Origin of the sequence: Rothia sp. HMSC071B01, from assembly GCF_001808945.1 — a bacterium.
In the GTDB taxonomy this organism is placed as follows: Bacteria; Actinomycetota; Actinomycetes; order Actinomycetales; family Micrococcaceae; genus Rothia.
The window spans coordinates 160524-217787 of sequence record NZ_KV795073.1; the positions used below are offsets into that span (position 1 = coordinate 160524).

Here is a 57264-nt window from a genome sequence, read left to right on the forward strand (position 1 = left end):
GAATGAATCAAAAACCCCACAAGGAGCAGCCACACCACAGCGTTAAAAGCCAGGATACTCTCCCCTACCCAATCAGGTGCCATTCCCTTCGACGCACCGGTACGCCAGGCAGCGCCCAAAGCACCGGTGCCCAGCGCTACCGCAAAATAATTGACCGGCACGCTGAGACCGCGACGGGCGCTCTGCTCGCTCTGAAGGGAAGAAGGCATTAGGTTTTACCTCTCATGGTTGTAGGGCAGGTTGGGGACACGCAGCCCCAATATTGTCTCGAGAGCTCCGGGCAGAGATAACGTCAAAGCCAGCTAGAGTCAGAACTCGGGGCCAGAACTCAGAGCCAGAACCCGGGGGCTAAAAATCGCTCTATCGTTTCAATCCTATAAAAAATCGCCCCCGACGCCTAAACGTCGGGGGCGATTACTAGCTCATGCTAGAAGCTACAGGTGCATACCTTATGCAGCAACGGCAGCCGGATCAACGGGGATGCCGGGGCCGAAGGTGGTAGCAACGGTTGCCTTGGAGATGTAACGACCCTTAGCCGAAGAGGGCTTCAGGCGGTTAACCTCTTCCAGAGCTGCCTGGAAGTTCTCCTCGAGCTGCTCAGCGGTGAAGGAAGCCTTACCGATGATGAAGTGCAGGTTGGAGTTACGGTCAACGCGGAAGTCGATCTTACCGCCCTTGATGTCTGCAACAGCCTTTGCAACATCCATGGTCACGGTACCGGTCTTGGGGTTCGGCATCAGGTTACGGGGACCCAGGATCTTACCCAGGCGGCCGACCTTGCCCATCATGTCGGGGGTTGCAACCGCTGCGTCGAAGTCGGTCCAGCCGCCAGCGATCTTTGCGATCAGCTCGTCGGAACCAACGTAGTCAGCGCCAGCTGCCTCAGCCTCAGCAGCCTTGGGGCCTGCTGCGATAACGACCACGCGAGCGGTCTTACCGGTGCCGTGGGGCAGGTTCACGGTACCGCGAACCATCTGGTCTGCCTTACGGGGGTCAACGGACAGACGCATTGCAACCTCAACGGTTGCGTCGGTCTTGGTGGAAGAGGTTTCCTTCGCCAGGGCAACTGCCTCAGCGGGGGTGTAGAGCTTACCCTCTTCAATCTTGGCTACAGCTGCCTTGTACGCCTTGCTGCGCTTTGCCATCTGCTTTTCTCCTTATGCAGTTGTGGTCTCGTGAGCCGCGCTCGGCTCTGCCACATCCCGTCCATACGACGGGCATTTACAAGTTCTGTGTAGAAAAATCTACGGTGCCGATTACTCGGCTATTCGGCGAACCGAAATTACTCGACGGTGATACCCATGGAACGAGCGGTACCTGCGATGATCTTGGAAGCAGCATCCAGGTCGTTTGCGTTCAGGTCGGGCATCTTGGTCTCAGCGATCTCGCGCACCTGAGCCTCGGTCAGCGAACCAACCTTGGTGGTGTGAGGAACAGCGGAGCCCTTAGCAACGCCAGCAGCCTTCTTGATCAGCTGGGAAGCCGGAGGAGTCTTGGTGATGAAGGTGAAGGAGCGATCCTCGTAGACGGTAATCTCAACGGGGATGATGTTACCGCGCTGCGACTCGGTTGCAGCGTTGTATGCCTTGCAGAACTCCATGATGTTCACACCGTGCGAGCCCAGTGCGGGGCCGACGGGGGGAGCCGGGTTAGCGGCGCCTGCCTGGATCTGCAGCTTAATGAGGCCAGTGACCTTCTTCTTGGGAGCCAATGTAGGGTCCTTTTCTTAGCTGGGAACCGACGCACAGGAGCGTACGCCGGCAAGACGGTGACCGTGGCGCGGTCACCCGTGCATCCGCATGAAAGCGTGACATGCGCATACACAAATCAACATTCTAGCGTTAATCAGCGACTTAATCCAGCGCCAGCTAGCAGAAAGAGTAAACCTCACCCACACAGCCACCGCCGGCTACACAGTCACTACAAAATATGAGCCCCGCACCGAAGTGCGAGGCTCATATTCACACGCTAAAAACGTTAAATCTTTTCGATCTCGGTGAAGCTCAAGGTCACCGGGGTATCGCGGCCGAAGACGGAAATCATCACGACAATCTGCTGGGACTCGCCCTTGATCTCCGAAACGGTAGCGTCCATGCCCTCGAAAGCACCGGACTTCACGCGGACGTTCTCACCCACAGTGTAGTCGGACTCGATAACGGGCTTGGAAACGGGCAGGCCCTGGCTCTGCTGCTGCTCTTCGAAGACCGGCAGGAGCATGTCGAAGACCTCGTCCATGCGCAGCGGGACCGGGTTGTACGCATCCTGACCCACGAAGCCAGTCACACCGGGGGTGTGGCGGACAACGCCCCACGAGTGGTCGGTCAGTTCCATACGAACCAGAACGTAACCGGGAACACGCACGCGGCGGATGGTCTTCTTCACGGTGTTCTTGAACTCAACCACGGTCTCCATGGGAACCTGAACCTCGAAGATCTCATCTTCAGCTTCCAGGTTCTGGATACGGGTCTCGATACCGGTCTTCACCTTGTTCTCGTAACCAGAGTAGGTGTGAACCACATACCAGTCGCCCATCTGACGGCGCAGCTTGGACTTGAATTCTTCCAGAGCGTCGACTTCCTCAGCAGCCTCAGCAGCTGCTTCAGCCACCTCAACAGCCTCGGTAGCTTCCTCAGCCTGCTGCTCAATAGCCGCAGACTCCTCAGTAGCCTCAGCAGCGGCTACCTCGACCTCTTCAATCTCGGATACCAGTTCCTGCTCGGACACGTCGCTCCTACTTTCTATCGTTAATCATCTAGAGGGGACTCCCACTCGCCAATGCGCTAAGGGAAATCACTGATGGGGCACCCCAGATAAGGATGCAGCCTGTACTAGTTACGCTGAATGGTTCCGTTACCGAAAATCCAGAATGCTCCCTGGCCGAAAAGATAATCCAGACCAGAAATAAGAAGGAGCATCACCACGACGAAGAACAGAACTCCGAAGAAGTAACCAACCAGTTCACGTCCGGTGGGAGTAGTAACCTTCTTCAACTCCGCAAAAACTTCACGGAGGAATGCAAAAATACGGCCGAAGAAACCGAGCTTCTTATCGCTCTTCGACGATGCGCCGGGCTTAACAACCTTCTCGGCGGTAGCAGACGATGCCATTTCTTCTGCCCCTTTCTGAGTCTAAAAAAGTACGCCCGGGGTGCGGGCGTACAAATTATTTATTGAGGCAATAAAAGCAGGGCGGACAGGACTCGAACCTGCAACCTGCGGTTTTGGAGACCGCTGCTCTACCAATTGAGCCACCACCCTTTGAAGCGTTAACTTCAGGTGTGAGAGTTGCTTCTCACTTGTCTACTCCTCCACTGCCTCCTAAGCCGTGGCTTTAGAGGGGCAAACAATTACACCCTTGCGGGTGCAGAACTAACTGTAAACCATCTTTCGGGGCCGATGCAACTTCAAAATGTAATATTTTTCGAAAAACCTCTTGAGATACCTTGACGAAGGGTTCCGCATCGCTACTAGTGGACCGTATCCTATTACAAGGAACGCCGCACACACCCGCGCCCATCACGCGCGGATTGGTCCCACACGTGCATTCCCATCACCTATTTCCTTGTCGACTTCACGCCGGCAGCGCACAAGAAGAAAGAGAAGAGAGCCCCATGGCGCGTATTTCAAGCCGCATCGGTGCCATCGCACCCTCCGCAACCCTTGCCGTCGACGCAAAGGCAAAAGCACTCAAGGCTCAGGGACGCCCCGTCATCGGTTTCGGCGCAGGCGAACCGGACTTCCCCACCCCCGCGCACATTGTGGACGCCGCACGCGAAGCGCTCAACGACCCCAAGAACTTCCGATACTCCCCCGCCTCCGGTCTTCCCGAACTGAAGAAGGCAATCGCGGAAAAGACCCTGCGCGACTCCGGCGTAGAGATTGACCCCTCCCAGGTTGTCATCACCAACGGCGGCAAGCAGGCGGTCTACCAGGCATTCGCAACCGTCATCGACGAAGGCGACGACGTCCTGTTGCCCGCACCCTACTGGACCACCTACCCCGAGTGCATCCGCCTGGCAGGCGGCAACCCCATCGAGGTGTTCGCCGGTAGCGACCAGCACTACAAGGTCACCGTCGAGCAGCTCGAAGCCGCATACACCCCCGCCACCAAGGCACTTATCTTCGTCTCCCCCTCCAACCCGACCGGTGCCGTCTACACCGAAGAGGAAACCCGCGCCATCGGCGAATGGGCACTGTCCAAGGGTATTTTCGTGCTGACCGACGAGATCTACGAGCACCTCACCTATGACGGTGTTAAGGCAGTCTCCATCCTGAAGGCAGTACCCGAGCTCGCTGACCTGTGCGTCATCCTCAACGGCGTGGCAAAGACCTACGCCATGACCGGTTGGCGTGTGGGCTGGATGATTGGCCCGCGCGACGTCATCGCCGCAGCCTCCAACCTGCAGTCCCACATGACCTCCAACGTCAACAACATCGCCCAGCGCGCAGCCCTTGCCGCTCTGACCGGTCCGCAGGACGACGTGGAAATCATGCACGCAGCCTTCGACCGCCGCCGCCGCACCATCGTAGATGGCCTGAACGCTATTGAAGGCGTGCACTGCCCCGTACCCACCGGTGCGTTCTACGCATACCCGGATGTACGCGAACTGCTCGGCAAGGAAATTGAGGGCGTACGCCCGCAGACCACCGCAGAGCTGGCTGAGCTCATCCTCGAAAAGGCTGAGGTCGCCGTAGTTCCCGGCGAGGCATTCGGCCCCAGCGGCTACCTGCGCCTCTCCTACGCCCTGAGCGACGAGGATTTGGCAGAGGGCCTGGCACGCCTGCAGAAGTTCCTCGGTCAGGCACGCGACTAGTTCGCGGCTCTCCGAACCGCGTCTCTTGCCCCGGCGGGAGGTGCGGTTTAGGTGTTGGGTGAACCGGCACAAAACGATCAAACACAGGGCTATTGACCGTTTTATGTCCTAAAAACCGGGAATCCCACAAAGATTTAAAAATATTTTTAAAACGTTCGAGGCCTCCCGCATCTTTTCGGATGCGCGGAGGCCTCGTTTGCCTCTTCGGTGCCATAGGTGGGAAGCGGCGGCTATTTGTATATCAAACCCAAACATACAGGTTTCAAAAACCTGAACTTTTATGCCGCGATTTGGGCATTCCCACGCCTTTCCACCACTACCAACACAACCCAAACACCGCTAAAATAGAGACCAAGAGAACGACCTCCCGACCGGCACACATTCCCGTGCCAAAATCGCGGAGGTCATAGTTATATACGCGCGCACAACACCCCAATGCGCAGACATCAACAAGGAGCCAATATGAAGATCGGTCTGCTTACTTCCGGCGGCGACTGCCCCGGCCTGAACGCTGTCATCCGCGGCGCCGTGCTCAACGGTGTCAAGAAGTACGGCTACGAATTCGTCGGCTTCCGCGATGGCTGGCGAGGCGTCGTTGAAGGCGACTACATGGACCTGCCCCGCCAGAAGGTCCGCGGCCTGGCATCCCAGGGCGGCACCATCATCGGTACCTCCCGCACCAACCCCTTCGACGGCCCCAACGGTGGCCCCGAAAACATCGAAATCATGATGGAACGCCACGGCATCGACGCAATCGTCGCTATCGGTGGTGAAGGCACCCTCGCAGGCGCAAAGCGTCTGGCAGACGCAGGCCTGCCCGTCATCGGTGTTCCCAAGACCATCGACAACGACCTGCGCGCAACCGACTACACCTTCGGTTTCGACACCGCAGTGTCCATCGCAACCGAGGCAATGGACCGCATCCGCACCACCGGTGAATCGCACCACCGCTGCATGGTCGCCGAGGTCATGGGCCGCCACGTCGGTTGGATCGCACTGCACTCCGGTATGGCTGCAGGCGCACACGCAATCCTGATCCCCGAGGTCAAGGTCTCCATGGAGCAGGTTGCTGAATGGGTCAAGGAAGTACACGACCGCGGCCGCTCTCCCCTTGTTGTTGTGGCTGAAGGCTTCATCCCCGAAGGCTTCGACGACGTCATGGCAAACAAGGGTACCGAGAAGGACGGTCGTCCCCGCCTCGGTGGTATCGGTGAGTACATCACCCACGAAATCGAGAAGATGACCGGCGTCGAGACCCGTAACACCATCCTGGGCCACATCCAGCGCGGTGGCGCACCCACCGGCTACGACCGCGTGCTCGCAACCCGCCTGGGCATGGGCGCAGTCGACATGGTCGCTCAGAAGCAGTGGGGCAAGATGGTCTCCGTTCAGGGCACCGAAATCAAGTACGTACCCCTCGAAGAGGCACTGGACGGTCTGAAGTCTGTACCTCAGGAACGCTGGGAAGAAGCAGCCGTCCTCTTCGGCCGCTAAACCCCACAGCCTCAGCGCATTAGCTGAGCACTCATACTAAAACCGCGGAGGCGGGCACTCGTAACGGGTGCTAGCCTCCGCGGTTTTTATTTCTAGTTCAGGCGGTTTTGGGCTGGGAAGCGCCTAACGCTTCAGGAAGTCCTGACCCGCCAAAGAACGACGCGCCACCTCACCGGACTCCGGCGAAACCACCGTCGTCTGTGCCACCGCATACTCGGTAGCCGGTGCCGGCGAGCCATCGGGCAGGAAATCGCCACCGTCAACCGCACGCAAAGGCGCCTGCGGATCAACGCCACGCTTAATGACCGCAAGGGCGATAGGCCCGGCCTCGTGGTGCAGCGCCACCGAGGTAATGCGACCGACCGGGCGGGACTTGCCTTCCACGAATAGCTCACTACCTGCCGCGGGCAGGGTGTGCTCCGAACCGTCAATATCCAAGAACACCAGGCGGCGCGGCGGACGACCCAGGTTATGAACGCGAGCCACCGTCTCCTGCCCCTTGTAGCAGCCCTTATCGAAATGCACCGCGGTACGGGTGTAATCCAGCTCCTGAGGAATGGTCTTATCGTCAGCCTCGGTACCGTAGCGCGGGCGCCACGCCTCAATACGCAGAGCCTCCGCAGCCCACAGGCCCGCAAAACGCGCATCCGCAGATTCAGCCAGGGCGGGCAGGACAGAGCGCGGCACAATGCTCAAGAACCGCACGTAGTCCGCGCCAGGGTGAGCGTCACCCGCCTCATCGTAACGGTAGCTGCCAGGTGCCGGAGTGTGCCAAGAGTCCTCCCACACCAGCGGCTTAGTCTCGGCGAGCGCCGGATGCACCGAACCGTCCTGCAGAATCGGGTTGCGGGCGCTCTCCAGCACGGCGTACTCGTCGCTGAGGTTCTGTACCTCAACACGCATCATGAACTTCATGCGGTTCAGGTAATCGGTCAGCGGCTGAGCCTGGTCGCCCTCCACGATGAGCCAGAGCGCCTCGCCGTCTTCAATTGCGGCGGGTGCGTACTCCACGCGGCCTTGAGGGGAAAGCAGCAGGAACTCGCGACTCTCCCCGGCGGTCATACCGGTCAGAATCTGCGAGGCGATGGAGGTCAGCCAGGTCTGGCGGTCCGGCCCCTCAACACGCACCACGCCCAGGGAGGAGCGGTCCACCAACACTAGCGGCTCGTCCGCGCTGGCGGAGCGGTCGAAGCTGAGGGCGCGCTGCTCCAGCATGGGGTTGCCGTAATGTGCGGCGACGCCGGCATCCAGCCCGGAGGCGGCAAAAGCGCCGTGCAGGCTCAGCAGGGGGCTCACCGGGCGGGCGGCATCGGGCTGGGGTGCCTCAGCCTGAGGCGCTTCAAGCGAAGATTCAGTCACGGAAGGTGCACCTTTCACGCAAAGAGTCTGCCCCGCCGGCCAGCGGGGCAGACTCACGTTAGTTATTAGGCGGTGGGCTCGGAGCCGGGCTCGCCGGTGGGCTCTTCGCCATCCAGGGAACCGAACATCGAGGTGCCCAGGGAGTCACCGGTCATCGACGAGGTCTTACGTAGCTCAGCGGAGGCGTGCTTGTGCAGCTTACCCTCGGCGTCTGCGATCTCCCAGTCCCACATGAGGTTGCCGTTGACCAGGCCCCACAGGCGCACGGAGCCTGCGTATTCGTGGGAGATGTCGTCGCGCAGCAGGTTACCGGTCTGCATGCGGATGACCGGACCCTTAACCATGCCCACGTAGTTTTCGCTAATGCCGCCGGGGTGCGCGATGGTTGCGAGCAGCGAGAAGCCGTCGTCGGCATTGCGGAGAGTCTCTACGCTTGCCGCGTCAGCGAAGGCGGGAACAACGTCCTTGGGGACAATGCCGAAGCCGCCGTCAGCGTCGGTCAGGGGGCGGTCAATCTGCCAGAAACCGGTTTCAACGGTGATGGGGCGCAGCTTCTGACCCTCGTCATCGAGCAGGAAAGACTCAGCGCGGTATTCAATGAAGGGCAGACCATCCTGCTCAAAAGTAATAATCTGGCCGAAGGGGGTGTTTTCCTGGCCTTCGTACCACATGGTTCCGGTGCCTTCCCAGGTACCAAGCAGCCATGCGAAGGGAACAAGTTCAGGGGTTAGGTTGGTAGGGATTTCAATAGCCATACCTCCCATTTTAGTACCCGAGCGTAAAAACGGCACCCTGTTCGTTCGCTCACGGCACGGGGTAGCACCGCCTCCTGCAGAGTAAACGGTACGGCGGGCAGCATAAAGAAAACCCCCAACCGGAGGGGACCGGGTGGGGGTTCACGCCGCCATTGGCGAGGCGGTACGAACCGTACGACCGCCTAAAGCCCTGTGTGGGCGATGCTTCTGCTCTGTGCGGGAAGACTACTTCTGTCCGCTGAAGAGGCCACGCAACACTGCGAATGCACCGATACCGATGCACACGGAGATAATAGCCATCAGCGACATGAAGAGAGCTTCAAGAGCCATAAGATTGTTTTCCATGCCTTAAACCTACCACAGACCCACCCCGAAAGGGCGCAGAATCAACGGCTGAAACATAGTGAACAGCACGATTCTCAACAGGCATACGCCCCACCCGGCGCCAGCAAAATATTAGCCCCGCAGAATCCGGGTAGGTGCCCCATCATAGCCAGCTGAGAAGCCTGTACGAACAGTCCGGAATACGATATTCGGCCCGGTCTACACCGGCGCCCACAGCCGCGTCACAGCCTGGCGAGTACACTAGAAAGAGCCTAATATTTTACCGGGAAAGGAGAGGGTGTGTACCGTATTGCGCTTCTGAGCGATACCGCCGCGCAGGATATGATCCCCTCGCTGAGTCTACTCAGCCACAAGGTACACGTTTTCCCCCTCGACACCGCCCATACCACCCTTGAAACCGAGACATTCGACCTGCTCATGGTCGATGCCCGCACCGCCCTCGTCAAAGCACGCCACTGCGCCCAGCTACTGCGCGCCGCAGGTGTGCAACTGCCGCTCATCGCACTCCTGAACGAAGGTGGCATGGCGGCTGTTGCCGCCTCCTGGCAGGTGGACGATATTGTCTCTGACCAGGCCTCCCCTTCCGAAATGGATGCGCGTCTGCGTCTTGCCATCAAAAGGGAAGCAACCGCTGAAGAAGAAAACCAGCAGGAACGAGTGGTACGCGCAGGCAACCTCGTGATTGACACCCAGGCGTACTCCGCGCATCTTTCCGGTACCGCACTGAACCTGACCTTCAAAGAGTTTGAACTGCTCAAATTCATGGCGCAGCACCCCGGACGGGTCTTCTCCCGCGCCCAGTTGCTCTCCGAAGTGTGGGGTTACGACTCCTACTACGGCGGCACCCGTACCGTGGATGTGCACGTGCGTCGTCTGCGTTCCAAGCTCGGCACCGAGTACGAGCAGATGATTTCGACCGTGCGTAATGTGGGGTATTCCTTCAATAGCACCCGCTAAATTTCGCGGCGCCAACCACTCAATTGGTGTACCCACTCTGCCAGTTGCCCCGGTACTGCACCGAGTACCAGAATGCGTAAATGTTCCGGTTCTTGTCATATTCGCCCAGGACGGAGAACAAACTCTCCAAAGAGCAACTATCCCCGGTAGAGTTGAATCAGAAGGCTACGAAAGAAGGCGATGATGGTACACAACCAGACACCCGATTCCTCCACCCTGTCCACTGCAAGCACCCCGGTCTACGCAGAACCGCAGCTCACCGAAGAGCTGCTGGAACGCTTCGATTCCTTCGCGCAGAAGGTTGCCCGCCATGACGGCGTCTCGGCGTTCTCTGAGCAGACCCGCATTGAGCTGAGTAAGGCACTCCGCGAAAGCACCCTGACCCCTCCGCGTTTCTTTGTCGCCGAGGATAACGGCACCCTCGCTGCCGTCTTTGTGGCGCTCACCCCCGCCAACGACGAAGACACCGGCGTGATTGAGGCAGCCGTCGCCCCCGAATACCGCGGACAAGGCGTAGGTAGCGCATTCTTCGACCACGCCGTCCGCCAGCTGGGCGATGACGCGACCCGCTACCGCCTCTGGGTTCACGGTAGCGCCACCGACACCGGTATTGAAAGCCCCGCCCACGCGTTTGCAACCCTGCACGGTTTCGAGCCGGTGCGTGTGCTGTACAAGATGGTTCTGCCCCTGGACGCGCAGACCCGCGAAGAGCTTGTGGAACGCTCCGATGCGCGCACTCTGCCGGAGAACCTGCGCATGCGCACCTTCACCGGCGCAGACGAATTCCCCTGGCTTCGCGTGAACGCCGCCGCTTTTGCGCACCACCCGGAGCAGGGCAAGCTCACCCTTGCCGATTTGCGCGAGCGCACCGGCTCCCCCTGGTTCCGTCCCGAGGGTTTCTTCATCGCCTCCGAGGTTGAGGATGACTCCGCCATTGCGGCGTTCACCTGGACGAAGATCCCGACCGGTCAGGAGCAGAGCGAGCTGTCACCCTCCGGCGAGATTTACGTGGTGGGTGTGAACCCACAGGCTCAGGGAGGCGGCCTGGGCCGCACCCTCACTCTGCGTGCGCTGGCATACCTGGCATGCGCTGAGGATGAGAACGGCGAGCCGCTGCGAGCCATTGACCTGTACGTGGACGCCGACAACACCGCTGCGTACTCCCTCTACACTTCCCTGGGCTTTGGTGTGGCGACGGTTGATCGCATGTACGCTCCCGCCCAGCAGGATGAGCCTGCCGCATAGTTTCTGTACGCCGTCTTTGACGTGCTTCTTCACGACTTATCCCCGATCAGAAAGGCAAGTACAGTATGGTACCCGCCCCCAATGGCCTGAATAAGGCGCCTAAGCCCAAGCCGTCTGAGCCTGCGCCCATGACCGGTGTCATTCACATTGGCCACGATATTTCGAAGATTGAGCGCGCCGAATCTCGCGGTGACCGCATTGAGAAGGGTGAGAAGCGCTCCTACTTCAGCTTGGAAGAGGAGTTCGGTCCAGATCGTTTCTTTGACCGTGAGAGCAGCTGGCTGGATTTCAACACCCGCGTGCTGGAGCTCGCGGAGGACCCGAACCTGTTCCTGCTGGAGCGTCTGAACTTCCTGGCGATTGTGGCATCTAACCTGGACGAGTTCTTCATGGTGCGTGTGGCGGGTCTGAAGCGTCGCATTGCGACCGGTCTGGCGGTTCCTTCGGCTGCCGGTCTGAGCCCCGAGGAGCAGATGGAAGAGATCGCTGAACGCGCCCACCAGCTGCAGGCTCGTCACGCTGATGTGTTCCACAACCAGGTTCTTCCGGCTCTGGAGGAGCAGAACATCCGCATTGTGGGTTGGAACGACCTGGATGCGGATGCTAAGCAGCGCCTGCGTCAGGAGTTCATGCAGGACATCTTCCCGATTCTGACCCCGCTGGCGGTTGACCCGGCGCACCCCTTCCCCTACATTTCGGGTCTGTCGCTGAACCTTGCGGTGCTGGTGCGTAACCCGCAGACCGGCAAGGAGCTGTTCGCCCGCGTGAAGGTGCCCGATCAGCTGGACCGCATGATCTCTGTGGATGGTTCCCGCGCCGCTAATACTGCCAGCCGCGAGAGCCGCTACATTGCTCTGGAAGACATCATTGCTGAGCACCTGGATACCCTCTTCCCGGGCATGGAGGTTGTGGAACACCACGTCTTCCGCGTGACCCGTAACGAGGACCTTGAGGTGGAAGAAGACGATGCAGAGAACCTGCTGAAGGCCCTGGAGAAGGAGCTTCTGCGCCGTCGTTTCGGTCCGCCGGTCCGCCTGGAGGTTGAGGACACCATCAACCCGACCATCCTGGATTTGCTGATTTCTGAGCTGAACATTGACGAGTCTGAGGTGTACCGTCTGCCGGCTCCGCTGGATTTGCGCGGCATGAGTGCGATTGTTCGTGCGAACCGCCCGGCTCTGCACTACCCCAAGCACATTGCGCACACCTCCCGCTGGCTCAACGCCACCGAGACCGCGAAGGCTGCGGACGTTTTCGCGGCCGCCCGCGATCACGATGTGCTGCTGCACCACCCGTACGATTCCTTCGCGACCAGTGTGCAGGCGTTCCTGGCTCAGGCTGCCGCCGACCCGCGTGTTCAGGCGATTAAGCAGACCCTGTACCGTACCAGTGGCGACTCCCCCATCGTGGATGCGCTGATTGAGGCGGCTGAGGCTGGCAAGCAGGTTGTGGCGCTGGTGGAGATTAAGGCTCGTTTTGATGAGGAAGCCAACATCTCGTGGGCTCGTAAGCTGGAGCGCGCCGGCGTGCACGTGGTGTACGGCATCGTGGGTCTGAAGACTCACTGCAAGCTGTCGCTGGTGGTGCGCCGCGAGGGTAACCACCTGCGTCGTTACGCGCACATTGGTACCGGTAACTACCACCCGTCGACCGCTCGTTTCTACGAGGATTTGGGTCTGATTACCTGTGACGAGCAGATTTGTGAGGATGTCTCCCGCCTGTTCAACCAGCTGTCTGGTTACGCACCGAAGACTAACTACCAGTCGCTGCTGGTGGCGCCGCGTACTCTGCGTAGCGGCCTGATTGAGTGCATTGATCAGGAGATTGAGAACCATAAGGCGGGCCGTCCGGCGAAGATTCAGTTCAAGTGCAATTCCATGGTGGATGAGGCCATCATCGATTCGCTGTACCGTGCTTCGCAGGCTGGTGTGCCGGTGGATGTGGTGGTTCGCGGTATTTGCGCTCTGCGCCCGGGCGTTAAGGGGCTGAGCGAGAATATTCGCGTCCGTTCTGTGCTGGGTCGTTTCTTGGAGCACTCGCGCGTGTTTGCGTTTGAGAACGGTGGCGACCCGATTGTCTACATTGGTTCTGCCGATATGATGCACCGCAACCTGGACCGCCGCATTGAGGCTCTGGTGCCGGTGAAGGATCCGCGCCACGTGAAGTATCTGCGTGACATGTTCACTATCTACATGAGTGATTCTTCGCGTACTTGGCACCTGGATTCTGAGGGTAACTGGACCCGCCACGATACCGATGACCAGGGCAACCCGCTGCAGGATGTGCAGTCGTACTATCTGAGCTCGCGTTCCCGTAAGAACGTGGTGGATAAGGTCTAAGGACTTGCCGCTGACCTACCGGTGATTTCTGGTTGTGAACCCCGTCTGTTCTCACGCTTTTTGGTGTGAGGGTAGGCGGGGTTTGCCGCGTGTCGTGCAAAAACGTGCGGTGGACTAGTGCACTTAGCGCAAAAGTGAACAACAGGTTACGTTGAGATTACAACTTGACGCTTCTCTCCCCTACAATTAGACGCGGAGCATGGTGCCCGTTGGCATTGTGCGCAGCCTAGCGAAGAGGATCAGAGAGAGATATGGCACCGCTGGATTCCCCCTCCATCTACTACTCGGCACGACGTTTTGACGCGGTCAACAGCATTGACCGTTCCCCCGCGAACACTGCGGATATTGTTGCTTCTGGCGCACTGATTTGGCGTATGCGCGATGGTGCGCTTGAGGTCCTGATCATTCACCGCCCTCGTTATGACGACTGGTCCTGGCCTAAGGGCAAGCAGGATCCGGGCGAGTCCCTTGCTGAGACCGCTATTCGTGAGATTCGCGAAGAGGTCGGTCTGCAGGTTGTTCTGGGTGTGCCCCTGGCGGTGACTTCCTACCCGGTGGGTGGCCGTCCGAAGGATGTTTTCTACTGGGCTGCTGAACTGCCCGACGGTGCCCGCGCCCTGGCGGATGAGGGTGAAGTGGATGAGCTGCGCTGGGTGACCACCGATGTGGCTCGCGCGCTGCTGACTAACCAGGATGACCTGGCACCCCTGGAATCCCTGGAGGCTCTGGCTGAGGCGGATGCGCTGCGCACCCGCCCGATTCTCATTGCCCGCCATGCGAAGGCTAAGCCTCGTTCGAACTGGGCTGCTGCTGAGGATGACCGTCCGCTCGCGGCGACCGGCAAGCGTCAGGCGTTGGCCTCTAGCCGTCTCTTTGCGGCGTGGGCTCCGAGCCGTATTATTTCTTCCCCGTGGCTGCGTTGCGTTCAGACCGTGACCCCGTACTCGGTGGATTATGGTGTGTCGGTGAAGGAGAAGAAGTCCCTATCGGAGGCGGGCGCTCAGCGTCACCCGGCACGTACTGCCCGCACCGTGGCGTCACTGTTCGATAAGGATTCTTCGTCCCTGCTGTGCACTCACCGCCCGGTGCTGCCCCAGGTGATGGATGTTCTGCGCGAGTACCTGTTGGAGGGCTCCGCGGAGGTTCTTCCGGCTGAGGACCCGTACCTGGAGCCTGGCGATGCCCTGGTTCTGCAGGTGACCGAGGGCGATAACCCGCGTATTGTCTCGGTGGAGCGAGTACGCGCGGCTCTGGACTAACATCCATATACTTTGATCTTCTAACGGTGAGCGCGCTGGGCTTTATGCTCAGCGCGTTTGCTCTACCTGCGCCCGTTCGAGGGTTTTACAATAGAGGGGCGGTTGATTTGTGGCCGTCTCTCACGTCTACTAACAGGATTCAAGGTTTTTCTTATGACTCACGCAATCCCCACCCCTTACGAAGATCTTCTGCGCGAAATCCTCGAGGAGAACAAGGACGCCATTACGGCGGATGCGCAGCGTTCCGACCGTACCGGCACCGGCACCTTCGGTGTTTTCGGCCGTCAGATGCGTTTTGATCTGCGTGAGTCGTTCCCGCTGATTACCACCAAGCGTGTGCACTTCAAGTCGGTTGCTATTGAGCTGCTGTGGTTCTTGCGCGGTTCGTCGAATGTGCGCTGGTTGCAGGAGCGCGGCGTGACCATTTGGGATGAGTGGGCTGATGAGAACGGCGATTTGGGCCCGGTGTACGGCGTGCAGTGGCGTTCGTGGCCGACCCCCGATGGCGGCACGATTGACCAGATTGCGAAGGTTATTGAGTCTCTGAAGAACAACCCGAGCTCTCGCCGTCATATTGTTTCGGCGTGGAACCCCGCCGAGGTGGATAGCATGGCGCTTCCGCCCTGCCACGCGCTGTTCCAGTTCTACGTGTACGAGCGTCCGGACGGTGTGAAGGAGCTGTCCTGCCAGCTGTACCAGCGTAGTGCCGACATGTTCCTGGGCGTGCCCTTCAACATCGCCTCGTATGCATTGCTGACCTACCTGATTGCTGAAGAGGTCGGCGTGGTGCCGGGCGAGTTCATCTGGACCGGCGGCGACTGCCACATCTACTCGAACCACCTGGAGCAGGTGAAGAAGCAGCTGGGCTACGGCACCGACCCGGAGGGTAACCCCTACCCGCCGCGCGAACCCTACCCGTACCCGAAGCTGGTTATTAAGACCAAGAAGCCTTCTATCTTCGATTACGAGTATGAAGACTTTGAGCTGGTGGATTATAAGCACCATCCCGGTATTGCCGCACCGATTGCGGTCTAACTGTAGGTAGTTCTAGGAGGCATGATGTATCGTCTGGGTGCTATTTGGGCTCAAACCGATGCCGGCATCATTGGTCGTGACGGGGATATGCCCTGGCGCGCCCCGGAGGATTTGGTGCATTTCAAGAAGGTGACGCTGGGTGCTCCGGTGATTATGGGTCGCCGCACGTGGGAGTCCTTCCCGCCGCGTTTTCGCCCTCTGCCGGGCCGTACGAATATTGTGATTAGCCGTTCTGTGGCCGAGGCGCAAGAGCGTGATGGCGCCCTGTGGGTTCCTTCGCTGGATGCGGCGCTGTACGCGGCTCGTGACGCCGTGGGCGCGCCGGTTGAGGATACCCCCGCGGATACCGTTACCGCGGATACCCCCGCAGTCGACGCCTGGATTCTTGGCGGCGGCTCCGTGTACGCGGAGGCGCTCTCCCGCACCAACCTGCCCGCTTTCGGTCGGGTGAAGACGGTGGAACGGACCCTCTTCTACTGCCAGGAGGGCAACGAGATTACCGGCGATACGCGAGCGCCCGAGCTGCAGCTTGCAAATTCTGCGGGCAGTTGCGAGGGCAGCTCACCAAACGGGTGCTGGCGGGTCACCTCCGAGAGTGCCTGGGAGAATAGTGAGAAGGGCTACCTGCTCGATGAGTCGGGCACGAAGAACCCCATGTACTTCTCGTTCCAGCGGCTCGAACGTATCTAGTTCAAGCTTCCCTCGTTCACTCGCTGATATAGACATGCATTTCAGGCCTGCGGCTGCTCCACCCGGAGCGCCGCGGGCTTGAGTGTTTAATGCGCCTCCCGGTGCCCCGGTAATAAGCCCCGCCTCTTCACACGGTATTCCGTTCCGAATATCAAATTTTTTGTACGGTGTTAGTCCGCACCCGCCAGCCTGAGAGTACACTGGGAACCATGAACTTTAATCCCGGTGACTCTGTAGGTTTTGTTGGCTGGCGCGGCATGGTGGGCTCCGTCCTCATGAAGCGCATGGTTGAGGAAGGCGACTTCGAGGGCATTACCCCCATCTTCTTCACTACCTCTAATGTTGGTGGCGCTGCGCCCACCTTCGACGGCGTAATTGAGCCGTCCGAGCTGAAGGACGCATACGACATTGATGAGCTGCGTAAGCACTCGATTATTGTGACCGCTCAGGGCGGTAGCTACACCGAGGCTGTGCACCCGAAGCTGCGTGCAGCCGGCTGGGACGGCCTGTGGATTGACGCCGCTTCCACCCTGCGCATGAACGATGACTCCATCATCGTGCTGGACCCCATCAACCGCGACGTCATCGACCGCGGCCTGGCATCCGGCGTGAAGGACTTTGTCGGCGGTAACTGCACCGTCTCCTGCCTGCTGATGGGCCTGGGCGGCCTCTTCAAGAACGACCTGGTCGAGTGGGCTACCTCCATGACCTACCAGGCAGCGTCCGGCGGCGGTGCCCGCCACATGCGCGAGGTGCTCGCACAGTTCCGCGACCTGGGCAACGAGGTCTCCGAGGAGCTGAACGACCCCGCATCCGCAATTCTGGACATCGACCGCAAGATCCTTGCTAAGCAGCGCTCCGGTGAGCTGGATTCTTCCCAGTTCGGTGTGCCGCTCGCCGGCTCCCTAATTCCCTGGATCGACTCTGACCTGGGCAACGGTCAGTCCCGCGAAGAGTGGAAGGCTGAGGTCGAGACCAACAAGATCCTGGGCCGCTCCGAAGACGATAAGATCACCATGGACGGTCTGTGTGTCCGCATCGCTGCGATGCGCTCGCACTCTCAGGCGCTGACCATCAAGCTTAAGAAGGACCTGCCGCTCGAGGAGATTGAGCGCATCATCGCTGAGGACAACCCCTGGGTTCGCTTCGTGCCGAACGAGCGTGAGGCTTCCATGGAGCAGCTGACCCCCGTGGCTGCTTCCGGTTCTCTGGAAATTCCGGTTGGTCGCGTGCGTAAGCTTGCGATGGGCCCCGAGTACATTAGCGCGTTCACCGTGGGTGACCAGCTGCTCTGGGGTGCTGCTGAGCCGATTCGCCGCATGCTGCAGATTGCTGTTGGCAAGCTCTAAAGCTCACTGACAAGCTATAAGAAAGCCCTCGCTCCCATTCTTTTCGGATGGGAGCGAGGGCTTTTTGTGCCTGCGTATAGCGCGTGTGGGCTTAGCGCGAGCTGGTTTAGCGCTGGCCGGGTTAGCGCTGGTTTGCGGCGGCGGCTTTGCGTTCTGCCTTGCGTGCGGCTTTGCGTTCCTTACGTTGCTGTCGCCAGGCGCGGTAGCGGTACCAGGCGGTGAGCACCACGTGCTTCATGAAAATATTGGCGCGGCGTGCCCAGGTGAATTCGGTACCCCAAATGCCCAGGCCGATGAAGATGAACAGCCAGCCGGGGCCGGGGGTGACGAGCATAATCAGTCCGGCGATAAAGCAGAAGGCGCCCACGCCGATGACGAGGGGCTTGTAGAGATGACGCATGACCGGATGCGCGTGCATGCGCTCCTTGCGGGCTTCGAGCCAGCGGTGAAAGCGGCTGGTCTCGCTTTCCTTGACTTCATCTTCAATGGTTTTCAGGGGTGGTCCTTCCAAACGTGCCGTAGGTGAGTTTCACCGGGCGGCGGTGGTTAGAGAATAGCACCTACCGCTGGGCGGCGGCTGTGAAAGATTTCTTCATGTTGAGATTTTTCCGTCATCTTCACAATTTTTTCGTTTCAATAGTGTTCAAGTCGAAAGTACCTTTATACACTGTAAGGGAACAATTCGCCCGGCACTACGCCTAAACACTAAGGAAGCGACCCACTACCGTGTCCTCCCCTCGTCCCGTATCAACGGACTCACCCCGCACCAACGCTGCTGCACCCGCTGGTACCTCTGCACCCGCTACTGAACGCAACGCCGCCCCGACTCTCAACGAACGCCTCGAAAACCTGCCCTTCACCCGCGCCCACGGCAAGCTCCTGGGTATCTCGGGTCTCGGCTGGGCACTGGACGCCATGGACGTTGGCCTCATCTCCTTCGTCATGGCGGCACTCATCAAGGAATGGCAGCTCAGCCCCACCGAAGCCTCCTGGCTCGGATCCATCGGATTCGCCGGCATGGCGCTCGGCGCAACCTTCGGCGGCCTACTCGCCGATAAGCTCGGCCGCCGCTACATCTTCGCCCTCACCCTGCTGGTATACGGTCTGGCGACCGGCGCCTCCGCCCTGGCGACCTCCCTGGGTGTGTTGCTCGTCTTCCGTTTCCTGGTCGGTCTGGGTCTGGGCGCGGAACTTCCCGTGGCATCCACTCTGATTTCTGAGTTCTCACCTCGCGCTATCCGCGGCCGCGTCGTGGTCGCGCTGGAGGCTTTCTGGGCTCTGGGCTGGATCCTCGCCGCTCTCATCGGCACCTTCGTCGTTCCGCAGGCGAACGGCTGGCGTTGGGCGCTTGCCATTGGTCTGATTCCCGCCATCTACTCGCTCGTAATCCGTATGGGAACCCCCGAGTCGGTGCGCTTCCTGGAGTCGGTCGGCAAGCACGATCAGGCACGCCAGGTGGTCGAACGTTTCGAGGCCTCTCCCGCGCTCTTCTCCCGAGCCGGTAAGAAGCAGACCGAAGACGCTTCCGCACACGGTGCCGCAGAAAGTGCTGACAACGCAGAATCCGCGAAAATCCACTCCATCTGGGCTGCCGGTCAGCGCCGCAAGACCATCGCCCTGTGCGTCATCTGGTTCTGCATCAACCTCTCCTACTACGGCGCGTTCATCTGGATTCCGGCACTATTGAACGCCCAGGGATTCAGCCTCGTGAAGTCCTTCGCGTTCACGCTCATCATGACCCTTGCCCAGCTGCCCGGCTACGCGGTCGCCGCCTACCTCATCGAAAAGTGGGGCCGACGCACAACCCTGGCGACCTTCCTGCTTGGCTCCGCGCTGGCGGCGGCTGGCTACGGCATGGCGCACGCCGAGGTATTCATCATCCTCGCCGGATGCATGCTCTCCTTCTTCAACCTGGGTGCGTGGGGTGCCCTCTACGCCCTGAGCCCGGAAATCTTCCCGACCCACCTGCGCGGAACCGGCACCGGTGCCGCCGCCGGTATCGGTCGTATCGCCTCCATCGCGGCACCGCTCATTGTGCCGCCGCTGGTCGCATTCGGTGGAACCCCGCTACTCTTTGCGCTCTTCTCCACCGCGTTCCTGGTAGCGGCAACCACCGTGTTCTTCCTCCCTGAACGCCGCGGCGAATCCCTCTAAACGAGCGGCACGCCATACAATATGAGCTGTCCCTCCTGAACGCTCTTTCCGAGCAATCAGAAGGGACAGCCCATTTGTCATTTAAGCCCTCTAACCGTGCGCCACAACCTCAAACTATGAGAGGATACGTTCTATGCTCGATTCCTTCCTCTCCAACCCCTACCGCACAGAGTTCAGCCCCTGGCCCGTGAGCGAACACTACGCCACAGAACGCGCCGGCGGCGTGCCCGAAGCCATGCTGCTACCGGGCGAACTCACCGTGCACCGTGGCGACGGGGCAAAAATGAGCTACTACTTGGACTGGCCCGAGGAATTCAACGAATATACCCGCGCAATCACCCTGCGCCCGCGCACTAAGAACGGCTACCCGCAGGACTTTATGTTCACCGTCGCCGTACGCGACGGCCAAGCTGTCTTCACCGCAACCGCCCTCAGCTTCTGGGAGCAGCGCGACGGCCGCCCCTACGACCGTGAGCCCATCGCCCGCGGCTACGTGGACGTCGCCTCCTACGAATCCTGCGAGGAATACGCCGGCATTTCCGCCGCGCCCACCCTCATCGGCTGGGATATCGCAGACCCCTACCCGGCACGCATGGCGCTCATCCGCGCCCTCTGCGAAGGAGTCGCCAGCAGCATCACGATGGGCACCCAAATCCTCGCGGACGGGCAGGTACAGGTCGACCACAAGGACGGGGATCTGCTCGCCCTACACGTAAACGCGATTAGCACCGTAGGCGGCATGGTCCGCGCCCTCATCATCGAACAGGACCGCGTACCCAGCGGCGTATCCACCGGCACCACTACCGGCGCCTCCGAGCGTGCCGACCTGCAGACGCGCGCCTACTACGCCAACGTGCTTTCCCCTGTTCCCGGCGAGTTCGGCAACCTTGTCTGGTCCCGCAGCGAGGACGCGGAATACTACCCGTACCGACCCACGCGCCATAAGCCGATTTTCCACGCCCCCAGCCCGCCGCAGAAGCTTCCCCTGGCGGTTCAGGTGCTGATGGAGCACCTGCCCGCCGCTCCCCTGGCGGCAACGCGCACAGCGCCCAAACGCAGGCCCTACCTGCCGGGGCAGGTGCGTATCTCCTCACCTCGCCATTAGCTCAGCAAGTCAATACAACGCTTCGGGCGGCCTCTTTATCAGAGACCGCCCGAAGCGTTTATTCTATACGTCCTCGCGCTACGAGAGGCGAGAAGTTAAGCGTTTAGATTTCGCCGTTGACCACGACAGGCTCAGGAACCAGGGTCACACCAAAACGTTCACGCACACCATCGCGCACAGCGCGGGCAATAGCGAAAATATCCTCAGCGGATGCGCCGCCGCGGTTCGTAATCGCCAGGGTGTGCTTGGTCGACAGGCTTGCACGACCCTGAGCGATCTCGCGAGACTCACCCTCCAGGCCGAAGCCCTTCTCGAAACCGGCGTGCTGAATCAGCCAAGCAGCCGAGAGCTTCACGCGATCGGGGTCCTCGACACCCGCGGTAAACGGGGAAGTCTTCACGACCACCGGGAAGTTCGGGGCGCCCTCCGGCAGGGACTCCAGAGTAGAACGCGGAACGATCGGGTTGGTAAAGAAAGAACCGGTGGAGAAGGTGTCACGATCCTCGGGGTTGAGCACCATACCCTTGGAGCCGCGCAACTGAAGCACCTTTTCGCGTACCAGGGCGGATTCGGCGCGCTGACCGGGCTCAACGCCCAGGCTCCTCGCCAGCTCGGCGTAACGAATCGGGGAGGACAGGCTACCGAGGGTGAACTGGAAATCAACGGTCAGCACCACGTAGCGGGGCGAGCCGTTGACGGTTGCGCGCTTGAGCACCGAGTCGCGGTAGCCGAAGCGCAGGTCTGCGCTCGCGAAGGTCTTCCGAGTGTTCTTTTCGCGGTCCCAGGTGCGTACGGAGGCGATGAACTCGCCCACCTCAACGCCGTATGCGCCGACGTTCTGCACGGGGGTTGCACCCACGGTGCCGGGAATGCCGGAGAGAGCCGCGGGGCCAACCCATTCATTCTCGATGCTGAGCTTCACGAAGTCGTCCCAGATGGTGCCTGCCTGCACGCGCACGTTCGCGCCGCCGCATGCGGGGATGGGCAGAACCTCTACGCCTTCGGAGGCGATGTGCACGACGGTTCCGTTGAAGCCTTCGTCGGAAACCAGCAGGTTGGAGCCGCCGCCCACGATGAGGACGGGTTCGCCTGCGGCGTCTGCAGCGGAGACTGCTTCGATAATTTCTGCTTCGGAGGTGGCGCGGACGTAGGTCTTAGCGGGGCCGCCTACCTGGGCGGTGGTCAGTTCGCTCAACAGCTTTTCAGTCATAGGTTAAGAATACCGGTCGTTGTGCGGGGTCGACACCCACCATGCGTTAAAGTCACGAAAACCTTATGGTGATTTTGCCTTCATTTTCCGGCGAGCCTCCCACGAAAAAGAAGCGCCACCACCCGCCGGCGAGCGCGCAGTCGAGCGCACAGCCGAGCATGCAAAAGCCCCGGCACCACCGCATCGCGGTAGCACCAGGGCTTTCACATAGCTACTTTCACGCGGTTATCTACCCGCACAGAAAAATCTATGCCGAGAGACGAACCACAGCCTGGCTCTTCATCAGAACCTTCTGTTCCTTGCCTTCCTCATCACGAGCGGTGACGGTCAGGTCAATGCGGGCGGTGCGCTCTTCCTCATTCAGGGCGCCCACCTTACCGCTGATGGTCAGGGCGTTCGTGGGGGTGTCGGGGTTTTCGCCGCCGGGTGCATCCGCCACGGGAACGGGCTTGGTGAATCGAGTCTGGTAGTCCACAATCGCACCGGGGTCGCCTACCCAGTCGCTCACAAGCTGCACTGCGGTACCCATGGTCAGCATGCCGTGAGCGATTACGCCGGACAGGCCCACCGACTGAGCGAAGCGCTCGTTCCAGTGAATCGGGTTGAAGTCACCGGATGCGCCAGCGTAACGCACCAGCGAAGCGCGGGAGAGCTCCACGGTACGCGAACCGATGTCCTGGCCCTTTTCAAGATCTTCAAAACGCACCATTAGTTTTCCTCCTCAGCACGAACCAGCAGGGAAGAGATGCAGGTGGTGACCGGCTCGCCCTGCGCGTCAACGATTTCTTCGCGGGTGGTCAGCATTGCGCCGGCACCCATGACGCGTACGGAGTCCACGTGAACTTCGGTGCGCAGCTCATCACCGGCAACGATGGGGCGGTGGTGGGTGAAGCGCTGGTCGGCGTGCACCACGCGGGAGAAATCAATACCGGCGGAATCGTCGTTGATGAGTGCCGCGTCAGCTGCCTGCGCCAGGATAATGGCGAAGGTCGGCGGGGCAATCACATCTGCGTACCCTGCCGCGCGGGCTGCCTCAACGTCGTGGTGGAGGGGGTTTTCTGCGTGAACTGCTCGGGCAAATTCGCGGATCTTTTCACGGCCGACAACGTAGGTGTTCTCGGACGGGTAGACCCTGCCCACAATCTCAGGGTTAATGCTCATGGTTTCAGTCTACCGTTCTTATGCACAGTGTTCAGCTCGAACGCGCAGAGTGGACGCATCAGCAAACAGCCAGCATGGATGCACGCAGTATTTCTTAGCATTGTTTACCTTCTAGCGAAGGCGCCCGGCGCGCCCCTACCCCTACAGCCTGAGCAGGCGTAGACTGAATGGGTACCCGCAATCAATCAAGAAGGAAAAGTTGTGTCTTCCAACGTAAAAATTTCGGTGCTTGACCTGATGCCGCACCGCCCCGATCAGCGTCAGCACCAGACCATGCTCAACACCATCGATGCCGCCCGCGCGGCTGAGTCCTACGGCTACGAGCGTTTCTGGGTCGCTGAGCACCACAATGCCGGTTCCCTGCTGTCCTCGGCGACCGTCGTGGTCATGGCGGAGATTGCCGCCGCAACCGAGCGTATTCGCGTGGGTTCGGGAGGCATTATGCTCCCCAACCACGCACCTTACGTGGTAGCGGAGCAGTTCGGTACCCTCAACGCGTTCCATCCCGGTCGTATTGACCTGGGTGTGGGCCGTGCGCCCGGCACTGACCCGATGACCGCCGCCGCTCTACGCCGCGACGATTCTGCCGCCATGAGCTTCCCCGCCGAGGTGCAGCAGCTGCAGCGCTTCCTGGGTGATCCCTCCCCCATGCACCGCGTGCACGCCACTCCCGGTCAGGGTTCGAAGGTGCCTATGTACATTCTGGGTTCTTCCCTGTTCGGTGCGCAGCTTGCCGCACAGCTGGGTCTTCCCTACGCGTTCGCTTCGCATTTTGCACCCGCAATGCTGCAGGAGGCGGTGGACACCTACCGCGCGAACTTCAAGCCCTCGGAGCATCTGGAGCAGCCCTACGTCATGGTGGGTGCGACCGCAATGCTCGCCGATACCGACGAGCGAGCACGTTACCTGTACACGACCCAGCAGCAGCATTTCCTGGGCGTGGTGCGCGGCAATCTGTCGTTCGCACCTCCCGTGGAAGATATGGACGCCGTCTGGACCGACGCGGAGAAGATGCACATTGACCGCATGACCGCCGAGGCAATCGTAGGTTCCCCCGCCACCGCGCAGGCTCGTATTGAGGACCTGGTGGCGCGCACGGGCGCTGACGAGCTCATCGTCATGACCGAGGCGTGGGAGCACGAGGACCGCCTGCGCTCCTACGAGCTGCTGTCCCAGCTGCCGGTGGTGCGCCGCGCCTCCTAACGCTTAGATCAGAGCATAAAGACGAAGCCCCCGAGTTTTTCTCGGGGGCTTTGCTATACCCGGCATGCTCTACCCGGCATCGAGCCGTGCGCTGAGCGCCTGCAGACCGGGCTTTAGGCAAACAAAATAGGTAAAACAAAAAAGCCTGCCTCCAAAGAGACAGGCTTATCTGAGCCCCGACCGGGAATCGATCCCGGGACCTCCATCTTACCAAGATGGCGCTCTACCACTGAGCTATCGGGGCGTAGCGGTGGACGGGCTCGATCCGTCGACCTCACGATTATGAGTCGTGCGCTCTAACCAGCTGAGCTACACCGCCACATCATTAATACGTGCTCTCGCATGAATTAATGAGAGAGCCCCGACCGGGAATCGATCCCGGGACCTCCATCTTACCAAGATGGCGCTCTACCACTGAGCTATCGGGGCAACAGGTAAAACTATACAGGTCTTCACGAATGCTTGCAAGCGGAGAAGCTATGGCATGCGCCACATTTTATGATTGATTGTTCTCCACTCTGCCGTCTGAGAGCCCAGCAAGGACCAGGAGCCCCAGCATCGACCAGGCGCCACCGCAACAGCTGATGCAAACACATCAACACACAAATACATAAAGACCGGCAGGAGAGCTCATCACTCCCCTGCCGGTCTTTGAATCATATGCGGATGACAAGGCTGCTAGCCGATAGCCTCAGCAAGCCCCTCGTACCGCAAATCCAGGCTTAGCCGAAATTTTAGTAGCGCTTGCCGCGGCCGCCAAAGTCACGGCCGCCCTCACGGTTACCGCGGTAGCCTCCATCGCGACGGTTATCACGGCCGCCGAAGTCGCGGCCGCCGAAGTCGCGGCCGCCATCACGGTTGCCACGGTAGCCACCATCGCGGCGGTTATCACGGCCGCCGAAGTCGCGGCCACCGAAGTCGCGGTCATTGCGCTTGCCACCGAAGTCACGACGCTTGAAGTCGCGGTCGCCACCGAAGTCGCGGCCACCGTCACGGTTACCGCGGTAGCCGCCCTCGCGACGGTTATCGCGACCGCCAAAATCGCGGCCACCCTCACGGTTGCCACGGTAGCCGCCCTCACGACGGCCACCACCGAAGCTGCGGCCACCGCCGCCACCCTTGGGACCGTTGTCCTTGCGGATGTTGATGAACTCGCCAGCAATCTTGGTGTCACGCAGACGGTCGAAGAAGTCGCGGGGCAGGTCCTCGGGCAGGCCAACAATGGTGAAGTGCTGGCGAATGTCGATGGAGCCAATCTGGGAGCCCTTAATACCACCCTCGTTAGCCAATGCACCCACAATAGCGCCTGCGGTCACGCGGGAGGAACGGCCAACGTTCAGCTTGTAGTTGACCATACCCTCATCGTTGTGCGCGCGCTTTGCCTTGCGGCCGCCGCGATCCGAATCTTCGTCAGAGAAGGGGCGGGACTTGTGGGCGATATCTTCGCTCTCATCGAGGAAGAAGGGGCGACCCTGCTGGGCGATAACAGCCAGTGCGGCCGCAATGTCCTCAGCGGTGGTGTCGTGCTCGTTCTCGTAGTCCTCGATAATCTGGCGGAAGAAGCTCAGGTCCTCAGACTCGATGGTCTCGGTAATCTGCTGTGCGAAGCGCTGCTTACGGGTCTCGTTCACTGCCTCTGCGGTGGGCATGTGCATCGGCTCGACCTTCTGGCGGGTTGCCTTCTCGATCTGACGCAGCATGTACTTCTCACGCGGGGTGACGAAGAGGATTGCGGCACCTTCGCGACCTGCACGACCGGTACGACCGATGCGGTGCACGTAGGACTCGGTGTCGTGGGGGATGTCGTAGTTGACGACCAGGGAGATGCGCTCAACGTCCAGGCCGCGTGCCGCCACGTCGGTTGCCACGAGGATGTCGATGCGGCCGTCACGCAGGGCGTCAACGGTGCGCTCACGCAGCTGCTGGGGGATGTCACCGTTAATCGCTGCCGCCGCGAAACCGCGTGCCTTCAACTTGTCGGCAACTTCCTCGGTTTCCTTCTTGGTGCGCACGAAGACAATGATGCCGTCGTAGTTTTCAACCTCGAGCACGCGGGTCATTGCGTCCAGCTTGTGGGAGTGCATGACCTGCATGTAGCGCTGGGAGATGTTTGAGCTGGTGGTGGTCTTAGCCTTGACGCGAACCTCGCGGGGGTCGTTCAGGTACTGCTGAGCAATCTTGCGGATCGAGTTGGGCATGGTTGCGGAGAAGAGGGCAACCTGCTTGCTGTCGGGGGTGCCTTCGAGGATCTTTTCCACGTCTTCGGCGAAGCCCATGCGCAGCATTTCGTCTGCTTCATCGAGTACCAGGTACTGCAGGTTGGACAGGTCCAGGGACCCCTTTTCCAGGTGGTCAATCACGCGGCCGGGGGTACCGACGACGACCTGCGCACCGCGGCGCAGACCAGCCAGCTGCGGGCCGTAGGGGGAGCCACCGTAGATGGGCAGGACGGTGAAGTCCTCCATGTGGGTTGCGTAGGAGGAGAAGGCTTCTGCAACCTGCAGAGCCAGCTCGCGGGTGGGTGCCAGGACCAGAACCTGGGTGTCGCGGGAGACGCCGTTGATGTCGGCGAGTTCAGCCATGCGGGACAGTGCCGGCAGCGCGAATGCTGCGGTCTTACCGGTACCGGTCTGTGCCAGACCAACCACGTCGTGGCCCTCAAGCAACAGGGGGATGGTCTGTTCCTGAATGGGGGACGGCTTCTCGTAGCCTACCTCTTCCAGGGCTGCCAGGACGCGTGCGTCCAGGCCCAGGTCGGTGAAGCGTACGCCTTCTTCTTCAGCCTTGTCGGCGGTTTCTTCGGCGGGTGCTTCTGCAGTAGCTTCTGCGATGGTTTCTTCTGCTTCTACAGCAGGGCTCTCAACGGTGTTCTCGGTGATGTTCTCAGTGGTCACAACGGTCTCTGCCTCGGCGTTCAGTTCGGCCGGGGTAGCAGTATTCTCAGTCAATTTTTCCTCTATACGGTAGGGGTGGATAGCGCACGCTTTTCGGCGCTTACCGGGTGTCCCCTTCACGGCCCAGCCACACATCATCCCCTGGGGAGTAGAGCGTCCAGGGGTCCTCCGTTACCGGCACATTCTGCAGAGGTGTTCTGCGGATGCTACGGGTAGCGGCTCTTTGCTGGGGGTGGTCTTGAATTTCTCGGCACATTATCCGCACGCTTGTTCGTACTCTACGCTCAACGCACAGTAGTTCCTGTGAATCAGGGTGTACAGGGTGGGTAATGCTCACATGCAATGTCACGTATTCCTGGTGGTTCGCCTTCCCGCTCTACGGCGGTGGTGTGTCTGTTACAGCAGACGCAGCAAAGACGCTGGACCAGAGATCGTTAAGAGAAGCCCGCGTGTACGGTGTAAACCGCAAATTTATGGGGCGTATCAATCGGTGATGGTGAGTACGGCGCACCTACAATTCCAGCACCACCTTGGGTGCCGGGTGCGCACAAGACCTTCATCGGGGGTTCCCGTATTCTACCTAGTCTACCTTAGCGGCGTCCATTTAACCCCAAAAGGTGCTTAAAACCTCATCTCTTAACGGCGAGCGCCCACCCCGCTGCGTGCGGGGTGGACGCTCTTTCAGTTGCTGAGCCGAGGGGCTAGTCGACGCGTCGCACAATATCAATCGTGCCGACAGTCGCATACTTAGCGTAGGAGCTGCCGTAGCGGTCAGCCGCATACTGTGCGGCGTTGGTCGGCGGGTTGCCGCCCCAGGAGTTGCTCATGCGGTCGATGACCACGTAGTCGGGCGCTGGCTTACCGGTGTGTCCAATCCAGTAGACGGTACGACCGGGAATCAGCTGGGTCAGAATCGACAGGTCAGATGCGACCGATACCCCTTCAGGTACCTTCTGGACGGCGTCCCGCTTCATCTGGTCAGTCGTAGTCAGCGCGGAGGCGGTGAACTGCGCATTACCCAGGGACGCGAGGGGCTGCTGGGATCCGGGCACGAAAATCGGGGACGCGGCTAGGAAGAGCGCCACGGCAGGCAGAACCCACACGGGCATGCGGCGCGCCGTGGCGGTCAGGCGGCCGGGCTCGGTATTGGTCTGAGGTTCCTGCGCGGAGGCGCTATCGGCTGCGCGCGCGCCCAAACGCGCCGGAATCGCAGCGGGAACCACTCCGTAGCGTATCCGCATGACAGCGTCGAGCAGGGCGAAGAAGACGACGGGCATGAGCACGAGCGAGTAGTGCCAGGTGCTTGCCCAGTAGGATTCCATGGTGGAGAGTAGACGCCAGGCAAGGGTCGGCAGGGCAATTGCCGCGAGCGGAGAAATCACCCAGAGGACTGCTCCGGTAATGAGCAGCAGGCCGAGGGTTGCCAGCTTGGTGTTGTTGCTGAGCATCTGCAGTGCCGAGCCGAAGGGGTCGCCCAGAGCCGCAGATATGTTCACCTTGTCGGCATAGTCGAAGTTTCCGCCGCTATTGAAGTAGGGCAGAATCACGTAGATGGCGACGGCGGACCAGAATACGCCCCAAATCATGACCATGGTGGATTCGGCGACGGCGGGGGTGCGCGCCCAGGAGGAGTAGAGCTGATGCACGCGGATTCGCATGGGGGCGGGGGTGCCCGCGGAGAGGCGCGGCATCAGAATGTCTACGGCGGTGCTCAGCCAGCCGGTGCGAATAAAGATAATGAGGCCGATGGCTGCGACGGTGATACCCATATCTTCTTTGACGAAGGCAATGGGCAGGGACCACCAGCAAGCGTAGGCGAGGTAGCGGGCACGTTCGGTGCCACTCACTCGCGAGGCGAGCACCAGGTAACCGAGGCTCATGGCAAGCAGCGGCACGGCGAAGGCTACTTCGTGGAATTGGGCGGCGATAGCCTGCTGAACTCCGAAGCTGAGGGCGAATCCGGCGCCGAGCAGCAGACCGGTGATGGTCGGGATGACACTCTGAAGTTTTGCGGACTGAGCAGTCTGCGCAGGTTCGTTCTTCTGCGCGTCCTCAGTTTTCTGTGCGTCCTCAGTCTTCTGGGCGAGCGCGAAGGCACGCTGAGTGAAGCGCACAATGGCAAAGCTTGCGAAGGCGACCAGGGCGTTCTGCACGACCAGTAGCGTGGTCGGCGAGGGGAACAGCGCGTAGACGGGTCCCAGGAGCACCAGAATCGGGTGGAAGTGGTCACCCCAGAGGTTAAAGTCGGGCCCCTTAATGGGCACGATGGGCACGGAGAAGTGCGAGTACGCCTGCGCCATCTGGGTGAAAATCGCCAGGTCCCAGGAGGGGGTAATCCAGTGCTTCATCTGTTGCAGCGAGTAGTAGGTGTACAACGCCATGACGGCGGCGGCAAGCAGCAGGCCGGGTAGTAGTTCGAGGGGGCGGATGCTTTTGACGCGCTCGGTGAGGGACTGACGCGGCTGTTTTTTGGCGCGCTGAGTACGGTCCGTGCTGGTGGCGGTGCTGTTCTTCTGTTCAGGTGCGTCAGTATTCGAGGATGCTTCGTGTGCTTCCGCTGCCATAGGCGTCCTTCTCTCGGGGTGTGTGTCCGGGCTACAGGCGCCCACAGAACGGGTGGAACGCGTCGCCTTTGTCGTTGCCGGTGGCGGAGTTTGCGTTCGTTCTCACTCTACCCTTTAGGGTATCGCATTAGCGCTGTGCCTGCCCTTCCTGCGCTTTTTGTATCTTGTCCCTCAAATATCTGCCCCGGATGCTAGGGCCCGGTTTGGGCGCATAGACTGGTGTGGTGAGTACGTTTCCTTCCTCAACCCCCGGCGGTGTCACCCCTGGTAGCCACCCGGTAGCGGGTGCTCGGCGCATCCGGCATCCTTTGGCGGCAGCTGGTGTGCCCTATGCGCCAGCGCTTGCGGATGTTCTTCACGAACCGCGCGTTCAGATTCGTACTCTCTCCTCCGCCGCTTCGCCCCTTCCGGGTGTCCTGGCTCCTGAGGTGTGCGAGGTTGTGATTGAGCCGCATGTTCCGGTGCAGTTGGCGCAGACGTTGGGGTCGCTACGTCGCGGCGCTCAGGATTTTTCGTATCGTGCGCTGAGCCGCGCAGATGGTGCTGAGAGAATCTGGTTGACGGCTCGCACGCCGTTTCACGAGTTCCCAGCGGTGCTGTACGTTGAACGAGTTGCGGAGACAGCCACGCTTCCCGAGACTCTCCCCTCCCTGCATCGCCTGCTGATGCGCCCGGTGCGTATTCGTATCTGGGTTTCTTATAGTGCCGCTGATCAGCAGATGCAGGCGCGAGCCGACCTTCAGGCGCTAGCGCAGGAAATGACGTACTGGCTGGGGTTGCACGACCCCGCCGAACAGTTCGGTGCTCTGTCTTCTTTTGAGTCTCTTCCGCCGCGTGTTCAGCAGGCGTGGCGGCAGAATCCGGGGCTCCGCCTCAGCGCTTCGGGGCAGCTGGACCGGCAGATGCTCAACGCCATTGTGGAGCAGCGCATCACCCAGACCGAAGCGTTCAGGACCTTAGGCTGGGTTCTGCGAAAGTACGGCTCCCCCGCCCTTTCGACCGGGTTGGGGAATCAGCCGGAGGGGATGCGCGTCTATCCAAGCGCCCGGACCCTGGCGACGATTCCTACCTGGGATTGGCATCGGGCTGGCGTTGATAAAAGCCGCTACGATGCCGTGTACGCTTACGCTCGTTCCGCAGAGTCTCTAAAAAACATTGCGGCAGAAGGCGACGTCGCACTTCTGGCGCGGAGCCTGCACGCTGTGCGCGGCGTGGGCCCGTGGAGTATTTCCGAGGCCCTGCAGCGTGTGTGCGGGCACCCGGATGCCATCAGCGTGGGCGACTACCATCTGGCGCACGCGGTCGGTGAGCTGTTCATAGGTCAGCGCACCGATGATGCGGGAATGCTCTCCCTGCTGGCGCCCTTTAGCCCGCATCGGCAGCGTCTGGTGCGGCTCATGCATGCTTCGGGCTTTTCGAAGCAGCGCTACGGGGCGCGCATGACCATTGAGGATCACCGCGACCGCTAACGCTCCTGCACCCTCACGAGGTTAAAAGGGGGCGGGGCGCCCCTGCCGGTTGTGCCGGCGGGTGCGCCCCGTTCAAGCTCTTTTGTGGTGGTGAGCTTACTTCTTCTCTGCAGAGCCCTCTGCTGCTGCGATCTCTGCACGGACCTTGTCCATGTCGAGCTCGCGGATCGAACCGATTACGGTCTCCAGCTGGTCTTCGCGCAGTGCGCCAGCCTGCTGGTATACCAGGATACCGTCACGGAAGCCCATGATGGTGGGGATGGAGGTGATGCCTGCTGCCTGAGCGAGCTGGCCCTGGTCCTCGGTGTCGACCTTGCCGAAAACAATGTCGCTGTGCTTCTCCGAAGCCGCCTCGTAGACGGGGGAGAACTGCTTGCAGGGACCGCACCAATCTGCCCAGAAGTCCAGGAAGACAATATCGTTGCTCTCGACGGTAGCAGTCAGGTTCTGCTGAGTAATTTCATTAGTAGCCATGAGATAAAGCTACACCCTCAAGACCCCAATCGCTAATTGTTCGCTCTGGGATTCAAACATGTGAAAGATATGACAAATTGCGGTCATAGTAAATACTTTTTGCGGCTGTTTCAGCCGGTTCACGGGCGTGTCGCGAATACTCTGGCGAATGCCCCTGTAGCCGAATGATGGAGGCGCCCGACCCGGCGGGCGAAGCCCCGTGGTCGTCCCCTACAGCATCCTGAGGAAAGCACCCAATGCGGGCACCCAGAAAATACGGGCGCAACCATGAAAGACCGTTGCTGTGGAAGACCACTGTGGTGGAAGATTACCGCGGTGGAAAGCCGCTGGGTTGGAAAGCGGCTGCGGAATCCGCTATAAAACTGGTTTTAGATACACAAAAGCCCGGTTACTTTCGTAACCGGGCTATTTGTGGCAGGTGAGGGATTCGAACCCCCGTAGGCAGTGCCAGCTGATTTACAGTCAGCCCCCTTTGGCCGCTCGGGTAACCTGCCGCCTAGCTAGGTGCTAGTTGCTCGCTCAAGCGAACAGAGACTACTCTACAGCAGTTTTAGGGACTTGTACACTTCACATAGGGTTTTGTGACGAAGGTTATATGTCTGGTTGTATTTATCGTCTTTTCGTCACACAAGAGCGTCAGCGCACGCTCACCGCGCGCCCATATCTATCGCAGCGCCCACGCTCTCACCTTATGAATAAAGCCGCGAATAAAGCCACCGCCTACAGCAGTTTTAGAAGGAGCGGGAAGGAGTATCGCCATCCTGCTCAAGCAGAAGCACAATCTCCAGGTGCTCCAGATAGCGGCGCGCCTGCTCCACGGTGCACATGTCACCGGCAATCTCACGCTCCAGGTCACGGCGAACGCCACGGAAACGTGCCACCAGCGAAGGTTCCGTCAGGGTGATACCGATACCGTCAAAGAGAGAAGGCTCAGCATCTTCCTCGTGCAGGTCAAGGTGAATATCGTGGTGGTCAGACTCGCTGAGGCGCTCAGCCTCAGGAATATCTTCGGGCTCAGCGCCCAGAGAGGTATGCAAGTCAATGAAGAGCAGGGTTTGCAGGTCGTGAGCTTCCTCGCTCGTGTGTGCGTCCGTTGCAGACAGGTTATGAATGGTCATATCTCTATTGTCCTCTTTTTAGGTTGGTAACGCCTGTAAAACAGGCCCGTATTTCTGTTAGTTAGCTGTGAACAAGAGCCCCAACCCGGTAGGCTAGTACTAACCGGTGCCAGTAGCACCTCATTCACGAAAGGAAAACCCATGGCTAGCGAATCCTCATTCGACATTGTGTCCAAGGTGGACAAGCAGGAAGTTTCTAACGCACTGCACCAGGCGCAGAAGGAAATCTCCCAGCGTTACGACTTCCGTGGCGTTGGCGCAGAAATCGACTACTCCGGCGACAAGATCCTCATCAAGGCAAACGCCGAAGAGCGCGCACTGGCAGTGCTGGACGTTTTCCAGTCCAAGCTGGTCAAGCGCGGCATCTCCCTGAAGTCCCTGGACTCCGGCAAGCCCTACGCATCCGGCAAGGAAACCCGCATCGAGTGCTCCATCAAGGAAGGCATCGCACAGGATCAGGCGAAGAAGATCTCCAAGATGATCCGTGAAGAGGGCCCCAAGGGCGTAAAGGCGAACATCCAGGGCGACGAGCTGCGCGTCTCCTCCAAGTCCCGCGATGACCTGCAGGAAGTCATTGCAATGCTCAAGTCCGCTGATCTTGAGATTGACCTGCAGTTCGTCAACTACCGCTAAGCTCAGGCGAGGCTCTCACCCTCTATCCCCGCCCAGCGATGGGTGAGGATAGAGGACTAGAAGCCGAAACGTAAAAATCCTCGGGGTGGCTACTTCCACAGTAGCCACCCCGAGGATTTTTTGTCTGCCAACCCGTCATCGCGGGTCATATTCACGCCCAGAGATGAGGGCGACAAAAAGACTTAGTACTGACCCATCTCACGAGCCTGCTGCTGCAGACGCGCAATACGCTGATCCATCGGCGGGTGAGTAGAGAGCATGCTCTTCAGCGAACCGAAGGGATTCGCAATCATCATGGCGCTCGCCGCCTCAGTGCTACGGTTGTTCGGGTCCATCGGATACATGGACACACCGCTCTCCAGCTTGTTCAGCGCCGAAGCCAGAGCCAGCGGGTCGCCGGTCAGACGTGCACCGTCCTCGTCGGCATCAAATTCGCGGGTGCGGCTAATAGCCATCTGAATAACCTGAGTAGCAATGGGCGCCAGCATGGCAATCACAAACATGGCGATAGGGTTCGAGCGTTCACCGTCGCGGCTGGAACCACCGAACATCGCACCAAACGAAAGAATCTGCGCAATCGTACCGATGATGGAGGCGATACCCGCCGCCACCGAAGAGGTGAGGATATCGCGGTTGTACACGTGCATCAGCTCGTGGCCGAGCACGCCGCGCATCTCGCGCTCATCCAGCAACTGCAAAATACCCTCAGTGCAACGCACCGCCGCATTCTGCGGGTTACGGCCGGTCGCAAACGCGTTCGGGGTCATAGTCGGTGCCACGTAGAGGGCGGGCATGGGCTGACCCGCGCGGGAGGACAGCTCCTCCACTATGTCGTAAAGTACCGGAACCTCTTCACGGCTGACCGGGTAAGCATTCATGGAACGTAGGGCGAGCTTATCGGAGTTCCAGTAGGTGTACACGACCGAACCCAAGCTAAACAGGCCCATAACCCAGATGAAAATGGAGGTGCGGAAAGTCGCCGAAAGCAGGCCACCGATGAGCAACATCATGCCCACCATGGAGCCCATCAACAGGGCAGTTTTCAGTCCGTTGTTATGGCTGTGCATGGGTATCCTCCTGAACAATTAGGTCAGTGCGTACAGCGTGTACTTGACTCTATAGAATACGTGCAAGCACCCGCGGGCGCACCTTATGGCACGCGGATTCACCCAGAGCGTCACCCATGCGCCGAAAGCTCAAAAGGGATTAGGGAATAGCGCCCGGAATATTCACCAGGGGCACCTGCTCCAGCACCTGCGCCGTAGCAGTGGGGAAAATACCCAGCAGCAGAATCGTGCCGTACGCGCCCAGAAAAAGGATGAAGAGCAGACCGAGCATCAGCTGACCCTCCAGATCAAAACCAGTGGTAGTACTGCGGTACTGGCCGTAAATCACCGGGGTCACGATGGGCACACCGAAGAGCAGAATCATCAGCAGAATGTAGATGGGGTTTGTGAAGTCGTACACCATGACCCTATCCTCCTTGATGGTGATCGCCGGTACGGGTTACTCTAGGTTCTTTGATTGTACGGCATCTCTTCACACCCGAGGCCGGGGCGAGGAGGGGCGCCACAGAGTGGATGAAAGGGACGCCTTGCCGGCTTATTATGAGCTTTTCATAAAATAATGATGAATTTCTCATAATAACGTGTAGACTTAAACCTATGACCGACGCAAAGACAACCTCCGACACGAAGAAGGCTCAAAGCCCAGACCATCACAACACCGGTTGCGCCCACACCACCGGCCTACCCCTGCTCTCCGCAATGAGCCCCGAACAGCTCGAAGAAGCATGGACCACCGGACTGCGCGCCAGGGGCCGCCGCGTCACCAAGCAGCGCCTCGCCGTACTCCACGCAGTGCAGGAACACCCGCACTCCACCGCCGACACCATCGTGCAGGCAGTCCGCGAGCGTATCCCCGCCATTACGGTTCAGTCGGTCTACGTGATTCTTGCCGACCTGACCGACATCGACCTGCTGCGTAAGTTTGAGCCGCCGGGAACCCCCGCCCTCTACGAAACCCGCACGGGCGACAACCACCACCACGCCTTCTGCGTACGTTGCGGCAAGGTCGAAGACGTGGACTGCGCGGTCGGCTCCGCACCCTGCCTGACCCCCAGCGATTTTCACGGCATGGCACTCTTCAGCGCAGACGTGCTCTATCAGGGCGTGTGCGTAGACTGTCAAACTGAGGCAGAAGCAGAACTGGCGAAGAGCCAGGTGCAAGCCGCAGCGAGCGTTCAGCACTAACGAACCACATTCCCACACCTTACTCCGGGCGTGAAACAGCGCCTCAGTGTTCGTTAGCTGCACCCTAAAACAGGAAGAATGCTCGTCGAAAACCACATAGCATCACCAAAAACACAAGGAGAAGCAAATATGTATCAGACCCCGCAGAACCCCATTCAGCCCGGTTCTTACACCACCACGAGCACTGGCACGCCGGTGGCTTCAGATGATCATTCGCTCACCGTGGGCGCCGATGGTCCCATCGTTCTGCACGATGCTTACACTGTTGAAAAGCTCGCTCAGTTCAACCGTGAGCGTGTGCCCGAGCGTGTGGTGCACGCGAAGGGAACCGGCGCATACGGCTACTTTGAAACCACCGAAGACGTTTCGCAGTACACCCGTGCGGCGCTCTTTCAGCCCGGCGTTAAAACCGAGCTGCTGATTCGTTTCTCAACCGTGGCGGGCGAATCCGGCTCCCCCGATACCTGGCGTGACCCACGCGGTTTCGCGGTAAAATTCTACACCACCGAAGGCAACTACGACCTGGTAGGCAACAACACTCCTATCTTCTTCATTCGCGATGCCATTAAGTTCCCCGACTTCATCCACTCGCAGAAGCGTATGCCCGGTTCGGGTCTGCGCGATCACGATATGCAGTGGGATTTCTGGACCCTCAATCCGGCATCGGCGCACCAGGTAACCTGGCTGATGGGCGACCGCGGCCTGCCCCGCACCCTGCGCCACATGGACGGCTTCGGCTCTCACACCTACCAGTGGATTAACGCCGAGGGTGAGCGCTTCTGGGTTAAGTACCACTTCAAGACCGAGCAGGGCAACGAGTTCTTCACCCAGGCTCAGGCCGATGAAATGGCGGGTAAGGATGCTGACTTCCACCGCCGCGACCTGCGCGAGGCTATCGAGCGTGGCGACTACCCCGCCTGGACGCTCTATGTGCAGATCATGCCCTATGAGGACGCGAAGACCTACCGTATTAACCCCTTCGATCTGACGAAGGTGTGGCCGCACTCGGATTACCCGCTGATCAAGGTGGGCCGCATGGTGCTGGATCGCAACCCGCAGAATTTCTTCGCCGAAATCGAGCAGGCAGCCTTCTCCCCCTCGAATTTTGTGCCCGGTATCGCGGCTTCGCCCGATAAGATGCTGCTCGGTCGTATCTTCTCCTACCCGGATGCGCATCGCTACCGCATCGGCACCAACTTCGCACAGCTGCCCGTGAACGCACCACACGCAGCGCCGGTGAACAACTATTCGCATGACGGTTCGATGCGTTATAACTTCAACGACCCCTCCGTTCCGACCTACGCGCCGAATAGTCTGGGTGGACCGCATGCGGATGCGGAACGCGCTGGCGAAGGTAGCTGGGAGTCTGATGGCGAGCTGGTACGCACCGCCTACACCCTGCGCCCGGATGATGATGATTTCTCGCAGGCTCGCACCCTCTACGAGGTAACCATGAACGACGAAGAACGCGAGCGCCTGATCAGCAACATCTCCGGTCACGTAGGCGCTGTTCGTTCCGACGAGATTCGTGAACGCGCGTTCCAATACTGGGATAGCGTTCACCCTGAGCTCGGTTCTCGCGTTCGCGAGGCCGTGGCAGCCGCCGCATCTGGTTCATAAGATACGGCAGCGTCTGTTCTCCTGTAGATTCGAGAACATGACGCACAGCTGGCTACTACTATGGGGTCGGTGACTTTCAGTAAGGTGGAGTCACCGGCCCCATATTTTAAACCCGTTTGCAGGATTACAACCCTCTCCAAACACAAAAATCGCCCGGAAGAGACAACACCGTGTGGGTGTCTCTTCCGGACGATTTTACGTGACGGGTTTTACGAACTATGCGGATGCACTAGCACCAGCGGGAGAAGCGCCGAAGACCGCTTCCTATTCACCCACAATATCGAGGAGCTCGCGAATCTGCGCCGCGCTCAACACGGTGGAAGGGTTAATTGCGTTCACCTTCACGCTCGGTGCGCCAATCTCCAGGGCGTAACGCAGAATATCCAGGGCATTCGCCGAACGCACCTCAATATGCGGGTCCAGCGCCGCAATCTCAATGGGCGAGGTGAATACCAGCAGGCTCTTCGGGTTACCGTTCTCATCCGGGTCAAACACAAAAGACGTACCCGAAGGATCAGCCGGGTCAACGCCCACCAGCAGCACGGATGCCGGGGACACCAGGGAGCCGAGCAGCATCTGCATATTGTCCTGCACAAGCGCCATTTTCGCGCCGTCATTGCGGGGAGAAGTGACAATCCAGTGCACCTGAGCGCGCTCAATGTAGCACTCGTGGTCAGTGCCGGGGTCAACCACGATCAAGTCCAGCGCCTCATTGCTGAGGAAGTCAATGAAGACCTTCATCGCCGGTTCGCGCAGAATCAGCTCATCTCCCTCGGATTCCTGGCGCACGTAGCTCTTGCCAATGTGCTCGGAGGAGGAGAACACGCACAGCGCCTGCATGCCGGTCTCGGGCATGCGAATGACCTGGTGGGCCAGTACCGACTCGGGGCCCATCGGGTCAGTCTCAGACGGAATCAGCAGGGAGCCGGTCGCATCAAGTAGAACGTCGCCACCAAGCATCGTACGAACCACGTTAATGAGGGTTCGCTCCTGCACGTCGTTGCGGAAGGTCTCCAGAGCAGCAACCAAGTAGGGGTTCGGAATCTCATGCTCGCTCGAAGACAATGATGCAGCGGCAGAGTGGCGGGCACGGCCCTCCATACGCTCACGAGCCCATGCCGGGATACGCGAAGCATCACGGGGGAACTCCGCCAGGTGCTCACGCACGTCGGTTGCGGTCAGAGTGCCTTCGTTCTTCCAGCTAGCAGGCTCGTCGTCACGGTTATAGGAAGCCCCCACGCTGAACTGCGGGTTGGGCCAGCCGGTAGCCGCAACCACGATGGAGGCGGTAAACCAGGTGCCGCGGTTACCGTCGTAGGCGGCGCGCTGTAGCTTACGGACCTCAGCAATAATGGGTGAGCCGTCCTTGAGCGGGCCGATGGTGCCAATGAACTCTTCACCGTTGCGGAATTCACGCACGCGCACGAAAATCTGACCTGCCAGAGGTTTGACGTCCAGCACCATTTCGCTCCAGCCGGAGTCAACACTAACGACATCCAGCAGCCAGCTTCCAATGTTGTTCAGCGCATCCTGGATGCGCGCGGCGCGGCTACTCGTCTCGGCAAGGCGGGGTTCAGTCATAGTTCATACATCCTTGAGTGTGAATACGGCGCGGCTGGAGGCATCCGTGTTCGGTCGTAGTGTCGGCTTACAGGGTGCCGGAAGAAGCCGTCCCTTCGATTCTAACGAACACAGGCACTCAACGCAGATAGTTTACGCCGAAAGATATATGCTCTACCTCTCCCTCAGAGCTCTTGGATACGGCTCAAACAGGCGCCTTAGAGCCCAATACGCCTAAAGCACACACTAAAACCGGGGATACACGGCATAGTGAACGCTAAAAGGTTGATAATCTTGAAGCATGACGAATTCTCTGCAGGACCTTATCGACGCATCGATCTTTATCTCCACCGAGTACCAGGCTCGACTCGCCGAGCTCGTGGGTACCTCCGAGTGGAACGTGGATTTCACCTCCCAGTCTCTGGACTTTGAGACCACTCCCCCGCTCTCGCTCAAGCCGCATCTGCTGGGCACTGAATCTGAGAACCGCGGTACTTGGATTTGGTCTTGGCAGCAGCTGGGCTACTTCCCCGACTCCGTTGTTTCTGCCGCTATTCAGGCGCGTGAAACCGGTGAGCGTGACGGTCTGGTTGAGCTGACCACCGACGAGCTGCCCCTCTCCGAGTCTCTGGCACGCCGCCTGACCCTGGCGACCAAGACCATCAGTGGCCTGTACGCACACTACCCGCTACCCGCGGGCGCTGGCGTGCGCGCATGGACCCTGCTGGAGGGTGCCGAGCTGACCCTCGAGGCACCGACCTACAAGGGTATTGGCCGCGTGATTGCTAAGACCCTGCAGAGCGAAGAGGTACACAACCAGGTTCTGGCGGTGGACTCCTACGCTCAGCAGCGTGGCTTCCACATTGCTTGGGACACCGAGGCAACCGCCGTTCTGACCGCAACCGACGGTGCCCTGCGCCTGTGGTTCGACGAGGGCCGTATCAGCGGCATCGAGCAGGCTGAACCTCAGGTTGGCCCCGAGGTACTGGAGCAGTGCGCAGCCGCTGCCGCACAGCGTCGCGAATCCCTCGCGGCACTGCGCGCCGAGATTGAGCGCGTGGCAGCCGCTGAAGCAGCCGCTCAGAACGCACAGCGCGAGCAGGAGGCAGCAGAACGCGCCGCCGCACGTGCCGAGGCTGAGGCTGAGCGCGCCGTCGAGATCGCCGAGCACGCACCGGTCGCAGAGACCGAGGTACCCGGCGTCGAGAGCACCGAGAACCTCTACCCCGCCGACGAAGCTCCCTTCGATCAGGAGCCGGCAGAGCACGCAGAGCCCGGCCTGGTCACCGTAGAGACCCTGCCCGGCGAGTACGAGGCAGAAGAGACCGAGCAGGCTCGCGTCTACACCGACGAGTCCATCGGCGCCGAGCAGCCCGAGTACGAGACCGTTGAGGCTTCCGCAGAGTACGCTGAGGAGCCGGTCGCCGCTGAGGCTGCAGCTGAGCAGCCCGTCGAGGTTGAGCAGGAAGCAGCAGAATACGAAGAGCAGCACGTGGAGCCCATCCGCAACGCTGGCGCAGCTCCCGACCTGCAGGCAGAGCACGAAGAGGCAGCCCGCCGCGAGCAGGAAGAAACTGCACGCCGCGAGGCAGAGCAGCCCAAGAAGAAGGGCTTCTTCTCCCGCTTCTTCGGCCTCTAAACCGAATACGCAGCATTCCTCAGGCGCGGTATCCTCGTGGTACCGCGCCTGTGGCGTACCCGGCGGGTAGAGTAGCCTCGGTGCGCATCAATGCCCCCGCTGGCGCATCCGGACGACTAGCATTAGAAGAACTTAACCGAAGAACTTAACTCAGAAGAAGAGACCATGTCAGAAACTCAGAAGCACACCACCCGCAACGGGTTCATCGCCATCATCGGCACCTACATTATTTGGGGTCTGCTCCCCCTGTATTTTGTATTGATGGCACCTGCAGGCCCTATTGAGATTGTCGTGGCGCGCGTGGTCTTCTCCCTCATCTTCTGCGCCCTGCTGCTGCCGATTTTAAGGGTAACTGCAGACTTCCGCCGCGCGCTGCGGGACCGCCGCATCATGCTGGTGCTGACGGCAGCATCATTCCTCATCTGCGCGAACTGGCTCATCTACGTGATGGCGACGACCAGCGGCCACACCATTGACGTATCCCTGGGCTATTTCATTAACCCGCTGGTCTCCGTGGTGTTGGGTGTCATCTTCCTGCATGAGCGTCTACGCCCGGCGCAGTGGGTATCCGTGGCGATTTCCTGTATTGCGATGCTGATGATGAGCCTCATCTACGGCCAGGTGCCGTGGACGGGTCTGGGCGTGGCGTTCTCCTTCGGCATCTACGGTCTGCTGAAGGCGCGCATCGCCCACGATGTCAGCCCCATTATTTCACTGTCTCTAGAGACTTTCATCCTGGCGCCCTTCGGCGTTGCCGCCCTCTTGATGCTGAACGCGCAGGGACAGATGACTCTCTTCAGTGAGGGTCCCGGACACTTCTGGCTTCTCGCCTCCACCGGCGTGGTCACCGTTGTGCCGCTCATGCTCTTTGCCGCGGCGACCAAGGCTCTTCCGCTGTCGGTCATCGGCATGGTGCAGTACCTGGGCCCGACCATCCAGTTTGTTCTGGCGCTGACCGTTCTGCACGAGCAGATGAGCGCCGATAAGGTGCTGGGTCTGAGCCTCATCTGGGTCGCTCTCATCATCTTCACCGTGGATGCGTTGCGTGCCTCCCGCGCCTACCGCGCCTCCGCGCTGTCCGACCCGGAAACCGGCATGATCCCGCTCGTGCAGGCTGAAGACGTACAGAGCAAGTAGCTCTCACCAAATCCGCATAAAGCACAGTCCCGCACAAAACACAGTGATGCCCCGCAGGCTAACGCCTGCGGGGCATCACTTTATATCGCGTTCACACTCTAAAGCTCAGAATCCTGAGCTTCAGCAGCAGCATCGAGAGCATCCAAATCCGGATGACGGTGCAGGTTCAGCAGAGCCAAACCCAGGCCACCCCAAATGATCAGGATTGCCACAATGAGCATCACAATTGCGGAGAAAGACATGAGGGCTCCTAACGGGTAATGGTCGAATCAACGTGGCCGTGCTCCACCTGACCGGCAATCACCGGAGGCGCCGGAGGCTCTTCAGCCGCACGAGACTTCTTCGACCAGGGCAAGAGAGAAACAACAATTGCGCCAACCAGCAGGAGTGCGCTCATACCCCAACCGAAAATAGCCAGCATATCTGCCGGGTAACCCTCATAGGGGGTTACCACAAGCTTAATAACGCTCTGAATCAGGGAGTAGCCCAGAACCAGCGGGGTCACGACAGCCAGCAGAATCATCCAGATCTTGCCAGCCTTGATGGAGGAGTAGCGGTTCAGGTGCTCAGCCAGAGCCGGCAGTGCACGCACCACGTAGGAGACCACGATGATAGCGCACAGGCCAGCAGCCAGAATACCGAAGAGGTTCACGAAGTTATCGAGAATATCCAGCACGTACAGACCGGTGGTAGTCGGCATCAGCAACAGCGAAATCAGAGCCATCGGAACAATCACCAGAATGGTAGATGCCAGACGGGACGTCGCGAACTTATCCTGAATACCAGCGATAATCACCTCAAGAATCGAAATGAGGGAGGTGAAACCAGCAAAGAGCAGGGAGCCAAAGAAGAGGATACCGATCAGCACGCCGCCGGGAGCCTGAGAAATAATGGTCGGGAACGCAATGAACGCCAGGCCAATACCGCTGGTTGCAACCTCGCTCACCTGGGTGCCAGCAGCCTGAGCCATAAAGCCCAGAGCAGCGAACACACCGATACCCGCCAGAAGCTCAAAACCGGAGTTCGCGAAACCAACCACAGCACCGGAACCGGTCAGGTCAGTCTTAGGCTTCAGGTAGGAGGAGTAGGTAATCATAATACCGAAGCCAATGGACAGGGAGTAGAAAATCTGACCGTAGGCAGCAACCCACACATCCGGGTTAGCCAGGGAGTCCCAGCTAGGGGTGAACAGAGCATTCAGACCATCGGCCGCACCGGGCAGGGTCAGCGAGTAAATCACCAGACCAACAAACATGACCAGCAGCAGCGGGATAAAGATGATATTGGCTGCACCCACACCCTTCTGAACGCCCAGAGCCATCACAGCAAGCAGGACGCCCCACACGAGAACCATGGGGATCAGGACGTTCATGTTGAAGTCCAGGGAGACACCGGGGGTTTCTGCGACCTTCAGGAACTCGCCATTGAAGAACGCCTTCGGGTTATCGCCCCACTCATTGGTGAAGGAGAAAACCATGTAACGCAGCGACCACGCCACAATAGCGGCATAGTAGATAGCGATGACGAAGTTAATACCCATGTGCCACCAGCCGATGAACTCGGTCTTACGGTTCAGACGGCGGAAAGCTAGCGGGGAAGACGCACGCGCACGGTGACCGATAGCGTAGTCAAAGAAAAGGAAGGTCAGACCAGCGGTCAGCAGGGCGACAATGTAGGGAATCATGAAGGCGCCGCCGCCGTTATCAAATGCGATGTAGGGGAAACGCCAAATATTGCCCAGGCCAACAGCAGAACCGATGGCGGCAAAGATGAAGACGCGACGGCTGGAGAAGCCTTCGCGCTTCGTGGGCGCCTTAGGGGTAGATGCTCCCATAGTTGTAAACCTCGAATGTGTGGGGACGCGGATGGTTGGTGCGAGAATAACCCGTCGGAGTGGTTGGGCTCTGCTCGCGTCCAGAAATAGTAAATGGCTCTCCAACACGGGTTGGGTGTGGGAGCCGTCAAGCGCCGGAGGGGTGGATGTGCACCTCGGACATGCCTATAAGGTTTACCTTAAAGGTAGGGGCCGGTCAAGAAGACCCCAGCATGCGGAAGCTTTCGGAGGGTAAGAGGAGCCCCAAAGCACCCCTAAAATCGGCGCCGACTAGTCATAACGCAGAAAACCCCCGCCGAATCCGGGCAGATTCAGCGGGGGTTTTGAAGTATGAGACACCCGGAAGTCGTTAGACTCGGGTACACGCTACACGGCGGGTTTTAGCCTTCGCGGTGAACCACAGCGTGAGCGAAAGACTCCAGCGCAGCCTTCGCGGTGGACTCGGGCAGCGGAGCAATCGCGGCAATTGCACGGTCCGCCCAATCGTAGGCGATCTGCCATGCTTCCTGGGTGACCGGGTGGGCGGCGAGCGCCTCCACGGCTGCATCCAGTGCCTCGTCGGAGCTCAGGTCGGCATCCAGCAGGGCGCGAACAGTAACAGCGGATTCGTCGCCGGCAGCTACCGCACGGTCCAGCAGGATGGTCGGCAGAGTGGGCACACCCTCGCGCAGGTCGGTGCCGCGGGTCTTACCGCTGGTCTTGCCGTCGCTAACGATGTCGATCACGTCGTCAGCCAGCTGGAATGCCACGCCCACCAGCTCGCCGTACGCCTTGACCATGGAGATGACTTCCTCGGAGGCACCCGAAAGCAGGGAGCCGTACTCGCCGGCGGCGGCAATCAGGGAGCCGGTCTTGCCCTCAATGACGGCAATGTAGTGGTCGAGCAGGTCCTGACCCTCGCGGGGGCCGGTGGTTTCGAAGAGCTGGCCGAGCACCAGGCGCTCGAAGGTCTGGGACTGAATCTTCATGGGGCGGGTACCCAGCTCGGACACCAGCAGGGATGCTCGGGAGAAGATCAGGTCGCCGGTCAGAATTGCGACGGAGTTACCCCAAATCATCTGGGCACTGTCCACACCGCGGCGCTTGGGAGCATCATCCATGACGTCGTCGTGGTAGAGGGTTGCCAGGTGGGTCAGCTCAACGACCACGGCGGCTTCGATGACCTCATCGTTGATTTCGCCGTCGACTGCTGCCGAGAGCAGCGCCAGCAGGGGACGCACGCGCTTACCGCCCGCGGAGAGCAGGTGGCGGGATGCGACATCCGCCAGGTGGTCGGTCTGGGCGATTGCTTCAGCCAGGCGCTCCTCAATACGCGCGAGGGAGGAGAGAATCTGCGGACCCAGCTTGGGGTCTGCGGCGATGAGTTCGAAGCCTGCGGGAAGCTTCAGGTCGAGGTCTCCCAGCAGGTCGGTTGCGGCAATGGGCTGCTCTGCGTTGCTCACGGTGTCTTCTATCTTCTTGGTGTTGGTGTCTTCGGTGGTGTGTGAACGCGGTGTCTATGCGTTGTGTGCTTCGGGCTTGAAACCGCGGTGAATGGCGACGATGCCGCCGGTGAGGTTGCGGTACTGCACGGAGGTGAAGCCCGCCTCTTTGAATTTCTGCGCCAGTTCCTGCTGGTTGGGCCAGGTGATGATGGACTCGGCGAGGTATTCGTAGGATTCGGGGTTGGAGGAGATTGCGCGGGCAATCGGCGGGATTGCCTTCATGATGTAGTTCTTGTAGACCGCGCCGAAGGGGGCGAAGGTCGGGGTGGAGAACTCGAGGATGACGATGCGTCCGCCGGGCTTGAGCACGCGGTAGATTTCACTCAGTGCCTTGGGGTAGTTGGCGACGTTGCGCAGACCGTAGGACATGGTCACTGCGTCGAAGGTTTCGTCGTCAAAGGGTAGGGCGGTGACGTCTGCCTGCACGAAGGTCATGTCGGGGCGGCGGCGGCGGCCCACGTCGAGCATACCTTCGGAGAGGTCTGCAGCGATAACGTCTACGCCGGCGTCGGCGAAGGGTTCGGAGGAGACGCCGGTACCTGCGGCTACGTCCAGTACTTTCTGGCCGGGGTGCGCGTCTACGGCGGCGACTGCCTGCTTACGCCAGTAGATGTGCTGGCCGAGAGAGAGGATGCCGTTCATGAGGTCGTAGCGTTCAGCGACGGTATCAAACATGGCGGCAATATCGCCGGTTTTCTTGTCTAGGGTTGCGCGGGTTGCGCGGGTGTTCTTCTCTGCGTTCACGCTCTCAATTGTGGCATGGAGGTTACTAGATTCGATAGTTGGGTAAACCGTAGTAGTGTCGCACGGTGCGTTAAGGTGCGTTCTGAAGTGGTTTTCGAGTCGCTAATTCGGGGTTTTATTCAGTTTTTGGGGGTGTAAATTATTCATATTCAGCAAAAATTTATGAATATTTATGTATATGCTTGCATTTTTTAACATAGGCGCGCACAATAGACTCTAGATTTCATAGAACGCACCACTCAACGAGTGAACGCACCCCCATACACAGGAGCATCCCAATGAACACCGCATCCCTCAAGAAGGCATCCCTCAAGCCCCTCGCACTACTGGCAGTGCTACCCCTGGCACTGACCGGCTGCGTCTCCACCGCCAACGAGAACTCCGACGCCAACGGCGAGGTCAGCCTCGTCAAGTCCGGCACCCTCAGCGTCTGCACCAACACCCCCTACAAGCCCTTCGAATACGAAGAAAACGGCACCATTGTCGGCCTGGATGCAGACATCGCCAACGCTATCGCCTCCGACCTGGGCGTGAAGGCTCAGCTGACCTCCATCAGCTTTGAGGGCCTGGACTCCGGTACCGGCCTGGCCACCGGTCAGTGCGATATCGCCCTGGCGGGTATCGGCGTGACCGACGAACGTAAGAGCAAGATGGAATTCACCACCGTCTACTTCGACGACAACCTGGCAATCCTGGTTCCCAAGGGCTCCTCCATCACCTCCGCCGCAGACCTGAAGGGTGTCAGCGTTGGTGCACAGCAGGCAACCAGCGGTGAAACCTACGCCAAGGAAAACGGCGCAGAGGTCATCCAGTACGAAGACACCTCCCTCATGTTCTCCGCCCTGAAGACCGGTCAAGTCAAGGCAGTCGCAGCGAACCTCTCCGTGGTGTCCGAGGCGCTGACCAATGACCCGGACTCCTTCAAGATTGCCTACCAGGATTCCGAGAACACCGAGCAGATTGCCGCAGCAGTTTCCTCCAACAACAAGGCACTGCTGACCAAGGCAAACGCCACCATCGCCAAGCTCAAGGAAAACGGCGAGCTCGACAAGATGAAGGCCAAGTGGGTTGGTGCCACTTCCTCCACCTCCGCGAGCGCCTCTTCCTCCGCTTCCTAAGCATCTAGCCGGTTAGCCTCTCCCCCCCCCCCAAAAAAAAATTCAGGAGTACCCTTATTACTTTTGGGTTGGGGGATTCTCCGGCCTCTACCCTTGTGAGCGTGCAGAACGCTCCTAACCGAACAGCACACGGATAAACAGCACACGGATAAGAAAGCGCATGTCCTCTAAACTCTCACCCCGTCAGAAGCAGAAGCTCTTCCGCTACGCACAGTACGCCCTTCTGGCCGTTATTGCTCTGGCAGCCATTCTTCTGGCTGACTGGAAGACCCTCAGCCAGCAGGTATTCAACCTGGACGTTGCGGCTCAGCAGTTCCCCGACGTCATCACCGTGGCATTGAAGAACACCCTGCTGTACACCACCTTGGGCTTCATCGTGGGCCTCTCCGGCGGTCTGCTGCTGGCGCTCATGCGTATTTCCTCTATCGCCCCCTACCGTTGGATTGCGACCCTGTACGTGGAGCTTTTCCGCGGTATCCCGGCGCTGCTGGTTTTCTTCGCGTTCGGTTACGGTATTCCCCTGGCGTTCAAGATTCGCTTCGTGGATAATCTGATTCCGGTGACCCTGTCCCTGGGTATGGTTTCGGCTGCTTACATTAGTGAGGTTCTGCGTGCGGGCCTGCAGGCGATCCCGAAGGGCCAGATGGAGGCGGCACGCTCCCTGGGTATGTCCCACACTCGCGCGATGATTTCGATCATTATTCCCCAGGCGTTCCGCGTGGTTCTGCCCCCGCTGACCAACGAGGTTATCCTGCTGACCAAGGACTCCTCCCTCGTGTACCTGCTGGGCGTGACGGTTTCTCAGTACGAGCTGGCGAAGTTCGGCCGTGAGGGCCTGACCGCCGCTAATGCGGGTCTGACTCCCCTGGTGGTTGCGGGCCTGTGCTACCTGATTATCACTGTTCCGCTGGGCCAGCTCTCCGCATACTTTGAGCGCCGCACCCAGCTTGCGGGCCGCAAGTAAGCGCAACGACAGATACGGATTACGGAAGATACTATGACTGTTTCAACTTCATCCATGGCCGCCTCCTCGGTGCGCATTTCTAACCTGCACAAGTCCTACGGCAAGGTTCAGGTTCTCAAGGGCATTGACATGCAGGTCAAGCCGGGCGAGGTCGTGTGCCTTATCGGCCCTTCGGGTTCCGGTAAGTCCACCCTGCTGCGTTGCGTGAACCTGCTGGAGGAGCCGAACGACGGCACCATCATGGTGGGCGATACCGAGGTCACCGACCCGGACGTAGACATTAACCGCGTGCGTACCCACATGGGTATGGTGTTCCAGCAGTTCAACCTGTTCGGTCACCTGAACATCCTGGATAACTGCACGATTGCTCAGATTAAGGTTCTGGGCCGTTCCAAGGCGGAGGCGGAGGCGGTTGCCCGCGAGCAGCTCGCCAAGGTTGGTCTGGAGGGCAAGGAAGACCGCTTCCCGGCTCAGCTGTCCGGTGGTCAGCAGCAGCGTGTGGCTATTGCGCGTGCACTGTCCATGCACCCGGACCTGATGCTCTTCGATGAGCCGACCAGTGCACTCGACCCGGAGATGGTCGGCGAGGTTCTGAGCATTATGCGCAACCTTGCTGACGAGGGCATGACCATGATCGTGGTGACTCACGAGATGGCGTTCGCCCGCGAGGTCGCCGATAAGGTCGTCTTCATGGCCGATGGCGTGGTCGTGGAGGAGGGTCCCGCCGATCAGGTGATTGGCAACCCCCAGCACGAACGTACTCAGGCTTTCTTGGCGCGCGTGCTCGATCCGACCCACGCCGTAGTAGACTAGTACTAGCTCTTGAAAAACGTAGCGGGCGGTGCTGTACGAAACATTCTGTTTCGCGCAGCACCGCCCGCTTTTTAATGCTCTAGTTCACCGCTATTTCGGTTCTAGAAGATACGGCGCGCCACCTTGTCAAAGAGACGGTCCGGCAGCACGGTATGCAGGAACACGGAAGGCTTAGCACCGAAACCTACCAGGTAGCGGGTCTTGGGGCGGCGCGCCTCCAGGGCTCGCAGAATAGCGTTAGAGATTACTTTGGGCTCTGAGAGGTTGGAGGATGGCGAGTAGAGCCTACGCATATTTGCCGCAACACGCTGCGCCTGCTCAGCGTAGACACCGTTTCGGGAGGATTCCTCCAGGTGGTCTGCCGCGATGAGTCCCCAGGGGGTCTTAATGCCGCCGGGCTCGATAATGACCACGTCAATGCCGAACTCTTCAACTTCCATGCGCAGAGCATCGCTGAACGCCTCGAGGGCGTACTTGGTGGCGTGGTACCAGGCTCCCAGGGGCATGGTAATGCGCCCCGCCATCGAGGAGATGTTCAGGATGCGCCCGCGACCCTGTGCGCGCATATGCGGCAGCACCAGCTGGGTGAGGCGTGCCAGGCCGAAAAGGTTCACCTCGAACTGGCGGCGCGCCTCGTCGATGGGGACATCTTCAATAGCGCCGTAGAATCCGTAGCCAGCGTTGTTGATGAGCACGTCAATGCGGCCTTCTGCGTCAATGACCTGCTGTACGGCGGCTTCCATGGATGCCTCATCGGTAACGTCCATGCTCAGCGCTTTCACGCCCTCGGAGGCGAGCTCTTCAATCTTCTCAACGCGGCGGGCAGCACCGTAGACGGTGTAGCCGTAGCGCACCAGTAGCGGCGCCACGTCGTAGCCGATACCGGAGCTGGCGCCGGTGAGAAGAACAACGGGGCGTTGCAGTGACTTGGGCATTGCGTATCCTTTCGGGTTGCTCCCCTTTCGGGTTGTTCCCTGCAGTGGTAGCGGGCATATTAGCGGGCGGGTACTTTCAGGGTACGCTCACGCGGGGTGAACCGGCGTGCAGAAAGCTCAGGGCGTAGCGTGAGGGTATTCTCACCGGCATATGTGAGGGCAGGAAGACAGAGAAAAAGCTCGCCGCGGCATCCTGTGCAGATGCGGCGGCGAGCTAAGGTTTTGGGGTCAGGGGTTTAGAGGCCGGGGTTTAGACCTCTTCGACGTCGATGTTAACCTTGGGTTCGGGGTGCGATTCGCCGGTCAGCATGGTCACTAGCAGGGTGGAGTCCTTCACGGCGCGCAGGGAGTGCAGCAGCTTGGCGGTCACGTGAATCGGCTTGCCGGGTACCAGGGTAATATCGCGGTCCTTCACGTGGAAGATAACTTCACCCTTGAGCACCTGCACGAAGACGGGGTGGACGCTGTGGTGCTCGTGCCAGGACTGGCCTGCAGCCAGTTCCATGAGGGTCAGGTTGCCGCCGTCGGCATCAACGATCTTGCGGGCCTGGGGCTTATCTTCAAAGGGGGTCAGCGCTTCGGTGAGCTGGGGGAATACGAGGACGCGGCCTTCATGGGTACCTGCCATGGTACGCACCTTTCTCTTCAGGGGTGAGTGAAAGGGGGCACACACCCCCTCTCTAATATTGGTATTAAAAATACTAAATTTCTTATATTGTATTCCCCTCCCCGCACCCGGACAATATCTCAGCTCACATCAAGCTGAAACATCCCGCGCAGAGAGGGGAACAATACTTACTGGTAGCTCCACACCTTCGAATAGGCGGAGCGATTACTATTACGCGGACGCAACAGGTTCACCATCAACGCCGTCGTACCAAAGCTCACCGCAATAATCATGCAGGTCGCCGCGGTAAACGCACCACCGGGAATCGGCGCAAAAATCGCAATCAGATACAGGATGACCGCGCAGAACGACAGGAACAGCGTCGCAATCGTCATCAACGGCACCAGCACCAAACCGCCACGCGCCGGCACCGCAAAATCTGCCGGACGCACATAACGCAACACGCCCATACCCACGACCGTCCAGATGGCGGTGACCAGAATAGCGGTCACCACATCCGCCGGGCGGTGCCAACCGTTAATAATCGTGGAGGCACCCGTCAGGCAGGTCGCCACCGCCGCGCAGAGAGCCACCGTGGGCCGCAAGAAACGAGGCGCCGCTAGGAAGAGCGCCGCGCCAGCCGCCGCCGCGAAGGTCGTGTGGCCACTGGGCGCCGAGTTGCTCAGCGCCTCCTGAACACCCAGGTCGGGCTTCACGATCAGGTAGTGCTTGAGCAGGTACGTGCTCGTCACCGCCGCAGCCCCAACTAGCACGCCAATCAGCGAGGGCAGGAACCGGTGCTTCCAAATCAGCACCGCAATCAGACCCAGCACCGCAATCACACCAACAATCGTGGGCAAAGAATCCAGCGCAGTCAGGGTCGGACCGCGGTAACTCTTGAACTGATGCGCATACTCGGTGTACGCCTGCTCATCAACCTGCTGGCCGGTCGCCGTGTAAATGAAGAACACAAACGCACCGTAGAGAGACAGACCCAAGAACAGCAACGCCATCACGTGACGCATCAAAATACCGGTACTCGGAAGATGGTGCCCCTGCTCTTCGCCGGGACGATTCACCGGGCGGCCCGAAGCATCCACGGGAACCTGACCGGTCTGAACATACGCACCGTTCGGGTAGGCGGCGGCAGGATACGCCTCGGGCGGATAAGCCACCGGCTGCGGAGGCATCGCACGCGTGGGAAGCGGTTGCTGGGCGCCCATTGGGGAGGCACCCATTTGGGGGGTACCCATCTGATTATTCAGCGGGAAACCGCTCACCGAAGGCTTCGGCGGATCCAGACGGCGCGTAGCCTGCATCGGTTCATCCGCGCTGTAGTTCCCCTGAGAGGCGCGTTCCTGCGGCGAGGGAATCGTCTCAGGAATCTTAATGGGGGCACGGTAGGCGCGCGGCAGAGGGCGGGTCGCGCCAATAACCTCTGAGGTGTCGGGGTGCGAAGAAATAACTTCGGTATTCGCCGATTCAGCGTTCACGAAACCCGCGTTTACGGAACCCACGTTTGCAGAACCTACAGGCGCAGCTTCGTGAGCCGGCGACGAACCGTAATCCGTCAAAACTTTCGTACGGTCATCACTGTGCGCAGCGGCATGGGTAGCCGTTTCGTGGGAGGCGAGCACCTGGATAGCGTCCTGATAATCAGAAAGCACCGCAGTCGGGTCCTGATAATCAGAAAGCACCGCAGTCGGGTCCTGATAATCGGAGAGAACCGCAGTCTCATCAGAGGAAAACACCGTAGTGGGCGCGTTATCGGCAGCGGCTGCACGCACGTCATCGGGGTGAAGCACACTGGTAGCGTCGAGGTTTTCGGAGCTCTCCCAACCGGAGTTTCCCGAACCTGATGTATTCGCTTGCGGTGTCTTCTTCATAACCCTTCGTACCTTCTCGCCCTCATGTCTGTTAGCCATACCCGAGCCCGCCGATGCCAGCCCCTCAAAACAGTAGCCCCCAAGCTGCCGTTTTATGCGAAGCACCGTCCGAGTTCTCGGGCGAATAACTACCTACTATCCCAGGTTAAGCTATGAAAAACTAAAGTTTTTTCGACCACAACCTGAGAGTTTCCAGAGAATGCGTGACAGGGTGCGAGCGCACCCACCCGCCCCCGGAATGTTATGGTGAGCTCATAGCGCATCGAAGAAGGGCAGATACCTTGAACACCAGTATGAGCGTGCCGCCTCTCGGCTACGGTTTTCACCTCACGAACACTCCCCTGCCGCCACTGCAGGAGGTTCTGGAGAACCTGTTCACGGTCGAAATTCCGATGACCGTGACCTTCCGCGGGGTCAATAGCCGCCAGAGCGCGCTGATTCGCGGCCCGCACGGCTGGGGCGAGTTCGCGCCCTTCCTCGAGTACGGTGCGCAGGAGTCTGCCGCGTGGCTTGCCTGCGCGCTGGAGGCGGCGTGGCTGCCCGCACCGGAGCCGGTGCGTACGCGCATCCCGCTGAACGCGACCCTGCCAGCAGTACCGGCGGAGCGTGTTCCGCAGGTGCTCGCCAAGTACGAGGGCGAGATTCAGGAACTCAAAATCAAGGTGGCTGAGAAGGGTCAGAGCCTCGCCGACGATATTGCGCGTGTGGCGGCGGCACGAAATGCCCTCCCAAATGCTCGTCTGAAGGTGGACGCGAACATGGGCTACACCCTCGGCGGTGCCCTTGAGTCGCTGCGCAAGCTCTGCGAGTACGGCATTATTTACGCCGAGCAGCCGGTGGCATCCATTGAGGACATGGCTGCGCTCCGCTTTGCCATTGCCAAGGAGGGGCTGCCCGCCCGCATTGCCGCCGACGAGTCGATTCGTAAGGCGGAAGACCCGCTGAAGGTGGCTCGCGCGAACGCCGCGGACCTCATGGTTATTAAGGCGGCGCCGCTGGGCGGTGTACGCCGTGCGCTCGCGCTGGTGGAGCAGGCGCAGCTTCCGGCGGTGGTGTCTTCTGCGCTGGAGTCTTCGGTGGGCATTGCCACCGGTGCCTCCCTGGCGGCCTCCCTACCGACCTTGAGGTACGGGTGCGGTCTGGGCACGGTCTCCCTCATGGCTGAGGACGTCACCGACGAGCCGCTCATCGCCCGCGACGGGTTCATGGACCTGCGCACCATCACCCCCAGCCCGCAGCGCCTGGAGCGTCTTGCCACCGATGAGCAGACCCGCCAGTGGTGGGTGGAACGAGTTACCGCCTGCTACCGCGTTCTGGAACGCACCGCTGATCTGTAACGGCTAGTGCCGTAATGATGAGGTCGTGAAGGGTAACCATAACTGAAGGAAAATGCCCTCGGCATTAGAATGGTACGGTGACTGAAAACCGCTCAACCCCCGCCATGCTCACCGCAGTATCCGTGCTCGACTCGCTGATTCGTGCCGGTATGCGGCATGTTGTCGTGTCTCCGGGATCCCGTAGTGCACCTCTTGCGTACGCTATTGCCGCCGCCGCCGCTGAAGCCGGTGCCCTGATTGCGCATGTGCGCGTGGACGAGCGAAGTGCAGCCTTTACCGCCCTGGGTATTGCGAAGGCATCCGGCCAGCCGGTGGGTCTGGTGTGCACCTCCGGTACGGCTCTGGGCGAGTACATGCCCGCTGTCATGGAGGCGTACCACGCCGGCGTGCCCCTGGCGGTACTGAGCGCGGACCGTCCGGAGCGTCTGCGCGGTAGCGGCGTGAATCAGACGACCCGCCAGGCGAGTTTCTTCCATCCTTTTGTGCGTGCTGAAGCTGATTTGACCTCCTACCCCGAGCAGGTGGAGGGTGAGCAGACTCAGGCTTTTGCCGCCTGCCTGAATGCGCTGACCGGTCGTAGTGCCGAGCATTGGCGCAAGCAGTCGACGGAGCCGATTGGCCCGGTGCACCTGAACATTTGTTTTGATACGCCGCTGACCCCCTCTGGCCGTTTTGCGCAGATGCTGCCGCAGTGGGCGCAGAGCCTGCTGGAAGATTACGACCCGCAGGCTGAGGGTCGCGCCCGCGCCGCCCGCGCCGAGGGTTCCGGGCTCTCCAGCGCCGAGCAGCGTTGGCTTCTGGATTCTTTGGAGGCGCAGGCGGACCTTGCGGAGTTCACCCCGGCGCACCGCACCGTGGTGGTTGCCGCTGACGGTGCCGGCGAGTTTGCGGCGGAGTTCGCGCGCGTGCTGAACCTGCCGCTGTTTGCGGAGCCTTCCTCCGAGGCGCGCCACGGCGCAACCTCGATTCCTCACTACCCGCAGCTGCTCGGCGATGAGTCTTTCGTGCCCGCCGCGCAGATTGAGCGTGTGGTGCTCTTCGGCCACCCGACGCTTTCGCGCCCGATTACGGCACTGCTGGAACGCGAAGATATTCAGTGCGCGTTCTACGCCCCACGCCGCGCCAGCTGGTACGAGCCGGGTGCTCGCTCCTTCGTGGAGCTGTCGACCCCGCGCGAGCTCGCCGAGTTTGCGAGCGCCTCCACTGTGCCCGCTGATGAACTCGTTGACGGACTCAGCTGGCTGGATCAGTGGGTTGAGCCCGCCCACGAGCTACAGGATGAGTGCCTGGGCGCCATTGCCGCCTACGAACACCCGGGTGCTGAGAGCTCGGTTGACTACACCGATTACCGCAACCGCACCGCTGGCCGCTCCTACGCCCGCCGCGTCTGGAAGGATGCGGTGGCTCAGCGTCGCCTCATGGTGTTGGGCTCCTCTAACCTGGTGCGTGATTTGGATGCGGCAGCCCCCGCCCTGGGTGAGCCCGCCCCCGCACGCGTGTTCGCCAACCGCGGTCTTGCCGGTATTGACGGCACGATTGCGACCGCTATTGGTGTGTCCCTGTCGGGCTACTACCCCGCCGGCGTGGATGAGAACTCCCGCCCGGTCGTTGGTGGTGCCGCCCTGCCGGTGACCCTGCTGTGCGGCGACCTGACCTTCCAGCACGATGTTTCCTCACTAAACCTGCCGAACACGGAGCTTCTGCCCGAACTGCGCGTTGAGGTCTTTGACGATGCCGGCGGCGGTATTTTCACGACCCTTGAACACGGTGATATGGCTCGTCAGGAGCAGTTTGCCGCCGCTGTAGACCGCTTCTTCACGGTCGCTGCCGCCCCGAACACTGATTTGGCTCGTATGGCTGCTGGGTTTGGTACCGAATCGGGCATTGAGGTGCGCATTCACACACCCTAAAGCCGTTTCTAAGGTTGCAGGCTAAGCCCCCTGGGCAGGGTTGACCGATATACTGAAAACTACCTGTGCCGTAGCCTTCCGTGGCTGAATCTAGCCGGTCGTAGCGGTTTCACTCACCGCTGCCTTCGCGTTTTTCTGCGCGCCTGCTGATGCAAGGCACCCTATCTATCATTTATTGACATTCACGCTCTCACCGCTAACGCATACCGCACGCGACCCGAGGTTTTACCCCGGTGAGCCCGGTACATGCGGCGGGCGTTGCTCCCAAGGATTCTCATGAGCTCACTCGATATTATTGTTGCTGTCCCCTCCGGAGCCGGTTGGGTTCCTGTACACGCCATGGCGGAGCTTCTCGCCCGCTACACCGGCGGCACCGTACACACCGTGGATGTGGGCGCATCCCTCAGCAAGGAAACGAAGCTTCTGGCGCGTCTGCCCCGCCTCAAGGGCGGTTCCAATCGTTGCCTGGTGATTGCTTCTGATCCCGGTCAGCTGTACGCCATTTCGCAACGTTCCTTCGCCTTCCGTCGCTACGGCGCGATTTATGGCTGGGTGATTGATAGCTTCTGGGATGACCGTATTCCCGCGGTGGCTAAGTCCTCCACCTACGACCGTATTTTCGTTGCGGACGTTGATGACGTTCAGCCCTGGACTGCCGCGGGCGTGAAGAACCCCGGCGTTCTGCCCTGGGGTGCGGATGTTTGGAGCAAGTTCAGCGACCGTCTGGCTACTCTGGGCTCAAAGAGCACCGACCTGCTGCGCGTGGGCCGTCAGCCCGCCGCCTACGAAGATGACGAGGCGACTGCCGCCCTCGCCGGCGAGCTGGGCCTGAGCTTTGAGGGCCGCCCGCCCTTCGGCGCGAACGACCGCGAGTCGGCTCAGCACCTGCAGGATTCGCTGAACCGCGCGAAGTTCCTGCTGGCATTCTCCACTTCGGTCAGCCCGGCACCGTACACTCACCCGACCAAGGAGTACATCACCGGCCGTTGGACCGATGCCCTGGCTTCGGGCGTGACCGTGGTCGGCAAGGTACCGAACACCACCACCGTGCGTGAAATCCTTTGGGATGGCGCGACCATCGACATTGATCACGCGGATGCTCGCGCGGGCCTCGCGCAGGTTGCTGAGGCCGCCTCCCGCTGGACCCCGGAGCAGGGTGAGCAGCAGATTCGTCAGGCTCTGCAGCACCTGGATTGGCGTCACCGTTTCGTGCAGCTTTGCGAGGCAATGGGTGAAGTCCCGGCTTCTTTGAAGGCTGATTGCGAGGCAATGCGCGCCCAGTACGTTCAGCGCTAAAAAACGTCACCTCGCTGAAGACATGCAGATGAAGACATGTAGCAGCTGAGGGTATATAAAAGGTGAGGGCTGGTTTCTATCACAGAAACCAGCCCTCACCTGTATTTATACCCCATGAGGCATATTGCATACGGGGTTTAGTACGATGCCTGACCCAGAGTAATCGGACCCGTGAAACCACTGGTATCCGGGTGCTCCGAATCGAGGTACGCCGCCACCGGTGCGTTCTCCAGCTGAGCCAATCGATCCAGCAGGAAGCGAGTCGCACCCGGCGCATACGGCAGCTTATACATTGCCGCGGTAGTTGCTTCATCCTCACGGTCCAGAGTGGAGGAACGAATCGACTCAATAGCGGTCACCATGGTGTTACGCTCACGCTCCACAAAGGTGCGGTCCACCGGCTCACCATTACCGGGCACAAACACACGGTAGCGATCAAATTCGAGCACGGCACCGAGAGTATCAATCCAGCGATCCGGGAAGGAATCCTCGAAGTAGGGGTC

The 57264-nt window shown here is 60.1% G+C and carries 50 protein-coding genes and 5 tRNA genes (2 of these 55 running past the window's edge); 24 read left to right on the forward strand and 31 right to left on the reverse strand.

Annotation, left to right across the window (positions count from 1 at the left end):
* The 6 genes from HMPREF2527_RS05605 to HMPREF2527_RS05630 all read right to left on the reverse strand — a co-directional run.
* Positions 1-209 carry the 5' portion of a TDT family transporter gene (locus HMPREF2527_RS05605; RefSeq protein ID WP_012903013.1) on the reverse strand. It extends 766 nt beyond the left edge of the window, so 209 of the gene's 975 nt are visible here — the first part of the coding sequence; its start codon is at positions 207-209; its stop codon lies beyond the left edge, outside the window.
* A 240-nt stretch (positions 210-449) separates the two neighbouring features.
* Positions 450-1145: a 50S ribosomal protein L1 gene (rplA, locus tag HMPREF2527_RS05610; RefSeq protein WP_005504876.1), complete on the reverse strand. Its 696-nt coding sequence runs from the start codon at positions 1143-1145 to the stop codon at positions 450-452.
* Positions 1146-1282: 137 nt separating this feature from the next.
* Positions 1283-1711 carry a 50S ribosomal protein L11 gene (gene rplK, locus HMPREF2527_RS05615; RefSeq protein WP_005504870.1) on the reverse strand — a complete coding sequence of 143 codons (429 nt, stop codon included), beginning with the start codon at positions 1709-1711 and terminating at the stop codon, positions 1283-1285.
* Positions 1712-1977: 266 nt separating this feature from the next.
* Complete coding sequence (gene nusG / locus HMPREF2527_RS05620) at positions 1978-2724, reverse strand: transcription termination/antitermination protein NusG (protein WP_049338063.1); 747 nt, start codon at positions 2722-2724, stop codon at positions 1978-1980.
* A 104-nt stretch (positions 2725-2828) separates the two neighbouring features.
* On the reverse strand, positions 2829-3107 hold the full coding sequence (gene secE, locus HMPREF2527_RS05625) for a preprotein translocase subunit SecE (RefSeq protein WP_070506970.1): 279 nt from the start codon (positions 3105-3107) through the stop codon (positions 2829-2831).
* 77 nt (positions 3108-3184) lie between these two features.
* Positions 3185-3257: transfer RNA gene (locus tag HMPREF2527_RS05630), tRNA-Trp, on the reverse strand.
* A 353-nt stretch (positions 3258-3610) separates the two neighbouring features.
* On the opposite strand from HMPREF2527_RS05630, the gene HMPREF2527_RS05635 reads away from it, so the two are divergent.
* Both HMPREF2527_RS05635 and HMPREF2527_RS05640 read left to right on the forward strand, forming a co-directional pair.
* Entirely contained in the window at positions 3611-4813 is a 1203-nt protein-coding gene (locus HMPREF2527_RS05635) for a pyridoxal phosphate-dependent aminotransferase (protein WP_049363147.1), read from the forward strand.
* Between the two features lie 462 nt (positions 4814-5275).
* Positions 5276-6307, forward strand: a complete 1032-nt coding sequence (locus tag HMPREF2527_RS05640; RefSeq protein ID WP_049347329.1) for a 6-phosphofructokinase — start codon at positions 5276-5278, stop codon at positions 6305-6307.
* A gap of 123 nt (positions 6308-6430) precedes the next feature.
* Here HMPREF2527_RS05640 and HMPREF2527_RS05645 read toward each other — a convergent pair whose 3' ends face one another.
* Both HMPREF2527_RS05645 and HMPREF2527_RS05650 read right to left on the reverse strand, forming a co-directional pair.
* On the reverse strand, positions 6431-7666 hold the full coding sequence (locus HMPREF2527_RS05645) for a CAF17-like 4Fe-4S cluster assembly/insertion protein YgfZ (protein WP_049363144.1): 1236 nt from the start codon (positions 7664-7666) through the stop codon (positions 6431-6433).
* A 65-nt stretch (positions 7667-7731) separates the two neighbouring features.
* Complete coding sequence (locus HMPREF2527_RS05650; protein ID WP_049363143.1) at positions 7732-8421, reverse strand: nitrobindin family protein; 690 nt, start codon at positions 8419-8421, stop codon at positions 7732-7734.
* A gap of 624 nt (positions 8422-9045) precedes the next feature.
* Here HMPREF2527_RS05650 and HMPREF2527_RS05655 point away from each other — a divergent pair.
* From HMPREF2527_RS05655 to asd, 7 genes are all read left to right on the forward strand, one after another.
* Positions 9046-9723, forward strand: a complete 678-nt coding sequence (locus tag HMPREF2527_RS05655; protein ID WP_083294463.1) for a winged helix-turn-helix transcriptional regulator — start codon at positions 9046-9048, stop codon at positions 9721-9723.
* Positions 9724-9903: 180 nt separating this feature from the next.
* A complete protein-coding gene (gene mshD, locus HMPREF2527_RS05660) occupies positions 9904-10968 on the forward strand; it encodes a mycothiol synthase (RefSeq protein WP_070506973.1) in 1065 nt (354 codons plus the stop codon).
* Between the two features lie 65 nt (positions 10969-11033).
* Positions 11034-13307: an RNA degradosome polyphosphate kinase gene (locus HMPREF2527_RS05665; RefSeq protein WP_083294464.1), complete on the forward strand. Its 2274-nt coding sequence runs from the start codon at positions 11034-11036 to the stop codon at positions 13305-13307.
* Between the two features lie 251 nt (positions 13308-13558).
* Entirely contained in the window at positions 13559-14566 is a 1008-nt protein-coding gene (locus tag HMPREF2527_RS05670; protein ID WP_070506976.1) for an NUDIX hydrolase, read from the forward strand.
* A 153-nt stretch (positions 14567-14719) separates the two neighbouring features.
* A complete protein-coding gene (locus HMPREF2527_RS05675) occupies positions 14720-15601 on the forward strand; it encodes a thymidylate synthase (RefSeq protein ID WP_070506979.1) in 882 nt (293 codons plus the stop codon).
* A gap of 24 nt (positions 15602-15625) precedes the next feature.
* Positions 15626-16291, forward strand: coding sequence for a dihydrofolate reductase (locus HMPREF2527_RS05680; RefSeq protein WP_070506982.1), 666 nt, complete (start codon positions 15626-15628; stop codon positions 16289-16291).
* A 209-nt stretch (positions 16292-16500) separates the two neighbouring features.
* Positions 16501-17640, forward strand: a complete 1140-nt coding sequence (asd, locus tag HMPREF2527_RS05685; RefSeq protein ID WP_049353367.1) for an aspartate-semialdehyde dehydrogenase — start codon at positions 16501-16503, stop codon at positions 17638-17640.
* Positions 17641-17761: 121 nt separating this feature from the next.
* On the opposite strand, the gene HMPREF2527_RS05690 is transcribed toward asd, so the two are convergent.
* On the reverse strand, positions 17762-18151 hold the full coding sequence (locus HMPREF2527_RS05690; RefSeq protein WP_005508339.1) for a PGPGW domain-containing protein: 390 nt from the start codon (positions 18149-18151) through the stop codon (positions 17762-17764).
* A 215-nt stretch (positions 18152-18366) separates the two neighbouring features.
* Between HMPREF2527_RS05690 and HMPREF2527_RS05695 the strand changes: the two genes are divergently transcribed.
* On the forward strand, positions 18367-19794 hold the full coding sequence (locus HMPREF2527_RS05695) for an MFS transporter (protein ID WP_070506988.1): 1428 nt from the start codon (positions 18367-18369) through the stop codon (positions 19792-19794).
* Between the two features lie 133 nt (positions 19795-19927).
* Positions 19928-20899: a histidine kinase gene (locus tag HMPREF2527_RS05700; protein WP_070506990.1), complete on the forward strand. Its 972-nt coding sequence runs from the start codon at positions 19928-19930 to the stop codon at positions 20897-20899.
* A 103-nt stretch (positions 20900-21002) separates the two neighbouring features.
* Here the strand turns inward: HMPREF2527_RS05700 and HMPREF2527_RS05705 are convergent, their stop codons facing one another.
* The 3 genes from HMPREF2527_RS05705 to HMPREF2527_RS05715 all read right to left on the reverse strand — a co-directional run bounded on the left by HMPREF2527_RS05705 (position 21003) and on the right by HMPREF2527_RS05715 (position 23270).
* Positions 21003-22109: a UDP-N-acetylmuramate dehydrogenase gene (locus HMPREF2527_RS05705; RefSeq protein ID WP_070506993.1), complete on the reverse strand. Its 1107-nt coding sequence runs from the start codon at positions 22107-22109 to the stop codon at positions 21003-21005.
* A gap of 247 nt (positions 22110-22356) precedes the next feature.
* Positions 22357-22818: a MaoC family dehydratase gene (locus HMPREF2527_RS05710; protein WP_005508334.1), complete on the reverse strand. Its 462-nt coding sequence runs from the start codon at positions 22816-22818 to the stop codon at positions 22357-22359.
* Positions 22818-23270 (reverse strand): MaoC family dehydratase N-terminal domain-containing protein, encoded by a 453-nt coding sequence (locus tag HMPREF2527_RS05715; RefSeq protein ID WP_005504824.1) that lies wholly within the window; start codon positions 23268-23270, stop codon positions 22818-22820. Before HMPREF2527_RS05715 ends, HMPREF2527_RS05710 begins: the two co-directional genes overlap by 1 nt.
* 201 nt (positions 23271-23471) lie before the next feature.
* Here HMPREF2527_RS05715 and HMPREF2527_RS05720 point away from each other — a divergent pair, with 201 nt between their 5' ends.
* Positions 23472-24473 carry an LLM class flavin-dependent oxidoreductase gene (locus tag HMPREF2527_RS05720; protein WP_060824383.1) on the forward strand — a complete coding sequence of 334 codons (1002 nt, stop codon included), beginning with the start codon at positions 23472-23474 and terminating at the stop codon, positions 24471-24473.
* Between the two features lie 172 nt (positions 24474-24645).
* Here HMPREF2527_RS05720 and HMPREF2527_RS05725 read toward each other — a convergent pair.
* From HMPREF2527_RS05725 to HMPREF2527_RS05745, 5 genes are all read right to left on the reverse strand, one after another.
* Positions 24646-24717, reverse strand: a tRNA-Thr gene (locus HMPREF2527_RS05725).
* A gap of 1 nt (position 24718) precedes the next feature.
* A tRNA-Met gene (locus HMPREF2527_RS05730) sits at positions 24719-24792 on the reverse strand.
* Positions 24793-24830: 38 nt separating this feature from the next.
* Positions 24831-24902: transfer RNA gene (locus HMPREF2527_RS05735), tRNA-Thr, on the reverse strand.
* 305 nt (positions 24903-25207) lie between these two features.
* Entirely contained in the window at positions 25208-27421 is a 2214-nt protein-coding gene (locus tag HMPREF2527_RS05740; protein WP_070506996.1) for a DEAD/DEAH box helicase, read from the reverse strand.
* Positions 27422-28068: 647 nt separating this feature from the next.
* Positions 28069-29931, reverse strand: coding sequence for a DUF2079 domain-containing protein (locus tag HMPREF2527_RS05745; protein ID WP_070506999.1), 1863 nt, complete (start codon positions 29929-29931; stop codon positions 28069-28071).
* 224 nt (positions 29932-30155) lie between these two features.
* Between HMPREF2527_RS05745 and HMPREF2527_RS05750 the strand changes: the two genes are divergently transcribed.
* Complete coding sequence (locus HMPREF2527_RS05750; protein ID WP_246824779.1) at positions 30156-31400, forward strand: DNA-3-methyladenine glycosylase family protein; 1245 nt, start codon at positions 30156-30158, stop codon at positions 31398-31400.
* Between the two features lie 96 nt (positions 31401-31496).
* On the opposite strand, the gene trxA is transcribed toward HMPREF2527_RS05750, so the two are convergent.
* The 3 genes from trxA to HMPREF2527_RS05765 all read right to left on the reverse strand — a co-directional run bounded on the left by trxA (position 31497) and on the right by HMPREF2527_RS05765 (position 32992).
* Positions 31497-31874 (reverse strand): thioredoxin, encoded by a 378-nt coding sequence (trxA, locus tag HMPREF2527_RS05755; RefSeq protein WP_012902990.1) that lies wholly within the window; start codon positions 31872-31874, stop codon positions 31497-31499.
* A 412-nt stretch (positions 31875-32286) separates the two neighbouring features.
* Positions 32287-32368, reverse strand: a tRNA-Tyr gene (locus HMPREF2527_RS05760).
* Between the two features lie 237 nt (positions 32369-32605).
* Complete coding sequence (locus HMPREF2527_RS05765) at positions 32606-32992, reverse strand: hypothetical protein (protein ID WP_049341066.1); 387 nt, start codon at positions 32990-32992, stop codon at positions 32606-32608.
* A gap of 141 nt (positions 32993-33133) precedes the next feature.
* Between HMPREF2527_RS05765 and HMPREF2527_RS05770 the strand changes: the two genes are divergently transcribed.
* Positions 33134-33625 carry a YajQ family cyclic di-GMP-binding protein gene (locus tag HMPREF2527_RS05770; protein WP_005504808.1) on the forward strand — a complete coding sequence of 164 codons (492 nt, stop codon included), beginning with the start codon at positions 33134-33136 and terminating at the stop codon, positions 33623-33625.
* Positions 33626-33807: 182 nt separating this feature from the next.
* On the opposite strand, the gene htpX is transcribed toward HMPREF2527_RS05770, so the two are convergent.
* Positions 33808-34692 (reverse strand): zinc metalloprotease HtpX, encoded by an 885-nt coding sequence (gene htpX / locus HMPREF2527_RS05775; RefSeq protein WP_070507007.1) that lies wholly within the window; start codon positions 34690-34692, stop codon positions 33808-33810.
* A 139-nt stretch (positions 34693-34831) separates the two neighbouring features.
* Positions 34832-35095: a hypothetical protein gene (locus HMPREF2527_RS05780; RefSeq protein ID WP_005504804.1), complete on the reverse strand. Its 264-nt coding sequence runs from the start codon at positions 35093-35095 to the stop codon at positions 34832-34834.
* Positions 35096-35289: 194 nt separating this feature from the next.
* On the opposite strand from HMPREF2527_RS05780, the gene HMPREF2527_RS05785 reads away from it, so the two are divergent.
* Both HMPREF2527_RS05785 and HMPREF2527_RS05790 read left to right on the forward strand, forming a co-directional pair.
* Positions 35290-35877, forward strand: coding sequence for a Fur family transcriptional regulator (locus HMPREF2527_RS05785; protein ID WP_049353374.1), 588 nt, complete (start codon positions 35290-35292; stop codon positions 35875-35877).
* Positions 35878-36006: 129 nt separating this feature from the next.
* The gene (locus tag HMPREF2527_RS05790) at positions 36007-37497 is read left to right on the forward strand and encodes a catalase (RefSeq protein WP_049356300.1); all 1491 of its coding nucleotides are present in this window, start codon (positions 36007-36009) and stop codon (positions 37495-37497) included.
* A 264-nt stretch (positions 37498-37761) separates the two neighbouring features.
* On the opposite strand, the gene HMPREF2527_RS05795 is transcribed toward HMPREF2527_RS05790, so the two are convergent.
* Positions 37762-39078, reverse strand: a complete 1317-nt coding sequence (locus tag HMPREF2527_RS05795; protein WP_070507010.1) for an SseB family protein — start codon at positions 39076-39078, stop codon at positions 37762-37764.
* 280 nt (positions 39079-39358) lie between these two features.
* On the opposite strand from HMPREF2527_RS05795, the gene HMPREF2527_RS05800 reads away from it, so the two are divergent.
* Together HMPREF2527_RS05800 and rarD are read left to right on the forward strand one after the other, a co-directional pair.
* Positions 39359-40696, forward strand: a complete 1338-nt coding sequence (locus tag HMPREF2527_RS05800) for a DUF6882 domain-containing protein (protein ID WP_070507013.1) — start codon at positions 39359-39361, stop codon at positions 40694-40696.
* A gap of 165 nt (positions 40697-40861) precedes the next feature.
* On the forward strand, positions 40862-41833 hold the full coding sequence (rarD, locus tag HMPREF2527_RS05805) for an EamA family transporter RarD (RefSeq protein WP_070507017.1): 972 nt from the start codon (positions 40862-40864) through the stop codon (positions 41831-41833).
* A 98-nt stretch (positions 41834-41931) separates the two neighbouring features.
* Here rarD and HMPREF2527_RS09600 read toward each other — a convergent pair whose 3' ends face one another.
* The 4 genes from HMPREF2527_RS09600 to HMPREF2527_RS05820 all read right to left on the reverse strand — a co-directional run bounded on the left by HMPREF2527_RS09600 (position 41932) and on the right by HMPREF2527_RS05820 (position 45895).
* Positions 41932-42075 (reverse strand): methionine/alanine import family NSS transporter small subunit, encoded by a 144-nt coding sequence (locus tag HMPREF2527_RS09600; RefSeq protein WP_012902977.1) that lies wholly within the window; start codon positions 42073-42075, stop codon positions 41932-41934.
* A gap of 8 nt (positions 42076-42083) precedes the next feature.
* On the reverse strand, positions 42084-43667 hold the full coding sequence (locus tag HMPREF2527_RS05810) for a sodium-dependent transporter (protein WP_070507021.1): 1584 nt from the start codon (positions 43665-43667) through the stop codon (positions 42084-42086).
* Positions 43668-44047: 380 nt separating this feature from the next.
* On the reverse strand, positions 44048-45109 hold the full coding sequence (locus tag HMPREF2527_RS05815; protein WP_070507024.1) for a polyprenyl synthetase family protein: 1062 nt from the start codon (positions 45107-45109) through the stop codon (positions 44048-44050).
* A gap of 54 nt (positions 45110-45163) precedes the next feature.
* Positions 45164-45895: a demethylmenaquinone methyltransferase gene (locus tag HMPREF2527_RS05820; RefSeq protein ID WP_049341054.1), complete on the reverse strand. Its 732-nt coding sequence runs from the start codon at positions 45893-45895 to the stop codon at positions 45164-45166.
* A 278-nt stretch (positions 45896-46173) separates the two neighbouring features.
* Here HMPREF2527_RS05820 and HMPREF2527_RS05825 point away from each other — a divergent pair, with 278 nt between their 5' ends.
* The 3 genes from HMPREF2527_RS05825 to HMPREF2527_RS05835 all read left to right on the forward strand — a co-directional run bounded on the left by HMPREF2527_RS05825 (position 46174) and on the right by HMPREF2527_RS05835 (position 48790).
* The gene (locus HMPREF2527_RS05825) at positions 46174-47013 is read left to right on the forward strand and encodes an ABC transporter substrate-binding protein (RefSeq protein WP_005508313.1); all 840 of its coding nucleotides are present in this window, start codon (positions 46174-46176) and stop codon (positions 47011-47013) included.
* Positions 47014-47173: 160 nt separating this feature from the next.
* Positions 47174-47977 (forward strand): amino acid ABC transporter permease, encoded by an 804-nt coding sequence (locus tag HMPREF2527_RS05830; RefSeq protein ID WP_005504788.1) that lies wholly within the window; start codon positions 47174-47176, stop codon positions 47975-47977.
* 33 nt (positions 47978-48010) lie between these two features.
* A complete protein-coding gene (locus tag HMPREF2527_RS05835) occupies positions 48011-48790 on the forward strand; it encodes an amino acid ABC transporter ATP-binding protein (RefSeq protein ID WP_070507027.1) in 780 nt (259 codons plus the stop codon).
* A 101-nt stretch (positions 48791-48891) separates the two neighbouring features.
* Here the strand turns inward: HMPREF2527_RS05835 and HMPREF2527_RS05840 are convergent, their stop codons facing one another.
* From HMPREF2527_RS05840 to HMPREF2527_RS05850, 3 genes are all read right to left on the reverse strand, one after another.
* Positions 48892-49725, reverse strand: coding sequence for an oxidoreductase (locus HMPREF2527_RS05840; RefSeq protein WP_070507030.1), 834 nt, complete (start codon positions 49723-49725; stop codon positions 48892-48894).
* A 250-nt stretch (positions 49726-49975) separates the two neighbouring features.
* A complete protein-coding gene (locus tag HMPREF2527_RS05845) occupies positions 49976-50353 on the reverse strand; it encodes a cupin domain-containing protein (RefSeq protein ID WP_005504776.1) in 378 nt (125 codons plus the stop codon).
* 167 nt (positions 50354-50520) lie between these two features.
* Complete coding sequence (locus tag HMPREF2527_RS05850; RefSeq protein WP_070507033.1) at positions 50521-52218, reverse strand: phosphatase PAP2 family protein; 1698 nt, start codon at positions 52216-52218, stop codon at positions 50521-50523.
* Positions 52219-52511: 293 nt separating this feature from the next.
* Between HMPREF2527_RS05850 and HMPREF2527_RS05855 the strand changes: the two genes are divergently transcribed.
* The 3 genes from HMPREF2527_RS05855 (at position 52512) to HMPREF2527_RS05865 (ending at position 56761) form a co-directional block, all read left to right on the forward strand.
* Positions 52512-53555 (forward strand): o-succinylbenzoate synthase, encoded by a 1044-nt coding sequence (locus HMPREF2527_RS05855; RefSeq protein ID WP_070507037.1) that lies wholly within the window; start codon positions 52512-52514, stop codon positions 53553-53555.
* Positions 53556-53632: 77 nt separating this feature from the next.
* Positions 53633-55465 carry a 2-succinyl-5-enolpyruvyl-6-hydroxy-3-cyclohexene-1-carboxylic-acid synthase gene (gene menD, locus HMPREF2527_RS05860; RefSeq protein WP_070507040.1) on the forward strand — a complete coding sequence of 611 codons (1833 nt, stop codon included), beginning with the start codon at positions 53633-53635 and terminating at the stop codon, positions 55463-55465.
* 276 nt (positions 55466-55741) lie between these two features.
* Positions 55742-56761 carry a glycosyltransferase gene (locus tag HMPREF2527_RS05865; protein WP_070507043.1) on the forward strand — a complete coding sequence of 340 codons (1020 nt, stop codon included), beginning with the start codon at positions 55742-55744 and terminating at the stop codon, positions 56759-56761.
* A gap of 137 nt (positions 56762-56898) precedes the next feature.
* Here the strand turns inward: HMPREF2527_RS05865 and HMPREF2527_RS05870 are convergent, their stop codons facing one another.
* Positions 56899-57264, reverse strand: partial view of an MBL fold metallo-hydrolase gene (locus tag HMPREF2527_RS05870; protein ID WP_044150153.1) — the end only. The gene runs 543 nt beyond the window's last position; 366 of the gene's 909 nt are visible here — the last part of the coding sequence; its start codon lies beyond the right edge, outside the window; it ends in the stop codon at positions 56899-56901.

Excerpts from the sequence above, each read along its gene's own strand:
- HMPREF2527_RS05670 (WP_070506976.1), top strand. The coding sequence starts at position 13,559 with ATGGCACCGCTGGATTCCCCCTCCATCTACTACTCGGCACGACGTTTT.
- HMPREF2527_RS05710 (WP_005508334.1), bottom strand. The coding sequence starts at position 22,818 with ATGGTGCGTTTTGAAGATCTTGAAAAGGGCCAGGACATCGGTTCGCGT.
- HMPREF2527_RS09600 (WP_012902977.1), bottom strand. The coding sequence starts at position 42,075 with ATGTCTTTCTCCGCAATTGTGATGCTCATTGTGGCAATCCTGATCATT.
- asd (WP_049353367.1), top strand. The coding sequence starts at position 16,501 with ATGAACTTTAATCCCGGTGACTCTGTAGGTTTTGTTGGCTGGCGCGGC.
- HMPREF2527_RS05715 (WP_005504824.1), bottom strand. The coding sequence starts at position 23,270 with ATGAGCATTAACCCTGAGATTGTGGGCAGGGTCTACCCGTCCGAGAAC.
- HMPREF2527_RS05835 (WP_070507027.1), top strand. The coding sequence starts at position 48,011 with ATGACTGTTTCAACTTCATCCATGGCCGCCTCCTCGGTGCGCATTTCT.
- HMPREF2527_RS05800 (WP_070507013.1), top strand. The coding sequence starts at position 39,359 with ATGACGAATTCTCTGCAGGACCTTATCGACGCATCGATCTTTATCTCC.
- HMPREF2527_RS05680 (WP_070506982.1), top strand. The coding sequence starts at position 15,626 with ATGTATCGTCTGGGTGCTATTTGGGCTCAAACCGATGCCGGCATCATT.
- trxA (WP_012902990.1), bottom strand. The coding sequence starts at position 31,874 with ATGGCTACTAATGAAATTACTCAGCAGAACCTGACTGCTACCGTCGAG.
- HMPREF2527_RS05705 (WP_070506993.1), bottom strand. The coding sequence starts at position 22,109 with ATGACTGAAAAGCTGTTGAGCGAACTGACCACCGCCCAGGTAGGCGGC.
- HMPREF2527_RS05790 (WP_049356300.1), top strand. The coding sequence starts at position 36,007 with ATGTATCAGACCCCGCAGAACCCCATTCAGCCCGGTTCTTACACCACC.
- HMPREF2527_RS05830 (WP_005504788.1), top strand. The coding sequence starts at position 47,174 with ATGTCCTCTAAACTCTCACCCCGTCAGAAGCAGAAGCTCTTCCGCTAC.
- rplA (WP_005504876.1), bottom strand. The coding sequence starts at position 1,145 with ATGGCAAAGCGCAGCAAGGCGTACAAGGCAGCTGTAGCCAAGATTGAA.
- HMPREF2527_RS05635 (WP_049363147.1), top strand. The coding sequence starts at position 3,611 with ATGGCGCGTATTTCAAGCCGCATCGGTGCCATCGCACCCTCCGCAACC.
- HMPREF2527_RS05640 (WP_049347329.1), top strand. The coding sequence starts at position 5,276 with ATGAAGATCGGTCTGCTTACTTCCGGCGGCGACTGCCCCGGCCTGAAC.
- secE (WP_070506970.1), bottom strand. The coding sequence starts at position 3,107 with ATGGCATCGTCTGCTACCGCCGAGAAGGTTGTTAAGCCCGGCGCATCG.
- HMPREF2527_RS05650 (WP_049363143.1), bottom strand. The coding sequence starts at position 8,421 with ATGGCTATTGAAATCCCTACCAACCTAACCCCTGAACTTGTTCCCTTC.
- HMPREF2527_RS05770 (WP_005504808.1), top strand. The coding sequence starts at position 33,134 with ATGGCTAGCGAATCCTCATTCGACATTGTGTCCAAGGTGGACAAGCAG.
- HMPREF2527_RS05850 (WP_070507033.1), bottom strand. The coding sequence starts at position 52,218 with ATGAAGAAGACACCGCAAGCGAATACATCAGGTTCGGGAAACTCCGGT.
- HMPREF2527_RS05785 (WP_049353374.1), top strand. The coding sequence starts at position 35,290 with ATGACCGACGCAAAGACAACCTCCGACACGAAGAAGGCTCAAAGCCCA.
- HMPREF2527_RS05675 (WP_070506979.1), top strand. The coding sequence starts at position 14,720 with ATGACTCACGCAATCCCCACCCCTTACGAAGATCTTCTGCGCGAAATC.
- mshD (WP_070506973.1), top strand. The coding sequence starts at position 9,904 with ATGATGGTACACAACCAGACACCCGATTCCTCCACCCTGTCCACTGCA.
- HMPREF2527_RS05665 (WP_083294464.1), top strand. The coding sequence starts at position 11,034 with ATGGTACCCGCCCCCAATGGCCTGAATAAGGCGCCTAAGCCCAAGCCG.
- rarD (WP_070507017.1), top strand. The coding sequence starts at position 40,862 with ATGTCAGAAACTCAGAAGCACACCACCCGCAACGGGTTCATCGCCATC.
- HMPREF2527_RS05845 (WP_005504776.1), bottom strand. The coding sequence starts at position 50,353 with ATGGCAGGTACCCATGAAGGCCGCGTCCTCGTATTCCCCCAGCTCACC.
- HMPREF2527_RS05840 (WP_070507030.1), bottom strand. The coding sequence starts at position 49,725 with ATGCCCAAGTCACTGCAACGCCCCGTTGTTCTTCTCACCGGCGCCAGC.
- HMPREF2527_RS05745 (WP_070506999.1), bottom strand. The coding sequence starts at position 29,931 with ATGGCAGCGGAAGCACACGAAGCATCCTCGAATACTGACGCACCTGAA.
- HMPREF2527_RS05780 (WP_005504804.1), bottom strand. The coding sequence starts at position 35,095 with ATGGTGTACGACTTCACAAACCCCATCTACATTCTGCTGATGATTCTG.
- htpX (WP_070507007.1), bottom strand. The coding sequence starts at position 34,692 with ATGCACAGCCATAACAACGGACTGAAAACTGCCCTGTTGATGGGCTCC.
- HMPREF2527_RS05795 (WP_070507010.1), bottom strand. The coding sequence starts at position 39,078 with ATGACTGAACCCCGCCTTGCCGAGACGAGTAGCCGCGCCGCGCGCATC.
- HMPREF2527_RS05700 (WP_070506990.1), top strand. The coding sequence starts at position 19,928 with ATGCTCGATTCCTTCCTCTCCAACCCCTACCGCACAGAGTTCAGCCCC.
- HMPREF2527_RS05765 (WP_049341066.1), bottom strand. The coding sequence starts at position 32,992 with ATGACCATTCATAACCTGTCTGCAACGGACGCACACACGAGCGAGGAA.
- HMPREF2527_RS05865 (WP_070507043.1), top strand. The coding sequence starts at position 55,742 with ATGAGCTCACTCGATATTATTGTTGCTGTCCCCTCCGGAGCCGGTTGG.
- HMPREF2527_RS05810 (WP_070507021.1), bottom strand. The coding sequence starts at position 43,667 with ATGGGAGCATCTACCCCTAAGGCGCCCACGAAGCGCGAAGGCTTCTCC.
- HMPREF2527_RS05825 (WP_005508313.1), top strand. The coding sequence starts at position 46,174 with ATGAACACCGCATCCCTCAAGAAGGCATCCCTCAAGCCCCTCGCACTA.
- HMPREF2527_RS05855 (WP_070507037.1), top strand. The coding sequence starts at position 52,512 with ATGAGCGTGCCGCCTCTCGGCTACGGTTTTCACCTCACGAACACTCCC.